The organism is Halorubrum laminariae (assembly GCF_024494655.1).
GTDB classification, from domain to species: Archaea; Halobacteriota; Halobacteria; order Halobacteriales; family Haloferacaceae; genus Halorubrum; species Halorubrum laminariae.
Genome location: NZ_JANHDL010000009.1, coordinates 1 through 55,480 on the forward strand (window position 1 = coordinate 1; position 55,480 = coordinate 55,480).

At 65.8% G+C, this 55,480-nt stretch carries 60 protein-coding genes, 2 tRNA genes and 1 pseudogene (1 of these 63 cut by a window edge); 38 read left to right on the forward strand and 25 right to left on the reverse strand.

Annotation, left to right across the window (positions count from 1 at the left end; translation table 11 throughout):
• Nucleotides 1–114 (forward strand): Fe-Mn family superoxide dismutase (locus tag NO887_RS13505; protein WP_256417582.1); only part of this gene is annotated, 114 nt, incomplete at its 5' end.
• A 163-nt stretch (nt 115–277) separates the two neighbouring features.
• Here NO887_RS13505 and NO887_RS13510 read toward each other — a convergent pair.
• The 7 genes from NO887_RS13510 to NO887_RS13540 form a co-directional block, all read right to left on the reverse strand.
• Nucleotides 278–844, reverse strand: coding sequence for a peptidylprolyl isomerase (locus tag NO887_RS13510; RefSeq protein ID WP_256418793.1), 567 nt, complete (start codon nt 842–844; stop codon nt 278–280).
• A 243-nt stretch (nt 845–1,087) separates the two neighbouring features.
• A tRNA-Thr gene (locus NO887_RS13515) sits at nt 1,088–1,160 on the reverse strand.
• Between the two features lie 572 nt (nt 1,161–1,732).
• Nucleotides 1,733–2,722, reverse strand: coding sequence for a class I SAM-dependent methyltransferase (locus NO887_RS13520; protein ID WP_256418794.1), 990 nt, complete (start codon nt 2,720–2,722; stop codon nt 1,733–1,735).
• 182 nt (nt 2,723–2,904) lie between these two features.
• Nucleotides 2,905–3,297, reverse strand: a complete 393-nt coding sequence (locus NO887_RS13525; RefSeq protein WP_256418795.1) for a type II toxin-antitoxin system VapC family toxin — start codon at nt 3,295–3,297, stop codon at nt 2,905–2,907.
• Entirely contained in the window at nt 3,294–3,446 is a 153-nt protein-coding gene (locus tag NO887_RS13530) for a hypothetical protein (protein ID WP_256418796.1), read from the reverse strand. Before NO887_RS13530 ends, NO887_RS13525 begins: the two co-directional genes overlap by 4 nt.
• A 95-nt stretch (nt 3,447–3,541) precedes the next feature.
• Complete coding sequence (locus NO887_RS13535; protein WP_256418797.1) at nt 3,542–3,835, reverse strand: chorismate mutase; 294 nt, start codon at nt 3,833–3,835, stop codon at nt 3,542–3,544.
• 4 nt (nt 3,836–3,839) lie between these two features.
• Nucleotides 3,840–4,739: a shikimate kinase gene (locus NO887_RS13540; RefSeq protein WP_256418798.1), complete on the reverse strand. Its 900-nt coding sequence runs from the start codon at nt 4,737–4,739 to the stop codon at nt 3,840–3,842.
• A gap of 125 nt (nt 4,740–4,864) precedes the next feature.
• Between NO887_RS13540 and NO887_RS13545 the strand changes: the two genes are divergently transcribed.
• The 3 genes from NO887_RS13545 (at nt 4,865) to NO887_RS13555 (ending at nt 5,994) form a co-directional block, all read left to right on the forward strand.
• On the forward strand, nt 4,865–5,323 hold the full coding sequence (locus NO887_RS13545; protein WP_256418799.1) for a DUF5796 family protein: 459 nt from the start codon (nt 4,865–4,867) through the stop codon (nt 5,321–5,323).
• A gap of 77 nt (nt 5,324–5,400) precedes the next feature.
• Nucleotides 5,401–5,787: a ferredoxin gene (locus NO887_RS13550; RefSeq protein ID WP_256418800.1), complete on the forward strand. Its 387-nt coding sequence runs from the start codon at nt 5,401–5,403 to the stop codon at nt 5,785–5,787.
• Between the two features lie 122 nt (nt 5,788–5,909).
• Nucleotides 5,910–5,994, forward strand: a tRNA-Leu gene (locus NO887_RS13555).
• Nucleotides 5,995–6,270: 276 nt separating this feature from the next.
• On the opposite strand, the gene NO887_RS13560 is transcribed toward NO887_RS13555, so the two are convergent.
• A complete protein-coding gene (locus NO887_RS13560; protein ID WP_256418801.1) occupies nt 6,271–6,441 on the reverse strand; it encodes a hypothetical protein in 171 nt (56 codons plus the stop codon).
• 208 nt (nt 6,442–6,649) lie between these two features.
• On the opposite strand from NO887_RS13560, the gene larC reads away from it, so the two are divergent.
• Both larC and aspS read left to right on the forward strand, forming a co-directional pair.
• The gene (gene larC / locus NO887_RS13565) at nt 6,650–7,996 is read left to right on the forward strand and encodes a nickel pincer cofactor biosynthesis protein LarC (RefSeq protein ID WP_256418802.1); all 1,347 of its coding nucleotides are present in this window, start codon (nt 6,650–6,652) and stop codon (nt 7,994–7,996) included.
• Between the two features lie 90 nt (nt 7,997–8,086).
• Nucleotides 8,087–9,391 carry an aspartate--tRNA(Asn) ligase gene (aspS, locus tag NO887_RS13570; protein ID WP_256418803.1) on the forward strand — a complete coding sequence of 435 codons (1,305 nt, stop codon included), beginning with the start codon at nt 8,087–8,089 and terminating at the stop codon, nt 9,389–9,391.
• 43 nt (nt 9,392–9,434) lie between these two features.
• On the opposite strand, the gene NO887_RS13575 is transcribed toward aspS, so the two are convergent.
• Nucleotides 9,435–9,713, reverse strand: a complete 279-nt coding sequence (locus NO887_RS13575) for a UPF0058 family protein (protein ID WP_256418804.1) — start codon at nt 9,711–9,713, stop codon at nt 9,435–9,437.
• Nucleotides 9,714–9,827: 114 nt separating this feature from the next.
• Nucleotides 9,828–10,043, reverse strand: a complete 216-nt coding sequence (locus tag NO887_RS13580; RefSeq protein WP_256418805.1) for a DUF7120 family protein — start codon at nt 10,041–10,043, stop codon at nt 9,828–9,830.
• A gap of 218 nt (nt 10,044–10,261) precedes the next feature.
• Between NO887_RS13580 and NO887_RS13585 the strand changes: the two genes are divergently transcribed.
• Both NO887_RS13585 and NO887_RS13590 read left to right on the forward strand, forming a co-directional pair.
• Entirely contained in the window at nt 10,262–10,876 is a 615-nt protein-coding gene (locus tag NO887_RS13585; RefSeq protein ID WP_256418806.1) for a molybdopterin-dependent oxidoreductase, read from the forward strand.
• Between the two features lie 425 nt (nt 10,877–11,301).
• Nucleotides 11,302–12,702: an isochorismate synthase gene (locus tag NO887_RS13590; protein WP_256418807.1), complete on the forward strand. Its 1,401-nt coding sequence runs from the start codon at nt 11,302–11,304 to the stop codon at nt 12,700–12,702.
• A 10-nt stretch (nt 12,703–12,712) separates the two neighbouring features.
• Here the strand turns inward: NO887_RS13590 and NO887_RS13595 are convergent, their stop codons facing one another.
• Entirely contained in the window at nt 12,713–13,453 is a 741-nt protein-coding gene (locus tag NO887_RS13595) for a proteasome assembly chaperone family protein (protein ID WP_256418808.1), read from the reverse strand.
• A gap of 123 nt (nt 13,454–13,576) precedes the next feature.
• On the opposite strand from NO887_RS13595, the gene NO887_RS13600 reads away from it, so the two are divergent.
• Together NO887_RS13600 and NO887_RS13605 are read left to right on the forward strand one after the other, a co-directional pair.
• Complete coding sequence (locus NO887_RS13600) at nt 13,577–14,575, forward strand: RsmB/NOP family class I SAM-dependent RNA methyltransferase (protein WP_256418809.1); 999 nt, start codon at nt 13,577–13,579, stop codon at nt 14,573–14,575.
• Complete coding sequence (locus NO887_RS13605; protein ID WP_256418810.1) at nt 14,572–15,126, forward strand: DUF7122 family protein; 555 nt, start codon at nt 14,572–14,574, stop codon at nt 15,124–15,126. Before NO887_RS13600 ends, NO887_RS13605 begins: the two co-directional genes overlap by 4 nt.
• A 63-nt stretch (nt 15,127–15,189) precedes the next feature.
• On the opposite strand, the gene NO887_RS13610 is transcribed toward NO887_RS13605, so the two are convergent.
• The 3 genes from NO887_RS13610 to NO887_RS13620 form a co-directional block, all read right to left on the reverse strand.
• Nucleotides 15,190–15,714 carry a DUF371 domain-containing protein gene (locus tag NO887_RS13610; RefSeq protein WP_256418811.1) on the reverse strand — a complete coding sequence of 175 codons (525 nt, stop codon included), beginning with the start codon at nt 15,712–15,714 and terminating at the stop codon, nt 15,190–15,192.
• 59 nt (nt 15,715–15,773) lie between these two features.
• Nucleotides 15,774–16,604 (reverse strand): amidohydrolase family protein, encoded by an 831-nt coding sequence (locus tag NO887_RS13615; RefSeq protein ID WP_256418812.1) that lies wholly within the window; start codon nt 16,602–16,604, stop codon nt 15,774–15,776.
• A 124-nt stretch (nt 16,605–16,728) separates the two neighbouring features.
• Nucleotides 16,729–17,916 (reverse strand): redox-regulated ATPase YchF, encoded by a 1,188-nt coding sequence (locus tag NO887_RS13620; protein WP_256418813.1) that lies wholly within the window; start codon nt 17,914–17,916, stop codon nt 16,729–16,731.
• Nucleotides 17,917–18,050: 134 nt separating this feature from the next.
• Between NO887_RS13620 and NO887_RS13625 the strand changes: the two genes are divergently transcribed.
• The 6 genes from NO887_RS13625 (at nt 18,051) to NO887_RS13650 (ending at nt 24,052) form a co-directional block, all read left to right on the forward strand.
• Nucleotides 18,051–19,601 (forward strand): D-aminoacyl-tRNA deacylase, encoded by a 1,551-nt coding sequence (locus NO887_RS13625; RefSeq protein WP_256418898.1) that lies wholly within the window; start codon nt 18,051–18,053, stop codon nt 19,599–19,601.
• Nucleotides 19,602–19,676: 75 nt separating this feature from the next.
• Nucleotides 19,677–20,825 carry a cell division protein FtsZ gene (gene ftsZ / locus NO887_RS13630; RefSeq protein WP_256418814.1) on the forward strand — a complete coding sequence of 383 codons (1,149 nt, stop codon included), beginning with the start codon at nt 19,677–19,679 and terminating at the stop codon, nt 20,823–20,825.
• A 110-nt stretch (nt 20,826–20,935) separates the two neighbouring features.
• Nucleotides 20,936–21,112: a protein translocase SEC61 complex subunit gamma gene (locus NO887_RS13635; protein WP_006628863.1), complete on the forward strand. Its 177-nt coding sequence runs from the start codon at nt 20,936–20,938 to the stop codon at nt 21,110–21,112.
• Nucleotides 21,112–21,564, forward strand: coding sequence for a transcription elongation factor Spt5 (locus NO887_RS13640; protein ID WP_256418815.1), 453 nt, complete (start codon nt 21,112–21,114; stop codon nt 21,562–21,564). Before NO887_RS13635 ends, NO887_RS13640 begins: the two co-directional genes overlap by 1 nt.
• A 107-nt stretch (nt 21,565–21,671) precedes the next feature.
• Entirely contained in the window at nt 21,672–22,634 is a 963-nt protein-coding gene (gene artA, locus NO887_RS13645; RefSeq protein WP_256418816.1) for an archaeosortase A, read from the forward strand.
• A gap of 137 nt (nt 22,635–22,771) precedes the next feature.
• A complete protein-coding gene (locus tag NO887_RS13650) occupies nt 22,772–24,052 on the forward strand; it encodes an MgtC/SapB family protein (protein WP_256418817.1) in 1,281 nt (426 codons plus the stop codon).
• A gap of 49 nt (nt 24,053–24,101) precedes the next feature.
• Here NO887_RS13650 and NO887_RS13655 read toward each other — a convergent pair whose 3' ends face one another.
• The 4 genes from NO887_RS13655 to dph5 all read right to left on the reverse strand — a co-directional run bounded on the left by NO887_RS13655 (nt 24,102) and on the right by dph5 (nt 26,093).
• A complete protein-coding gene (locus tag NO887_RS13655; RefSeq protein WP_256418818.1) occupies nt 24,102–24,365 on the reverse strand; it encodes a hypothetical protein in 264 nt (87 codons plus the stop codon).
• 26 nt (nt 24,366–24,391) lie between these two features.
• Nucleotides 24,392–24,766, reverse strand: a complete 375-nt coding sequence (locus NO887_RS13660) for a CBS domain-containing protein (protein WP_256418819.1) — start codon at nt 24,764–24,766, stop codon at nt 24,392–24,394.
• Nucleotides 24,767–24,828: 62 nt separating this feature from the next.
• Nucleotides 24,829–25,212 carry a CBS domain-containing protein gene (locus NO887_RS13665; RefSeq protein WP_256418820.1) on the reverse strand — a complete coding sequence of 128 codons (384 nt, stop codon included), beginning with the start codon at nt 25,210–25,212 and terminating at the stop codon, nt 24,829–24,831.
• An 83-nt stretch (nt 25,213–25,295) separates the two neighbouring features.
• Nucleotides 25,296–26,093 carry a diphthine synthase gene (gene dph5 / locus NO887_RS13670; RefSeq protein ID WP_256418899.1) on the reverse strand — a complete coding sequence of 266 codons (798 nt, stop codon included), beginning with the start codon at nt 26,091–26,093 and terminating at the stop codon, nt 25,296–25,298.
• Nucleotides 26,094–26,255: 162 nt separating this feature from the next.
• Here dph5 and NO887_RS13675 point away from each other — a divergent pair, with 162 nt between their 5' ends.
• From NO887_RS13675 to lrpA1, 3 genes are all read left to right on the forward strand, one after another.
• Complete coding sequence (locus NO887_RS13675; RefSeq protein ID WP_256418821.1) at nt 26,256–28,151, forward strand: 2-oxoacid:acceptor oxidoreductase subunit alpha; 1,896 nt, start codon at nt 26,256–26,258, stop codon at nt 28,149–28,151.
• Between the two features lie 2 nt (nt 28,152–28,153).
• A complete protein-coding gene (locus NO887_RS13680) occupies nt 28,154–29,092 on the forward strand; it encodes a thiamine pyrophosphate-dependent enzyme (protein WP_256418822.1) in 939 nt (312 codons plus the stop codon).
• A gap of 106 nt (nt 29,093–29,198) precedes the next feature.
• Nucleotides 29,199–29,627, forward strand: a complete 429-nt coding sequence (gene lrpA1 / locus NO887_RS13685) for an HTH-type transcriptional regulator LrpA1 (protein WP_256418823.1) — start codon at nt 29,199–29,201, stop codon at nt 29,625–29,627.
• A gap of 11 nt (nt 29,628–29,638) precedes the next feature.
• Here lrpA1 and NO887_RS13690 read toward each other — a convergent pair.
• The 4 genes and pseudogenes from NO887_RS13690 to ileS all read right to left on the reverse strand — a co-directional run.
• A pseudogene (locus tag NO887_RS13690) lies at nt 29,639–29,848 on the reverse strand (RNA-guided endonuclease TnpB family protein); the annotation flags it as partial.
• 34 nt (nt 29,849–29,882) lie between these two features.
• A complete protein-coding gene (locus tag NO887_RS13695) occupies nt 29,883–30,377 on the reverse strand; it encodes a hypothetical protein (protein WP_256418824.1) in 495 nt (164 codons plus the stop codon).
• A gap of 61 nt (nt 30,378–30,438) precedes the next feature.
• Entirely contained in the window at nt 30,439–30,909 is a 471-nt protein-coding gene (locus tag NO887_RS13700; RefSeq protein WP_256418825.1) for a GNAT family N-acetyltransferase, read from the reverse strand.
• 150 nt (nt 30,910–31,059) lie between these two features.
• On the reverse strand, nt 31,060–34,212 hold the full coding sequence (gene ileS / locus NO887_RS13705; RefSeq protein ID WP_256418826.1) for an isoleucine--tRNA ligase: 3,153 nt from the start codon (nt 34,210–34,212) through the stop codon (nt 31,060–31,062).
• 199 nt (nt 34,213–34,411) lie between these two features.
• Here ileS and NO887_RS13710 point away from each other — a divergent pair, with 199 nt between their 5' ends.
• The 18 genes from NO887_RS13710 (at nt 34,412) to NO887_RS13795 (ending at nt 52,045) form a co-directional block, all read left to right on the forward strand.
• Nucleotides 34,412–34,861, forward strand: coding sequence for an Lrp/AsnC family transcriptional regulator (locus tag NO887_RS13710; protein ID WP_256418827.1), 450 nt, complete (start codon nt 34,412–34,414; stop codon nt 34,859–34,861).
• A gap of 69 nt (nt 34,862–34,930) precedes the next feature.
• The gene (locus tag NO887_RS13715) at nt 34,931–36,082 is read left to right on the forward strand and encodes a DUF63 family protein (RefSeq protein WP_256418828.1); all 1,152 of its coding nucleotides are present in this window, start codon (nt 34,931–34,933) and stop codon (nt 36,080–36,082) included.
• A 90-nt stretch (nt 36,083–36,172) separates the two neighbouring features.
• Nucleotides 36,173–36,691 carry a hypothetical protein gene (locus tag NO887_RS13720; protein WP_256418829.1) on the forward strand — a complete coding sequence of 173 codons (519 nt, stop codon included), beginning with the start codon at nt 36,173–36,175 and terminating at the stop codon, nt 36,689–36,691.
• A gap of 156 nt (nt 36,692–36,847) precedes the next feature.
• Nucleotides 36,848–38,017 carry a bifunctional phosphopantothenoylcysteine decarboxylase/phosphopantothenate--cysteine ligase CoaBC gene (gene coaBC / locus NO887_RS13725; protein ID WP_256418900.1) on the forward strand — a complete coding sequence of 390 codons (1,170 nt, stop codon included), beginning with the start codon at nt 36,848–36,850 and terminating at the stop codon, nt 38,015–38,017.
• 266 nt (nt 38,018–38,283) lie between these two features.
• Nucleotides 38,284–39,537, forward strand: a complete 1,254-nt coding sequence (locus NO887_RS13730) for a monovalent cation/H+ antiporter subunit E (RefSeq protein ID WP_379812248.1) — start codon at nt 38,284–38,286, stop codon at nt 39,535–39,537.
• A complete protein-coding gene (locus NO887_RS13735) occupies nt 39,534–39,839 on the forward strand; it encodes a cation:proton antiporter (protein ID WP_256418831.1) in 306 nt (101 codons plus the stop codon). Before NO887_RS13730 ends, NO887_RS13735 begins: the two co-directional genes overlap by 4 nt.
• Nucleotides 39,836–40,165: a monovalent cation/H(+) antiporter subunit G gene (gene mnhG / locus NO887_RS13740; protein ID WP_379812246.1), complete on the forward strand. Its 330-nt coding sequence runs from the start codon at nt 39,836–39,838 to the stop codon at nt 40,163–40,165. Before NO887_RS13735 ends, mnhG begins: the two co-directional genes overlap by 4 nt.
• The gene (locus NO887_RS13745; protein ID WP_256418832.1) at nt 40,162–40,740 is read left to right on the forward strand and encodes a DUF4040 domain-containing protein; all 579 of its coding nucleotides are present in this window, start codon (nt 40,162–40,164) and stop codon (nt 40,738–40,740) included. The genes mnhG and NO887_RS13745 overlap by 4 nt, the downstream gene beginning before the upstream one ends.
• Nucleotides 40,737–41,438, forward strand: a complete 702-nt coding sequence (locus NO887_RS13750; protein WP_256418833.1) for an MnhB domain-containing protein — start codon at nt 40,737–40,739, stop codon at nt 41,436–41,438. The genes NO887_RS13745 and NO887_RS13750 overlap by 4 nt, the downstream gene beginning before the upstream one ends.
• Nucleotides 41,435–41,938: a cation:proton antiporter subunit C gene (locus NO887_RS13755; protein WP_256418834.1), complete on the forward strand. Its 504-nt coding sequence runs from the start codon at nt 41,435–41,437 to the stop codon at nt 41,936–41,938. The genes NO887_RS13750 and NO887_RS13755 overlap by 4 nt, the downstream gene beginning before the upstream one ends.
• Entirely contained in the window at nt 41,931–43,568 is a 1,638-nt protein-coding gene (locus NO887_RS13760; protein ID WP_256418835.1) for a proton-conducting transporter transmembrane domain-containing protein, read from the forward strand. The genes NO887_RS13755 and NO887_RS13760 overlap by 8 nt, the downstream gene beginning before the upstream one ends.
• Nucleotides 43,565–45,844 carry a proton-conducting transporter transmembrane domain-containing protein gene (locus NO887_RS13765; RefSeq protein ID WP_256418836.1) on the forward strand — a complete coding sequence of 760 codons (2,280 nt, stop codon included), beginning with the start codon at nt 43,565–43,567 and terminating at the stop codon, nt 45,842–45,844. Before NO887_RS13760 ends, NO887_RS13765 begins: the two co-directional genes overlap by 4 nt.
• Nucleotides 45,841–47,616, forward strand: a complete 1,776-nt coding sequence (locus tag NO887_RS13770) for a Na(+)/H(+) antiporter subunit D (protein WP_256418837.1) — start codon at nt 45,841–45,843, stop codon at nt 47,614–47,616. The genes NO887_RS13765 and NO887_RS13770 overlap by 4 nt, the downstream gene beginning before the upstream one ends.
• 117 nt (nt 47,617–47,733) lie before the next feature.
• A complete protein-coding gene (locus NO887_RS13775) occupies nt 47,734–48,795 on the forward strand; it encodes an HFX_2341 family transcriptional regulator (RefSeq protein ID WP_256418838.1) in 1,062 nt (353 codons plus the stop codon).
• A gap of 101 nt (nt 48,796–48,896) precedes the next feature.
• Nucleotides 48,897–50,333 (forward strand): 7,8-didemethyl-8-hydroxy-5-deazariboflavin synthase subunit CofH, encoded by a 1,437-nt coding sequence (cofH, locus tag NO887_RS13780; protein ID WP_256418839.1) that lies wholly within the window; start codon nt 48,897–48,899, stop codon nt 50,331–50,333.
• 65 nt (nt 50,334–50,398) lie between these two features.
• Nucleotides 50,399–50,875, forward strand: a complete 477-nt coding sequence (locus NO887_RS13785) for a hypothetical protein (RefSeq protein ID WP_256418840.1) — start codon at nt 50,399–50,401, stop codon at nt 50,873–50,875.
• A 126-nt stretch (nt 50,876–51,001) separates the two neighbouring features.
• Entirely contained in the window at nt 51,002–51,571 is a 570-nt protein-coding gene (gene hpt, locus NO887_RS13790; protein ID WP_256418841.1) for a hypoxanthine/guanine phosphoribosyltransferase, read from the forward strand.
• A 351-nt stretch (nt 51,572–51,922) separates the two neighbouring features.
• Complete coding sequence (locus NO887_RS13795) at nt 51,923–52,045, forward strand: hypothetical protein (protein WP_256418842.1); 123 nt, start codon at nt 51,923–51,925, stop codon at nt 52,043–52,045.
• A 44-nt stretch (nt 52,046–52,089) separates the two neighbouring features.
• Here NO887_RS13795 and NO887_RS13800 read toward each other — a convergent pair whose 3' ends face one another.
• Entirely contained in the window at nt 52,090–53,130 is a 1,041-nt protein-coding gene (locus NO887_RS13800) for an AI-2E family transporter (RefSeq protein WP_256418843.1), read from the reverse strand.
• A 63-nt stretch (nt 53,131–53,193) separates the two neighbouring features.
• Nucleotides 53,194–53,790, reverse strand: a complete 597-nt coding sequence (locus NO887_RS13805; RefSeq protein WP_256418844.1) for a DUF6149 family protein — start codon at nt 53,788–53,790, stop codon at nt 53,194–53,196.
• Between the two features lie 195 nt (nt 53,791–53,985).
• Between NO887_RS13805 and NO887_RS13810 the strand changes: the two genes are divergently transcribed.
• Complete coding sequence (locus NO887_RS13810; RefSeq protein WP_256418845.1) at nt 53,986–55,224, forward strand: NAD(P)/FAD-dependent oxidoreductase; 1,239 nt, start codon at nt 53,986–53,988, stop codon at nt 55,222–55,224.
• 80 nt (nt 55,225–55,304) lie between these two features.
• On the opposite strand, the gene NO887_RS13815 is transcribed toward NO887_RS13810, so the two are convergent.
• Nucleotides 55,305–55,480: the 3' portion of a hypothetical protein gene (locus NO887_RS13815; protein WP_256418846.1), read on the reverse strand. Its footprint extends 34 nt past the window's final position; 176 of the gene's 210 nt are visible here — the last part of the coding sequence; the start codon falls outside the window, past its right edge; the stop codon is at nt 55,305–55,307.

A 55,480-nucleotide genomic window follows, 5' to 3' on the forward strand; every position in this document is an offset into this window, starting at 1 on the left:
TACTACCACGACTACGGCCCCGCACGCGGCGAGTTCGTCGACAACTTCTTCCAAGTCGTCGACTGGACCGAGCCCGCCGCACGCTACGAACAGGCCGTCGAACTCTTCGAGTAACTGGGCCCCGCGCGCTTCAACTGCGCGAGGTGCGCGTCGAGTTCCGTATTTTTTGCACTGTCTGAGAAGCGATGCCTCTCGGTGAACGTGTGTCAGTACCGGACTGAGCAGCGGCGAGGTCGTCGCCGGAGGAGAACTGCTGACAGCCGCCGAACGGAGAGCGTTACTCGTCGACGGTGACCTGTTCGATTTCGACGGTGTCGCGCGGTTCGTCTCGGCGGTCGGTGGGAAGGGAGCCAATCTTCTCGACGACATCCATCCCGTCGATCACCTGCCCGAAGACGGCGTGTTTTCCGTCGAGGTGCGGCGTGGCGTCGAGCGTGACGAAGAACTGCGAACCGTTGGTGTTCGGACCGGAGTTCGCCATCGAGAGGATTCCCGGACCGTCGTGGGTCAACTCGTCGTGGAATTCGTCGTCGAACTGATACCCCGGGCCGCCGCGACCGCTCTCCTGCGGGTCGCCGCCTTGGATCATGAAGTCGTCAATGATGCGGTGGAAGACGTTACCCTCGTACAGTGAGTCGCCTCGTGTCTCGCCCGACTCGGGGTCCTCCCAAGTGTTGGTGTCGCGAGCGGGCTCGGCGTCCGCGGCGGGATCGTGACGCGCCAACCCGAGGAAGTTTCCGACCGTCTTCGGCGCGCGGTCGGCAAACAGTTCGATGACAACATCGCCGTGGTTCGTGTGAAGCGTTACCTGCGGATTGTCCGGATTGGAAACGTCTCGTGCCATATCTCCGCGAAGGAACGCACGCCGGAAAACCCTACCCATGTCGACGAACTCGGTAGAGCGTGTGGATCGCGATCACCCCGCACGCTCTGCTTTTCGATTTAGAGCCTCTCTCCGGATTTCCGGTTCACGAAATACGGTAGAAGAGCCGGAGGAGAGGATTGTGAACCACGGTCCTTCCGCTTCGCTCCACTCCCTGATTCAAACCCTCCCGCGGCTCTCTGACTCACTTCGTTCCGTCAGAAGAGCCGGAGGAGGGATTTGAACCCTCGACCTATTCCTTACGAAGGAATCGCTCTGCCAGCTGAGCTACCCCGGCACGCATGTGACCATTCCCGAACGGAAAAATAAGGGTTCCGAAACGGTGGCGGCAGCGCGTGTCCGGTCAACGTGGAGCAGAACCACTGTTCCGGCCGATCAGCAGACACTCGATATCCATACGTTTCGAAATACCTGTTGTATCACTACATACGAGTAGGTATATAGAAAATAGTTCGTATGATATAAGGAAAAAGCATAAATATGTGGTCGGGTTTCTATCGAAGTATGATAACACCGAACGCGTGCCGCGATGGCGGGGATCGACTCCCTCGTCGGTGCTTGCCCGGTCAGAGCCCGTACCGGGCGTCGACGACCCGCGTCGATCGCACCCCCCACGGCGATCCGACGCGCCACTCTCCCCAGCGAGTGATCCGCCACGGCGACCACGTGGCCAACGCTACCGGCGTGTCAAGCGCATAATCGCCTCTGACCTCGACCGGCCACGAGGCCGTGGACTCTTGTCATGTGACGGGCCCGATGCCGCACCGACCCGCGATACTCTCGGGCGGGCGGCGACCATGCCTTTGCCACACCGCCTATCCGCACTGCCGCCCTACACTCGAATGCTTCTCACATCCGCGTGAGTCTGACATCCAGACAGACGTTGTACTCGTGTGGCGCGTACGAACGGACGAGACGCTCCGTTTCCACGTCGACCGCGTACTCGTCGCCGGCGGCAGCGCGGATCGCCTCCGTCCCCGGACCGAACGGGTCGTCCTCGTGTTGGATGTCGTAGTAGTGAAGGGCGCACTCGTCACCGGCCAGCGCGACCGCCGTATCGAGGAATTCGTCGGCGGAGTGCGGGAGATTCATCACGAGTCGGTCGGCCGTGTCGGCGTACTCCGTCGTCGTCTCGCGTACGTCACCGGCAATCGCGGTCACTCGATCGGCGACGCCGTTGCGTTCGGCGTTTGCGCGGAGGTACTCGATCGCCGTCGAGTTCAGGTCGCAGGCGACGACGTCTGCACCGCGGCTCGCCATCGGAACCGCGTACGGACCGACTCCGGCGAACATGTCGACGACCGTTTCGCCCGCGTCGACCTGCGTCACCACGCGGTGGCGCTCCGTGGCCAGCCGCGGCGAGAAGTAGACCTCGGCGACATCGAGTGCGAACGCGTGGCCGTACTCGCGGTGGACCGTCTCGGTACCGTTCCCGGCGAGCACGTCCCACTGCCGAACGCGGAGCTCTCCCTCGATGGGCGATGCGCGATTGAGCACGGTCTCACAGAGGAGATCGGAGGCCATCACGGCCTCGGCGATCGCGGCGGCCCTATCGGGGTCGTCCTCGTCGACGATGACGATATCTCCCAGTCGCTCCAGCGAGGGCTCGAAGCCGAGAATCTCGGCGGGCGTCTTCGGGCGGTCGCGCTCGGCGGCATCGCGCATCTCGATCTGCTCTGCGAGGTCGCTCGGAACTCGCTCCGGGTCCGAGACCGGAATATAGATCGTGTTGCCGTCGACGGCGATTTCGTGGTCGCTGTCGAGCGCGTCGGCGTCGGCGAGCCGCTCGCGGACGTGCTCGCCGCGCTCGCGCGCGACCGCGACGCATGGAACGCTCATTGCTCCAACGAGACTCGATGCGGCATAAACACTAACGCTTCCTACCCGAGGACTCCACCGACGCTTCGTTACTCACCGATAATCATCGATTCTCCCGCTGTTCGACCCTTGTCCAAGTAGTCGACTGGCGTAACAGAGACAGCACGGATTGCCGCTATTCGCCGCCTTCTCCAAAATCGACGCTAGTCCACCAACTCTGCCGGTGGGACGGCACCGTTATCCAGCAGTTCGCCGTCGAACGTGACCAGCGTCGCGTCGATATCTTCGGCAAGGGCGAGAAGAACGCAATCGAGCGTGTACAGTAACGTGTCTTGCTGAAGACTGTACGCCGCAATCTGGTCGCTGATTTCCGGTGCGTAGATGTCGACGTTCCCGTAGACATCGGTCAGTACCTCCTCAACGCGCTCCTGTTCCACGCGTTTCTTTTTCATCAACACCGATCGAATCTCCATGAGGTTGAGAATCGACGTACAGAATTCGTGACTCTCGTTCAGGAGTTCGGTCGCTACGTCGCCTCGACCCGGTTCGTCTGTGAGGCTGGCGACGAAAACGTTCGTGTCGACGAACACCTTCATCGACGTTCTCGTGTTTCGCGTACCGCCGCGACGGAGTCGACATCGACATCAGCCAGTCGTCCCGACAGCAGGTCGCCGAGCTTATCCCCTGATTCGTCGTCTCCATCGGTCTGTCTCGACCAATCCGGCGGCGTCGCGTAACTCCCCATACTGATGAGTACAGGAGATGATTATAAATCAGTTTGGCCGGTCGTGCGCTGTCCCTGATTCGGCGGCACTCGTGAGCGTTCGAGGGTGTTGCGTCCTACCGACTCTCCCGTTGCTCCACTTTGTTCAACTCGATCAACAGCCGGAAGATCGCTTTCACGAGGTTGGCGTCGACATCGAACCGCTCTGCGTTGTCGCCAGCGCGCTCCATCACGCGCTCCTCCTGTCCCTCGTCCGTCGTCGGGAGGTCTCGGTCGGCTTTCACCGCCGCCACGGTGTCGGCGACGTACGTCCGGCGGGCGATCAGTTCGACGATTTCGCGGTCGATATCTTCTATCTCGTGGCGCAGTTCGTCCAGACTCATCTCTTCGGGGGTGGGTGTGTCGCTCATGGGTTCACTCTCGGAGAACGGTCGCGCCGTCGTTTCTGGTCGTCGTTCGTCGCAGTGCACCGGGTCGGTCGCTCCACACATCAGCGACCGCGTCGAGGTCGGCATCGGGGGAAGTCGGGTCTGCGACGGCGACGACGCTCGGTCCGGTACCGGACAACGAGACCCCGGACGCGTGTGGCATCGCCTCGACCGCGGGGTCGGCGTCGAACCCGAGCGCGGCCGAGAAGGCGAGACCGTTGACCGTCATCGCCTCGGTGTACCGTCCGTCGAGCGCGAGGTCGGCGACGAGGTCGGCCATCGGAGCGACCGCTTCACAGCGATCCACGTCGGCGTCGGCAGTGTAGGCGCGCTCGGGCGGCGTCCACACGAGCACGTCCCAGTCGACGGAGGCGTGCGACCGGAGATCGTCGCTCTCGTTGTCAGTGACGGCGACGCCGCCGAGCATCGAAGCGGCGGCGTCGTCGAACGCGCCCGTGACCGTGACGCCGGCCTCGCGGGCGGCGCGAACGCCGAGTCGACAGCCCTCGAGACGGGTGACATCGACCGAGGGGTCGTCCGGATCGTCGCCGACCCCGAGTCCGAGCGCGTCACAGGTCGCGAGCACGGTCGCATTGGCGGCCGCGCTGGAGCTTTTCAGTCCCGCCGCGAGCGGCACGTCGCTGTCGGTGCGGACGGTGCCGCCCTCGTCGTCGCCCCAGCGGTCGACGGCGAGGGCGACGCAGCGCTCGATCAGGTCGGTGTCAGCGTCGGCGTCCTCGGCTATCGTCCCGTCGACGGCGTCGCTGTCGGGGTCGAGTTCGACCATCGCGCGCGTCTCGACGTCGATGCCGAACGCCGCGCCGGTGCCGGTCGCGAGCGCGTTCAACACGGTGCCGGCCCCAATCGCCGCCGCCCGTCCCTGCATGCACTCACGGCTCGCGAGCGCGAATAAAGAGGTAGCGATCACGGCGAGTCTCTCACAGGCTCTGTGCGTGTGCGTACCCGGCACGTCCCGCGCCGCTTTTCAGTCGTGCGCTCGGACCGGTTCGTATGTCAGCGCCTTCGCGAAGCGACGTTCCGCCGACGTCGATCGGGATCGACCTCCGGGAGGAGGGCGTCGTCGTCGAGTATCTCGACGGGCGGACGACCCTCTACCGCGGCGTTCCGGACGCCGTCGAGGGGTCCGTGACGGCCGGCCCGGGAAAAGAGACGCACGTCCTCGTCACTGACCCGACCGAGACCGAGGGCGTGATGACGTACGTCAACGATTACAACACGGACGATGAAATTCTGGAGGAATCGGGCGTCGGCCGCGTTATCGTCGAGGAAGGCGACCGCGACGAGGTGTTTCCCGGCGTTATCGTCGGCCGAACGGGGCAGCGTAACGAGGTGATCGCCGACCCCGAGATCGCCGGTGGCCGCGTGTTCGTCTTCGTCGAGGACGGCTGGACGGAGGGGAGCTACGAGATCGTCGAGGGGCCGGACGACGGGCTCGACGCGCACCGGTGAGCGGTGAGAGCAGTGAGAGCAGTGAGAGCGGTGAGAACGATCGACAGACGAAAGTCGCATCGGCGTCGACAACGTGTATGAGCGACGCCGACGAGACGGCGGTGGACACCGACGAGGCCGAACCGGAGACCGATCGCGACGAGGTCGTCAAAGCGAGCGACATCGGCGGCGACGGACCACCGATCGAGGAGAAGCCGTACAAGATCGTCTTCGAGGCCAACAAGTGCTTCGGCGCGGGCAAGTGCGCGGAGGTCGCGGACAACTGGGTGATGGACATCCAAAGCGGCATGGGGAAGCCGCGGTCCTACTACATCGGCGAGGACGAACTCGACGAGAACATCCGCGCTGCGGAGGTGTGTCCCGCGAAAAAAGACCAAGGCGTGATCCACGTCGTCGACCGGCGCACAGACGAGGAGATCGCGCCAGACCCGCACGGCGACGGGACGCTCTCGGTCGATTGGTAAGTCACTGACCGGTCGAATGGAGGTCGGTCGAATGGAGGCCGGTCGACTGGGCGACGGGCAGCCGGCGTCTTCGCCCGATCTTTCGAAAGGGGTTTGACCCCGCCGAGTGAACCCGAGACCGCGCGGGGGTGGCTGAGCTTGGCCAAAAGCGGCGGACTTAAGATCCGCTCCTGTAGAGGTTCGAGGGTTCGAATCCCTTCCCCCGCATTCCCGCTGCGAGCACTTCGCGAGCAGCGGGACTCGGCCCAGAGGGGATTCGAATCAGGGAGCGGGAGGTGAGCGAGTATCGCGAGCGAACGGGAGCGACCGTGGTTCGAATCCCTTCCCCCGCATCGCTGTCGCGAGCACCTCGCGAGCGACAGCGCTCGGATCGGAATGGATTCGAAACAGGGAACGAAGCGAGCGCAACGAGCGGAGTGAGTGAGGTTCGAATCCCTTCCCCCGCATCGCTGTCGCGAGCACCTCGCGAGTGGAGAGATTCCCTCAGTTAGATTCGAGTGACTTCGCCCACCTGACGAAGTTGTCGAAGGCGATCATCACGAGGGTGAAGAACACGACGAACACCCCGCCGTGTAGGAAGTCGAATTGTCCGGAGAACGCAAGCGATACGAAGAGGTATGCAGACAGTGCGGCGATGACTCCCGAAAAGTACATTCTCACGTGAGTGTTCATACGTCAGATACAACTTCGAGTGTCATGAATCCATCCGAGACATACTGACCATACCGTTCACGCGCGATCTGTATCGACCGGTCGATTCATTCGACGTTATACATTGGAAACGAATCTAACGGGACCGGCGGTCCGATTCGTGAGACGGCGAATCCGGAGGTATTTGTCCGGCGATCGCGTCCGGTCGCGTATGCGAACGCTCGTCTTCGACGGCCGAACCGGTGCCGCCGGCGACATGATCTGTGCCGCGCTGATCGCTGCCGGCGCTGATCCGGCCGTGCTGGATCCCGTTCCCGAGCGACTGCCGGTCCGGTACGAGGTGGGCAAGACGACGCGAAACGGGATACGGGCAACGACCGTCGACGTGCTCCTCGACGGTGAGGGAGGGGACCTCGACGCGTCGAACGACGACCACAAGCACGACGACCACGAGCACGACGGCCACGACTACGACGACCACGACCACACGCACGATCATGCCGAAGGCGCGGGCGTCACCCGGAACTACGCCGAGGTCGTTGCGCTCGTCGAATCGATGGAACTGCCCGAATCGGTCGAAGCGGTCGCGCTCGACGCCTTCGAACTGCTTGGCCGCGCCGAAGCGTCGGTCCACGGCACGGACTTGGACGAGACGCACTTCCACGAGGTGGGAGCGGACGACGCCATCGCGGACGTCGTCGGCGCGGCCCTCCTCCTCGACGACATCGACCCCGACCGCGTCGTGACCACGCCGGTCGCTACCGGGGACGGGGAGGTGACGATGGCCCACGGCGTCTATCCGCTTCCCGCGCCGGCGACGACGGAGATCGCGACTCGCGCGGACTTCGCGATCCGCGGCGGCCCCGTCGACACCGAACTCGACACCGAACTGCTGACGCCCACGGGCGCGGCGATTCTCGGCGCGATCGCCGAGGGCGTAGATGCGGTTCCGGACCTCGACATCGACGCCGCGGGGTACGGTGCCGGCGACGCGACGTTCCCGGAGCATCCGAACGTGCTGCGCGTCCTCGCCGGCGACGGGCGAGGTCCTGCCGCCGAGGTGGAGCGAGACCGGGACGCCGAGGGACTGGTCCGCGACGAGATCGCGGTGCTCGAAACGAACCTCGACGACGCTACTCCGGAGGTGCTCGGCGGGCTGCAGGAGACGCTCTCGCGGGTCGGTGCGAGAGACGTGACGGTCGTCCCGACGACGATGAAGAAGTCGCGCCCCGGTCACCTCGTGAAGGTGATCTGTCGTCCGAATGACGCCGAGGCGGTCGCGGAGGCGCTTGCTCGCGAAACGGGCACGCTCGGTGTCCGACAGTCGGGCGCGAGCCACCGATGGATCGCCGAGCGCGCGTTCGAGTCAGCGGTTATCTCCGTCGACGGGACGGACCACGAGGTATCGGTGAAGGTCGCGTCGACCGCCGACGGCGAGGTGTACGACGTAAGCGCCGAGTACGACGACGCGGCCGCCGTCGCTGAGAAGACGGGACTCCCGGTTCGAGAGGTGCTTCGACGCGCGGAGACGCAGGTCCACGCGGAAGTCGACGGCTGACCCGGGCGGACCGCTCCGGTAGGAGGCTGACTCAGGCGAGACGACAGGCCTATGACGGCCGCCCGACCAGTGAGACCTAACGCAGTTTCCATGATCGAGCGTATTCACACGTCTGAGGTCGAACCGGACGCGGACGAGGTCGCCATCGCCGGCCACGTCCACGAGATCCGCGATTTGGGTGGCCTCGTCTTCCTCATCGTCCGCGACCGCGAGGGACTCATCCAGATCGTCTTCAAAGAAGAGCGCGAGCCGGCCCTGTTCGAGGCGGTCCAAGATGTCGGAGCCGAAGATGTCGTTCGCGTCGTCGGGGAGCCGCTGGAAAGCGATCAGGCACCCGGCGGCGTCGAAATCGCTCCCACCGAGTACGAGGTCATCGACGAGGCAGGGTCTCCGCTTCCGCTGGAGATCTCGAAAGACATTGAGGTCGACCTCTCCACGCGGCTCGACAACCGCGCGCTCGACCTCCGGAAACCGGAGACGCTCGCTGTGTTCACGCTGCGTTCGAAGCTGATCACGGCGATGGAGGAGTGGTTCGACAACGAGGGGTTCGTCGATATCAAGACGCCGCTCATCTCGAAGGGCGGAGCCGAGGGCGGCGCGGAGCTGTTCCCCATCCTCTATTACAACAAGGACGCGTTCCTCTCGCAGAGCCCGCAGCTCTACAAGCAGATGCTGATGGCCTCCGGCTACGAGGCCGTCTATGAGACCGGCACCGCGTTCCGCGCCGAGGACTTCGCGACCTCCCGGCACGTCTCGGAGATCGCGATGTTCGATGTCGAACTCGCGTACATCGACAACCACGACGACGTGATGGACGTACAAGAGGAGTCGCTCCGGTACGCGCTCCGCGCGGTCGCAGACGAGGCCGAGCGCGAACTGGACCTGCTCGACGTCGACCTCGACGCACCGGAAGAAGACTTTCCGCGGATCACCTTCGATGAGGCGCTCGACATCTTAGAGACCGAGTTCGGCCACTTCCCGGATGATCCGACCGATCTCGACACGAAAGGCGAGAAGCTGCTCGGCGAACACTTCGAAGAGCAGGGCCATCCCGCCTTCTTCGTCGTCGGCTACCCCGACGAGAAGTTCTACTACATGCAGGATGTCGAGGGCGACGACATCGCCTCCCGGAAGTTCGACCTCATTTACAAGGGACAGGAACTGTCTTCGGGCGGTCAGCGCGAACACAACGTCGATCGGATGGTCGAGGTCATGGAAGCGGAGGGCGTCGAGACAGCCAACTTCGAGTTCTACATCGAGGCTCTGAGTTACGGGACGCCGCCGCACGGCGGCTATGGACTCGGCATCGATCGGCTCGTCCAGCAGGTCGCCGGTCTCTCGAACATCAAGGAAGCGATCATGTTCCCGCGAGACCCGAACCGGCTGGAACCGTAGCTAGGAGGTGACGGAGAGTCCGTAGAACGTCGAAGCGCGCGTCTCAGATCTTGTTTTCGGCATCGTCGGCGAGCTCTTTCATCCGCTTACCGACGCGGCCCGCAGGCGAGAACTCGTCTTCGCTCATCGCGTTCGCGAGGGCGTTACCGAGTACGAACACGGCGTGTTTGTGCTCGCTCTTCGACTTGTGGACGTGCGACGGGTCGACGTCGAGTTCGTCGTACGGATCGAAAAGCGAACTGTCGACTGTTTCGTGGTCACGGAAGTGCTCCATGATCGTCACCATTTCTTCGTGAAGTTCGAGTAGCTCGTCTTTGTGCATACCCGAAAATACGGGTCCTTGCCCCTTTAAGCGTTGTTGAGGGGGTCACGCACGGTTTTGTCGGTCCGCAGCGCGTCCGCTCGGAGGCACATCGTGAAACGGGCTCGCCGTCGGTCAGAACACGTACTCGTCTTCGTGACCCATCATCCCCCCGTCCTCGAAGCCGCTCGACTCCTCGTCGTCGCGGGGGCCGCTCGTCTTGTACGCCTTGATTCCCGTTGAAAGCAATTCCTCGACCGCCTCCTCTCGATTGAGGAACTCTCCCTCTTCCACCATCTGGGCGATCTGCATCTCCAGATGCTCCGGCACGGTTATCTCCACTCGTGGCATTTGCTATTCGGGAGTAACGGCAACGTGTATATAAATGTGGCGTCGAGGGTGTGGAGATGAGAAACCAAATTTTGAAATTTTTGAACACTATTTGAGTAGTACTAATTTCAGTTTCTATTCACGGGATTAATGTACGAGTTCGTATGTGTTATGTACATGATAATAGCGGATCCGATCGCGAGCGACACCGATAGGTGTCCGCACCGCCGATCACGCGTATGACCGACTCCGCGGCCGGCGGCGTGACGGATCTCACAGGTCTCTATCGGGAGTACGGCGACAGTCGGCTTCCGCCCGGACAACGGAAAACCGATCGCTTCCCGGTGCTCTCGAAAGGAGAGACGCCAGCGTGGGACGCGAATTCGTTCGCCTTCGAGGTGTGGGGTGCCGTCGACGAACCGCTGTCGTTCTCACTCGCGGAGTTTCGCGACCTCCCGGCTGTCACGCAGCGACAGGACTTCCACTGTGTCACCGGATGGAGCAAGTTCGACTGTACGTTCACCGGCGTCGAATTCGCAGAGATCGCTGAACGTGCCAGACTCGACGACGGCGTCGAACACGTCCTGTTCCACGCGCTCGATGGTTACACGACGAACCTCTCGCTCGACGAGTGCACCGAGCCCGGCATGCTGTTCGCGTACGGCTACGACGGCGGCGACCTCCCCGCAGACCACGGCGGGCCGATCCGGGCCGTCACGCCCCACAAGTACGCGTACAAGGGCGCGAAGTGGGTCTCGGGCGTCGAGTTCTGCACCGAGAAGGAACTCGGCTACTGGGAGAAGCGCGGGTACAGCGACACCGCGAACCCGTGGAACGAAGAGCGATACAGCTAGCGAGTAACCGACCCCACCCTACTTCGCTCACCCTACCGGGTTCGCTCGTGGAGGGTGGGGGTTTGATGTGGGACTCGCCGTCAGTTGTCGCCGGGAAGGAAGGTCATTCCTCGCCCGTACCGAACGACCTTCGGGGTCAACATCCCCACCATTCGGGGGCCGGGCTACTGCGGCCCGTGATACCGGCGACGTGTGCGACGGTATCACTGGCTTCCAATACGGTGGCCCCCGAAAAAAGTATATCGAACGGCGAGTCAGTCAGCATCAACCACGTTGCCTGTTCCCCACCATGTCGGCTTCCTCTCCGGCCTCAAGGAGCGAGGCCGGAGGCTCCGCCTTGAAAGATGCTGTCGCGTGTCGGTTGACGAGACCGACGACTCCACCGATAGTCAGGATAAAGGTTCCGCGGCTCCGACTTCTCCGCAATGGAACGGGCGCGTTCGACGTCGTCGCCGTCGCTCGTCAGTCGCACGGTCGAAATCGACGCGCCGGCCTTCGCGGCGGTGTTCGACGCGCTCCCCGCACCGCGGACGACATGGAACGCTCCCGACGACGCGCTGGTTCTCGGCAGCGGAGCGGCGGCGACGCTGACGGGACGCGGTGCCGACCGCTTCGCCGACGTCCGCACCGCCGCCACCGACCTGTTCGACTCCGGCGACGTACACGCCGGCACCGAGGCCGCCCGTCCTCGCGTGTTCGGCGGCTTCGCGTTCCACGTGGGGAGCTGCGACGGCGACCCTTGGAAACCGTTTCCCGAGGCGCGATTCGTCCTCCCGCGCGTGCAGGTGACGTTCGCCGACAACGGCATCTGGCTGACGGTGAACGCGATCGGCGCGAATGCCTCCGTGGACGACGTTGAAGACCGGCTCGAAGCAGAGGCCGAGCGGATATCGGGGATCGACGCGACGGCGGAACGGCCGGCGCGTCCGGGTATAATTGCGAGTCACCGGACCACGAGCCGCGAGGCGTGGCGGACAGGAGTGGAGGCCGCGGTCGACCGCATCCGCGGCGGCGACTTACAGAAGGTCGTCCTCGCACAGGCACTTGAAGCGGAGCTGTCCGCCCCGTTCCCGCGTGCGGCGACGCTGGAGCGGCTCGCAGAAAAGTATCCGGACTGCCACCGATACTACTTCGAGCCCGACGGCGACGACCGCGGGAGCGCCTTCTTTGGCGCGACTCCAGAGCGGCTGGTCGCGCTTCGCGGCCGGACGGTCGAGACGGACGCGCTCGCCGGCACCACCGGTCGCGGCGAGACCCCAGAGGAAGACGAGTGGCTCTCGCGCGAACTGCTCGACGACGCCAAGAACGTCCACGAGCACCAGCTGGTGGCGGAGACGGTCTGCGACCAGCTCAAACCGTTCGCTGCGTCGATTTCGGCCGGCGACAGGCGAGTGCGACGACTCGCCACGGTGCAACACCTCCACACGCCGATCACCGCGGAACTCGACGACGACCGCCACGTCCTCGAACTGGTCGAGGCCCTCCACCCGACGCCCGCGGTCGGCGGGCTTCCGCCGGACCGCGCGCTCGACACCATCCGAGAGGCGGAGCCGTTCGACCGCGGCTGGTACGCCGCCCCGGTCGGCTGGATCGACGCCGCCGGCAACGGCGCGTTCGCGGTCGCGATACGCTCTGCGGTCGCGCGCCCCCGCCGCGCGACGCTTTTCGCTGGCGTCGGTCTCGTCGCCGACTCCGACCCGGACCGCGAGTGGGACGAGGTGCAGCTCAAGTACCGGCCGATTCTTGATGAGTTGGAGGACGTGAGCGACGGACGCGGAGAGAATCTGGGGACTGCAGAGGCGGCAGAGGTGACAGACGACACCTAGTCCGCTCCGGTCACTGGAACATCTTCAGCGGCTCCGCCTGCGAGCTCTCCTCGGTCGCCTGCCGCATCTGCTCTGCGAGTTGCTGTTTCGCGTCGCGGATCTCGGTCGCTTGGTCGACGAGGCCGTCAGTCGGCGTCTCGGTCCCGGCGATCGGGTCGATGCCGTCGCGAATGAGGATCCGGGCGGCCTCCGGGTCGGGGAACTTCGGGTCCGACTCGACGATGAGGCCGACGGCGTCGCGGCCGCGTTCCAGCGCCGCCGCGATCATCGCGCCGGTCGGCCCGGAGACGAGCCCCGACTCCGACGGGTCGTCGACCGCCGCCCGCGACAGCGCGTCGCCACCGTCACCGGTCGCGATCCCGTACAGCGCCGGCGGCTCCTCGCCCTTCTCGCGGCCGAGACCCGAGAGGAACACGGGGAACGTTTCGGTCTCGTCGAACCAGCTGTCGAGACAGTTCGCGACCTCGGTGGCGGCGTTTGGGTGGACCGGAACGTCGCTGCGGAGCGCGACGAGGTCGCGCTCGGGGTCGGCGTACAGCCGCACTGGGGCCGTCACCGCCGAATCGTCCTCGTGATACACCGCCACTCGTGGGAGGCCGTCGCAGTGGACGTTCGCGTAATGGACCATCTCGTGTTCGTCGATCATGTGATCGGTCGCTATCTTTCCGACGAGGCCGACGCCCGGGAACCCCTCGACGAGGGTGGGTTCGGACAGCGAGACATCGTCGTCGAGAACGGATATTCGCGCCATGCGCAACGGTACGATCGCGGCCGACCTAAAGATGGGGCCGACTCACCGATGCAGCCGATTCAGTCACAGGTGCGGGTCGATCCGTCCCGAAACCGTCTAACCGCCTGCCGCGAAACGACGGCCATGAACCCGCTCGACCGCTACGAGCCGCTCGTCGACGACGTCGACGCGTTCAGGGCGGCGTGCGACCGCCCGCTGCCGTCGGTCGTGCGCACGAACGGTATCGCCACCTCTCCGGAGCGCGTCCGCGAGGCGTTCGACGAGGAGGGAGTGGCGTATGAACCGGTCGACTGGCATGACGGGCTCTTCCGGCTCCCCGACGGGAACCCCGGCGGGAACTGGCCGTACGTCCACGGCTGGACCCACGGACAGGAGGAGGTCTCCGTGCTCCCGGGGATCGCGCTCGACCCGCAGCCCGGCGAGCGCGTCTGGGACGCCTGCGCCGCGCCGGGAAGCAAGACGACTCAGATAGCCGACGCGATGGACGATGAGGGGACTGTGGTCGCTAACGACAACAACCTCGGACGGCTCTCGGCGCTGCGACACAACGCCGAGCGACTCGGCGTGACGAACGCGATCGTCACGAATCAGGACGCGCGAAATTTCTCGTTGAAGCCGCTCGCGTTCGACGCGTTCGACCGGGCGCTCGTCGACGCCCCCTGCTCGTGTGAAGGCACCTGCCGGAAGAACCCCGACGTGCTCGACGAGTGGACGCTGGACCACGTCCACGGCGTCGCCGGGGTCCAGAAGGGGATCCTCGCGCGCGCCGTGCAGGCGACTCGTCCGGGGGGAACCGTCGTCTACTCGACGTGCACGTTCGCGCCCGAGGAGAACGAGGCGGTGCTCGACCACGTGCTCGCGAACGAGGACTGTGCGATCGTTGACTTCGACCTCCCGCTGGAGACCGCTCCGGGCGTCACCGAGTGGGAGGGGGAGACCTACGACGAGACGGTGACTCGGGCGAAGCGGATCTACCCGCACCACAACGACACGGGGGGGTTCTTTTGTGCGAAGCTGCGGGTGGGCGGCGATGGTGGCAGCGGCGACGACGACAGCGGCGGCGACGGTGGCGATAGCGGCGACAGCAACCGCACCGCCGGCGACGAGGAGGTGGCCGCGTGAGCGATCGCGACGCCGCTGGCGACGGAGAGTCAGGTCCCACCAACGTCGGCCAGCGATTCGATCGCCTCCCGAAGACCCCAGCAGACCGGGTGGTCGAGGGGCGCGCGAGCCGTGCTGAGGTCCTCGACTGGTTCGACAAGCGGTTCGGGATCGGCCCGAGCGTCTTGGAGGGCTACAGCTTCTGGGAGAAAGGCGCGGGGAAGATCTGGGTGTTCAACGGCGAGGCGACCGACCCGAGCGAGGTGGAGGCGATCGGGATGACGCTCCTCCGGACGCGACAGGAGCACTGGAAACCCACCGGTCGGGCGGCATCGCGGTTCGGCGCACACGCGACGCGAAACGTGATCGAGTTGGACCCCGCGCAGGCCGCCCGGTTCGCGGCCGGCGAGGATCAGGACCTCCGCGAGTGGGAGGGCGACTGGGGATACCTGATCGCGACCCACGAGATCGCCGGCGAACAGGTTCCGATCGGCGTCGGGCTCTACCTCTACGACGAGCTCCGCTCCGTTGTGCCGAAGGGGAGCCGAGCGGACCTCCCGGTCGTCGAGTGACAGCCGGGCGCGATGGGGAAGTCGGGGGCGGTCACTGGATCGTGATCGGCCTCGATCGGACAGTCACTCGCTCGGCTCCACCGTCAATCGTAAGATCGCGGGCGCGCCCGCAGCGAGCGCGGCGACGAGGTCCCGGTCGAGGTCGGCGGCCGCGCCGTCGCCGTCAACGAGAATCGTCCGCTCGTCGTCGGTGTACGCGCTCGTCCGACCGACCATGGACCGGTCGTCGAGGAGTGTCAGGTCGGGGTCGCCCCGGCCGACTATCGCGACCTCGTGAGTCGGATCGTCGAGCCCGACCGTCTCGTCGTCCGGCGCTCCCACCGCAATCCGCGCCGTGATCGTCGCGTCCGCGTCCTGACACGTCTCCCGGAACTCGGCGGAGAAGTCTCGCGGAGCGCGGTTGGCGTCGATGCCGACGATGCAGTCGCCCGCGGGCGTGAGCCAGTCGTCGGTGGTGAACTCGACGGTGCTCGCGTGCGCTGCGGTGACGTGTTCGTGACCGGTCGCCCGGACGACCTCGACGAGCGGGTCGTCATCATCGGCGGGGTCGTCGGCACCGACCGCGTCGTCGGTGTCTGCGTCGCTCATGGGCGTGGGTGGGCGACGCGGCGACAAGTGGCTACCGTCTCGGCTCCGGCTCGCGCGGCTCAGACGTCCGCACCCTCAGCGAGCGCGGGCACCAGTCGGACCGGGTTCTTCGCGAACACCCGGCGCATCAGGTCCTCGGAGACGTCGAGCGTGAGCACTTCCATCACGCCGACGTTCGGGTGCGCGTCAGGCGCGCCGGAGCCGAACAGCACGCGGTCGGGGTGCTCTAATATCCCGCGTTCGAGCACCTCGCGGTAGCGCACGGCCGTCGTGTCGACGTACAGCCGGTCGTGGTCACTGAGAAGGTCGAGAGTCTCGTTCATCAGGTCGGCGTCGAGCGGATGGCCGCCGAAGCTCCCAAGCACCACGGGGAAGTCGTAGCCGAGCAGCTCGGCCTCGACCGCCGTCGGCGGGAACCGCTTGCCCGCGTGGACGATGAGCGGGAGGTCCGCGTCCGCCAGCCGCGTCAGCACGTCTTCGTTCGGGAGCCCGTCGACGTGCGGTGCGAGCGTGAATCCGTGAAAGCGGTCGTCGTAGGAGTACTGCTCCACGTCATCCGGGCGAGTGTGGTGGTCCTCGCGCTCTGCGCGGAGATTCCGAACCACGGACAGCGGACCGGTCCCGGCGTCCCGCGGACCGTTGAGGCGGGCGAACGCGACGAAAGGCCGGTCGATGGAGAGGCGGGCGACGGCGTTGTTCGCGCGGAGATAGCTCCTCCCGGACGCGCGCTGGCCGGGGCTCGCGACGGCGCGGACGATCCCGGCCTGAAGCATCTCCCGTTCCAGCCGCTCCGGCGAGATGTCCCGACCGTGGGTCGCGACCGACGACTCGTCGGGATCGAGTGTCGCCCGAGTGTCGACGATCCGGAAGTCGTGTTCAAGCCCCAGCATGACGGGTGTCTACCGATCCCTCTCGGGCGATTCGGATGTGTCTATCGATCGCACGGAGATATCGCACTGTTTCGATCTCGACCACAGAGCCGCCGCAGTCGCGTCGACGGACCGGTCGATCCGGTCACGGTCCTGCGGTGGAAACGATCTTGATCACGTCGCCTTCCGACATTTCGTGGCCCTCGCCGATCCGGCGCGAGGAGCGCGCGTCGACCGCGTGGAGGTACCCCTCGCCGATGTCGGTGTGGACCGCGTACGCCAGATCTGGCGGCGTCGAGCCCGCGGGCAAGAGGAACGCGTCGGGGAGCACGTTCCCGGTACCGTCGGTCCACTTCGCTGCGTCCTGTACCGGGAACACCGTGATCTGATCGAGGCGGTCGTAGACGGCCGCGTTCAGCGCCGTCTGCACGCCCGTTCCGCCGTGAGCGGCCATCGCGTCGGCGAGCGCGTCGAGGCCCGCCCGCTGACTCTCGGAGACATCGCCGACGATCTCGAACGTCTCGTCGCCCGGGTCGTAGTCGACGACGCCGGCCTCGGCAGCGCGACGAAGGGCACGTTCGCCGTCCGCGGTCGCGGGGATCACGGGCTTGTCCGTCCCCTCGCGGATGCGATCGACCGCACCCTCGGGGGCGGCGTCGACCTTGTTGGCGACGACGACGATCGGCTTGGTCCGCCGGCGAACCGCCCGCGCCAACGCTTCGCGGTCGTCGCCGGTCCACGCCTTCGGATCGTCAGGATACTCCAGCCCGCGGAGCACCGTTGCCACGTCGCCCTCGCTCGCGCCGAATCCCGTGAGCATGTCAGTGAGCGCCGCCTCTATCTCGAAGTCCGGCGACCGCGACTTGCGCTCGACGCTCTCCCAGTTGCGGTCGACGATTCCCGTGAGCCACAGGTCCATCTCCCCCTCGATGAAGCTCACGTCGTCGAGCGGGTCGCGGCTTCCGGGCTCGACCGGCTCCCCCTCGGCGTTCGTCGCCCCAGAGGCATCGACGACGTTCACCACCACGTCGGCGTTCGTCAGCTCGTCGAGGAACTGGTTTCCGAGGCCTTTCCCCTCGTGTGCGCCCGGAACGAGTCCCGCTACGTCGAGGAGTTCGACCGGAACGTAGCGCTTCCCGTCGCGGCAGCGCTCGTTGCCGCACCGCTCGTCGCGGTCGAGACAGGGGCACTCGGTCCGGACGTGCGTCACGCCGCGGTTGGCGTCGATCGTCGTGAACGGGTAGTTCGCGATGTCGGCGTCCGCCATCGTCGCGGCGGTGAAAAGCGTCGACTTGCCGGCGTTCGGCTTCCCCGCCAGCGCGACCGTGATCATACGCGAGGCTCGCGGGCCTGCGAAAAGCGCCTTTCGGTCGTTGTCCGTCCGCCGAGGCGATTTGTCAGCCGCGGAATCCCGTTGTGCGACTGCGAACCGACGGCTATTCGAGTGACGCCCCCGGAGCGACGGGCGTGATAGCGATCGTCGTGAGTCGGGCCGACAGCGCCTCGGTACACATCGGAGAGCAGTTGCTCGCGGTCGGTGACTGGGCGTCTCACGAGGACGAGACGCGCCCCGATTCGGCCGGCGGCGGCCGGTACTACCGGACCGACGGGTTCGAACTCCGCGAGTTCGATGACCTCCACGTCGATCTGGACGACCCGACCGACGCGTTCGGTGCGGACGGCGAGAAGCCAGATTTTCTGGTGTTCGTCTCCAGACACTCGGGCGACAGCGGCGAGCTGCTGACCGCCCACGTCACCGGCAACTTCGGGCCAGCGCCGTACGGTGGGGAGGCGGAGACGCTCTCGCGGGCCGCGCCCGGCGCGGAAAAGCGCGTCGTCGCGGCGCTCGCGTCTCACGCGCCCTCCGGGTACGACGTGGGGATTGAGTGTACGCACCACGGACCCACCGACGTGAGCGTTCCGTCGCTGTTCGTCGAACTCGGGTCGGACGAGCCGCAGTGGACGGACTCGAACGCGGCCCGCGCCGTCGCGCGAGCGGTCCTCGACCTGCGGGGAACGGGGCCAGCCCTGCTCGCCGCAGCCTCCGACGAGGGAGGGATTGACCCTCAGCAGGGCGAGACAGATTTCCGGCAGGGCGAGACCGAACCCCGCCACGTCGTCGGCTTCGGCGGCGGCCACTACGCGCCGCGGTTCACCCGGATCGTCCGCGAGACGGCCTGGGCGGTCGGCCACGTCGGCGCTGACTGGCCCCTCGGCGAGATGGGCGCGCCCGACGCGAACCGGAACGTGATCGAACAGGCCTTCGAGCGGAGCCGAGCCGACCTCGCCGTGGTCGAGGGAGACCGCCCCGCCCTCAAGCAGGTGATCGCCGACCTCGGACACCGGGTCGTGAGCGAGACGTGGGTGCGGACGGTCGGCGATCGCCCCCTCGCGCTGGTGGAGCAGTTGGAGCGCGACCTCGCGACGGTCGACGCCGGGCTCCGGTTCGGCGATGTCACACCGGCCTCGGCGTCAGATTCCGACGCACTACAGATCTGCGAACTGCCGGCCGCGTTGCTGTCGCGGGCGCAGGGCGTGGACGCGGACGCGACGCGCGCGACGGTCGAGTCGAGTACCGTCGCCTTCGAGACCGAACAGGCCGGGACGCGAGCCGTCGGTCGCGCCGCGTTCGCGACAGACGCGGCGACGCCCGGCTACGCCGACCTCGTCGCCGAACTCGCGGCCGTGCTTGAACGTAGATACGACGAGGTCAAGTTCGAGTACGACAGCATCGTGGCCGCGGACGACGCGGCGGAAAGAGACTCGCCTGCCGACGCCGAACCGACGGTCGTCGTCGCCCGCGAGACGGCGTTCGATCCGGCGCTCGCCGCCGAGCGCGGCGTCCCGGAGGGACCGGCGTTCGGACGGCTCGCCGACGGCGACGCGGTCGAGGGTGACGGCGAGACGATCGAGCCGGCGGACGTGTCGCGGACGCGGGTTGATCGGTTCTCGATTCCGACCGACGGAGCCACCGACGACGGGCCCGCTGACGACGAAGCCGACGATCGTCACGCCTGATCGACGGATTCCGTCCGACTATCGTCAGACGATCGGGCAAAAATAAATACGTCCGGGTCGCAACCACACCACATAATGGATTCTATCGTAGAGGACGCCATCGACGAAGCCGAGGAGTCTCCGGACGACCCGGGGGGAGCCGACGCGGACGCCGGCGACGGTACGTCCGGGACGCCACCACAGACCGGGACGATGACCGACGACGAACTGCAGGATGTCCTCCAAGACCTTCAGACGAACATCACCGTCGTCGGCTGCGGCGGGGCCGGCGGTAACACCGTCAACCGGATGACCGAGGAGGGGATCCACGGCGCGAAGCTCGTCGCCGCCAACACCGACGTGCAACACCTCGTCAACATCGAGGCCGACACGAAGATCCTGATGGGTCAACAGAAGACGCAGGGTCGCGGCGCGGGCTCGCTCCCGCAGGTCGGTGAGGAGGCCGCAATCGAGTCGCAAGAGGAGATCCAAGATGCCATCGACGGCTCCGACATGGTGTTCGTCACGGCCGGACTCGGCGGGGGCACGGGCACCGGGTCGGCTCCGGTCGTCGCGAAGGCCGCCCGCGAGTCGGGCGCGCTCACCATCGCGATCGTCACGACCCCGTTCACCGCTGAGGGGGAGGTCCGCCGGACGAACGCCGAGGCCGGACTCGAACGCCTCCGCGACGTGAGCGACACCGTCATCGTCGTCCCCAACGACCGCCTGCTCGACGCGGTCGGGAAGCTCCCGGTCCGGCAGGCGTTCAAGGTGTCCGACGAGGTGCTGATGCGCTCGGTGAAGGGAATTACGGAGCTCATCACGATGCCCGGGCTGGTCAACCTCGACTTCGCCGACGTGCGCACCGTCATGGAGAAGGGCGGCGTCGCGATGATCGGCCTCGGCGAGTCCGACTCCGACTCGAAGGCGCAAGACTCGGTGAAGTCGGCGCTGCGCTCGCCGCTGCTCGATGTCGACATCTCCGGTGCGAACTCCGCGCTGGTGAACGTCACCGGCGGGCAGGACATGTCCATCGAGGAGGCTGAGGGCGTCGTCGAGGAGATCTACGACCGGATCGACCCCGACGCGCGGATCATCTGGGGCACATCCGTCGACGACGATCTGGAGGGCGAGATGCGGACGATGATCGTGGTGACGGGCGTCGAGTCGCCGCAGATATACGGACGGAACGGCGAAGCGCCGGAGGGCGCGGCCGACGTCGAAGACATCGACTACGTGGAGTGAACACATCGATTACGCGGAGTGAGTCGCCGCGCGGTCGGACCGACGACGAGTCCGACCGATCGGTCCGCATCAAAAGGTAAAAACCGTCTCGTCTCGAAGCCGCTCGTAACATGGACGTTCCGTACGACCTCAACAGCTACATTCGGGTGCTGAAGCTGGCGAGCACGCCGAGCACCGACGAGTTCCTACAGGTGTCGAAGATCGCCGGCGCGGGTATCCTCCTCATCGGGTTCATCGGCTTCCTGATGTTCGCGATCATGAGCCTCCTGCCGGGGGTCGGCGCGTAATGCCGATCTTCTCGGTCAAGACCACTGCGAGCCAGGAGCGGACCGTCGCCGACATGCTCGCCGAAAAGGAGATGCCGGAGATCCAGGCGGTCATCGCCCCCGACCAGCTCACGAGCTACGTGATGGTCGAAGCGACGGACGGGAGCGTATTTGCCCGAATACTCGACGAGATTCCGCATGCCAACGGCGTGATCCAAGGATCAGACGGGCCAGCTAAGAGCCCCTTCTCGGAGGTCGAACACTTCCTCTCGCCGACTCCCGACGTGGAGGGGATCGCCGAGGGCGACATCGTCGAACTGATCGCCGGGCCGTTCAAAGGCGAGAAGGCCCGCGTCCAGCGGATCGACGAGGGCAAAGACCAGGTGACGGTCGAGCTGTACGAGGCGACCGTCCCGATCCCGGTCACCGTCCGCGGCGACCAGATCCGGGTGCTCGACTCAGACGAACGCTGACCGACTCGGACGGCTCAGAAGGGAGGTTCTGCTGAACTGTACGGAGATACCCGACGGACCGTCGGCAACGACAAGGGCTTTATTCGGTGACGACCGACCGATCGGATATGTTCGGTTCCGGCGTACCGTCAATCTTGAGCCTGGTCCCGGACACGTTCACGTTCGCGTGGATCGTCGCAGTCTTGTTCGCCGTCGCGTGGCTGCTCGACAGCCGCGGACTCGCGGCCGGTCGCGCGCTCGCGGCCGGAACGTGGGCGCTGTTCGGACTGTTCTGGCTGTCGACGGTGCCGTACTTCGCGTTCGAGCATCAGAGCTACGTCGAGTCGATCCTCGCGCTCGTCGGATTCCCCGCCAGCGTGTACGCCGGATACCTGTTGTACAGCGGCCGTGCGTCGCTTTTTACCCTGACACGGGCGATCGCGATCATGCTTTTCATCTACCTCCCGTTCGAGACGATCCCGGCGTTCACGGTCGGCGGCGTGGCGGTTCCGGAGCCGCGACGGGTGCTCATCGAGATCGTCGCGGCGCAGACCGGAGCGCTCATCGATCTCCTCGGATATGCGCCCGAGGCGGTGACGAGCAGCGAGGGGTACGACGCGGCGTACGCTTGGACCCTCGAAGACGGTCACACTGTCGTCATCCACATCGTGCTGGCGTGTACGGGGCTGGGGAGCATGGCGATCTTCGGCGGACTGGTCGCTGCGGTGCAGGCCCCGTTGGCGCGGAAGGTCCGCGCGCTGGCGGTGTCGATTCCGCTCATCTACGTCCTCAACATCCTCCGAACCACGTTCATCTCCGTCGTCGCCGGTAACCAGTACATGCACTGGTACCCCGACCTCGTGTTGACCATGTTCGGCGCGACCGATCCGTACCGCGTCTCATTCCTGATCTCCGACCGGATCATGAGCCAACTGCTCGCCGTCGTCGCGCTCGTTGGGATCACCTTCCTCGTCGTGCGGCAGATGCCCGAACTCGTCGTTGTCCTCGAAGACGTGCTCTATCTCCTCACGGGCGAGGAACACGATCTCACTGAGTCGCTCGATCTGCCCAGAGAGCCGACGAACCGGTGACCGGAGCAGTGACGCCGCTCTACGATCTATTGTCAGGTAGCAAACTATAGGGGTCGCTGTCGCGTGGTTCGACGTATGTGTAGTACTTCCTCGACGGGCGACGATCGCTTGCTCGCGGAGCAACGGTGGTGGTGGACGTGATAGACGCCGTCGACCCGCTCGTGTATCTCCAGACGAACGTCGCGAAATTGGTGTTGGCGACGGCGCTCGGAATGTTCCTCGGACTGGAGCGGGAGTGGTCGCAGAAATCCGCCGGAATCCGGACGTTCGCGTTGATCAGCCTCGCGGCCGCGGTGTTCTCGCTTGTCGACAGCGACGGCCTGCTGATCGTCGGCGGGGTTCTCATCGTCGCAATCGCAGTGATTCTAGCGGTTCGAAGCTTCGTCGAACCCGACATTGAGGGACTCTCGCTCACGACCTCAGTCTCGATGCTCGTCACGTACGGGGTTGGCGCGCTCGTCGCCGGCGAGTTCTTTATCGAGGCGGTGACGGTGGCGGTGCTCTCCTCGCTGTTGCTCGTGTTGAAACGGGAGCTTCACCAGTTCGCGTGGGGACTCTCTAGAGAGGAGATGCGCAGCGCCGTCGAGTTCACCATTCTCGCGTTCGTCGTCTTCCCGCTGCTTCCGACCGAAACCATCGACCCGTGGGGCGCGATCCAGCCGCGGCTCGTCTGGTCGCTCGTCGTCGCGGTCAGCGCGATCGGCTTCGTGAACTACGTGCTCGTGAAGCGGTACCAGAGCCGTGGCTACGCGGTCACCGGCTTCTTCGGCGGGCTCGTGAACTCAACTGCAGTCGTCGCCGAGATGGCCAAGCGAGCCCGGGGGGACGAGAACCTCAGAGATGTCGCCGTCGGATCGATTCTACTCGCGAATGCGGCGATGGCGCTCCGGAACGCCGCGGTCGTCGCCGTCTTCGTGCCCGACGCAGCCCTCGTCGTCGTCGCGCCGCTCGGTGCGATCACGGTTGTGGGGGTGACCGCTGCGGTGTGGCGAAGCGACTGGCAGACGCCGATAGAGACGGAACTCACCTCGCCGTTCAGCCTGCGAAACGCGCTGACGTTCGGCGTGCTGTTCCTCGTGGTGTTGCTCGTCTCTGCGGGCGCAGAGCGCGCCTTCGGTGCGGGCGGGTTCGTCGCCACGTCGTTTCTCTCGGGACTCGTGTCGTCGGGAACGTCGACGGCGACCGCGGTGTCACTCCTTGGGACCGGACAGATCGGCGTCGACACCGCGGTCGCGGGCGTGGTCGCCGGGACGGTCGCGAGCGTCCTCGTGAAGACCGTCTTCGCCGCGAGCGTTGCGCGAGAACTCGTTCGGCCGGTGTTACGGAAGTACAAGGAGAAAGCCTCGCGCTTCAGCGCGGGGATGAATCCGATACCGCCAGCACAAGCTCTGATCGGCGTGGGTAACGGATATTTTTAAGTAATCACACACCGCATGAACAAGTATCCGAGGCGGTCTATCCGCCCGATTAATTGGACAGTATCGGGATTCCCTCACCCCATCGCAGAAACACCCTTTCTGCGGGACTGGTGTGGATGTCGTCAAAAGTAACTCCGAATCCCATACCGGGATAGGAGTACCGGCTGATTGGCACAGCCAGTAGCTGTCCATTCGGACAGCTACAAACCACAATATCCCACCCCAGCGGCGCGGTGCCGTGGGAATCCTCGCGCTTCAGCGCGGGGAGGATGTCAATCTGGAACCTCGTGTTGATCGCCGCCGCCGTCGTCATCGGCGTTCCGTTCCTCCTTTGACCGACTACGAGAGGTGTTCGGCCACGTCCGTCGAGGAGACCATTCCGAGGTAGTCGTCGTCGACGACCGGGAGGTGTTTGACACCGTACATCGTCATCATCGCCGCGACTTCCTCCATCATGAGGTCTGGAGTCACCGTCTCGACATTCTCGGTCATCACGTCGCGGACGCTCGTCGACTCGATCTCGCGCTCCTCGGCGACCGCGCCGACGATGTCGCTCTGGGTGACGATACAGCCGCCGCCGGTCGTGACGACGAGCGCGCTGATTCCGTCGGCGTCCATCCGTCGCGCCGCGTCGCGCAGGGGTTCGTCCGCACCGATCGTCTCCAGTGGCGTCGACATGATATCGCTGACGCGGGTCCGATCGTTCAGGTCCATACCATGTCGTGTGCTATCACGTTAGATTACTCTTCCGGAATACGCAATCGGGCAAGTCATCGCTACCGGGCCTTCGAGAGGAACACCGTGAGATCGGTCGTCGAGACCATGCCGATCAGTCGGCCGTCTTCGGAGGTCACCGGCAAGTGGGTGTACCCGTGTGCTGTCGGCTCCGCCAATTCCTCGACGGTGTCGTCGGGTCCGATAGTGACAACCTCGTGTGTCATGAACGCGTCGACGGTCGTCTCGTCTTCCGGGTCGTTCTCGTGGACCAGCGAGACGAAGTCAGTAGCTGTAATCAATCCCGTCAGTCGACCGCTGTCGACGACCAGAACGGAACTCACGCCGGTATCGAGCATCAGCGTCGCGGCGTCGGCCGCCGTGGCGTCCGGTCCGATCGTGACGAGATCCGTCGACATAATCTTCTCTACTGCTGGCGTATCCATGTTAAATGCTACCGTGCTACAACGATATCAAAGGCAGGGGCGATGCACGACGGTGCGTGCGGTTTCGTCGGTTCCGTGATGACTCACTCGTCGAGCAGTTCGTCCGGTGCGCCCGCCAGTCCGGCGAGCGCGTCGGATTCGACGTGATGCAGGTCGCCAGGGATCACGAGCAGGTGGAGTGGGTCACCGAAATCGCGGCCGGCGAGCGCGCTCAGCCGGTCGGCGGCGACGACGGCGGTCGGCGACCCGGCACGCGCGACGACGACAGCCAGCTCGTCCTCCCAGCCCTCGGCAAGCAACTCGGCGGCGGTGTCGGCGGTCATGTACTCCTCGTGGTCGGGATCCAAGCCCGTCGGGCCGGTGCCGACCTTGATGTCGAGGTAGACCACGGTGTGAAGCCCGCGCTCGCGGTTCGTCTCGATCGTCTCGATCACGCTCTCCGGCACGTCGCCGCCGCCGTGCGCGTACGGGAACGGGAGCGTCGTCGCCTTACCGAACCGGTAGTTCTGGAGCCCGGTGAGACTCGACGCGGCCGACTGCGCGGTCACGCCGTGGATCACGCGCGTGTCAATTCCGCGCTCTTCGGCGCGGAGCCGGAGGTCCGTGTGGGTCGTCGAGATCATCGTGTCGCCGGCGGTGCAGAACGCGACGTCGCCGTCCGCGGCCGCGTCGAGGATCGTAGACGGGTCTCGTTCGACGCTCTCGCGCGGGCGTACCTCGATGTCGATGTCGTGGGACGCCTCCAGATCGACCACGTCCGTGCCGACGAGCTTGCTGGTGTAGAACTCGGCGAAGACGCGGTCAGCCGCTCGGAGCGCCTCGCGTCCCTCGACGGTGACCGACCGCTCGTCGTAGAGACCGAGCCCGATGAACGTGAGCATGCTCTCGGTCGGAGTGGCGGCGGCTAAAAGGTACGGAACCGCGGCGGCGACGGCGGGCGGTCCCGTATTCTTCACGATCGTCCCTTGTGATTCCATAGCAAGCACTAAGAGGTAACCAACACAAGGCCAAGCTACGAGGCCTACACGGGCTCACACACCACTATGACTGACGACGAACTCATCTGGCGGATCTCGGGGGGGTCCGGTGACGGGATCGCTTCGACGAGCCAGAACTTCGCGAAGGCCCTGATGCGATCGGGGCTGAACGTCTTCACGCATCGCCACTACCCGTCGCGGATCCGCGGGGGCCACACGTACACCGAAGTCCGCGCGTCTTCGGACCCGGTACGGTCCCGCGGAGACGGATACAACTTCCTGCTGGCGCTCGGCGACTCGTTCGCCCGCAACCCACAGGAGGAGGCCGTCTACGGGAACGAAGAGATCAAACCGCTCTCGGAGAACCTCGATGAACTCCGCGAGGGCGGCGTCATCGTATACGACGAGGGGCTGCTCGACGCCTCCGAGATTCCGAACTTCGAGGAGCGCGCCGAGGAGAACAACTGGCACGTATACCCCCTCGACCTTCGCGGGCTCGCCCGCGACATGGGTCGTGAGGTCATGCGCAACACCGCCGGCGTCGGCGCGACGTGCGCGCTGATCGGCATGGACCTCGACCACGTCGAGGACCTCATGCGCGACGCGATGCCGGAGAAGATCCTCGACCCGAACGTCGAGATCCTCGAGACGGCCTACGACCAGGTCCAAGAGGAGTACGACATCGACGCGCCAGACGTGAGCGTGCCGACGGGCGAACACGACGAGACGCAGCTGCTCATGTCCGGGTCAGACGCCATCTCCTACGGTGCCATCGACGAGGGCTGTCGGTTCATCGCCGGCTACCCGATGACACCGTGGACCGAGGTGTTCACCATCATGACGAAACACCTGCCGAAACTCGGCGGGATCTCGGAGCAGGTCGAAGACGAGATCGCGGCGGCCGCGCTCGCGGTCGGCGCGTCTCACGCGGGCGTCAAGGCCATGTCCGGCTCTTCCGGTGGCGGCTTCGCGCTGATGTCCGAGCCGCTCGGGCTCGCGGAGATGACGGAGACGCCCGTCGTCCTCGTCGAGGCCATGCGCGCCGGTCCGTCGACCGGAATGCCGACGAAGCCGGAGCAGTCCGATCTGGAACACGTCCTGTACACCTCACAGGGCGACTCCCAGCGCGTCGTCTTAGCGCCGGGGACCGTCGAGGAGGCGTACACGCAATCGCGGCTCGCCTTCCGGCTGGCCTACGAGTACCAGATCCCGTCGATCCTGCTGTACGACCAGAAGCTCGGCGGCGAACTCGTCAACGTCCCCAAGAGCCACTTCGACCGCGAGCCAAACCCGACGCTCGGCAAGACGCTGGCGGAGGACGCGCTTGCGGAGCAGCCGCACTCGGCCGACGGGAAGTTCCACCGGTTCCAACACGATGTCGACGATGGCGTCTCACCGCGGTCGCTCCCCGGCCAGAAGGGCGGTCGCTTCCTCGCGACCGGTAACGAGCACGACCCGACCGGTCACATCGCCGAGTCGCCGGAGAACCGCGTCGCGCAGATCGACCGGCGGACCGAGAAGTTGGAGGCGATCCGCGCCGACCTCGACGCCGAGGACACCGGCTCGTACGCCGGGCCCGAGGATGCCCAGTACGGCATCCTCACCTTCGGCAGCCAGCAGGGCACCGTCGAGGAGGCCGTCGGTCGCCTCAACGACGCGGGAATTTCCGTGAAATCGTACAGCGTCTCCGACATGCTCCCGTTCCCGACCGAGCAGGTCGAGGCGTTCGTCGAGAGCGTCGACGAGGTGCTCGTCGTCGAGATGACCGCTTCGGGGCAGTTCCGCGGGCTCGTTCAGAAGAACCTCGGCCGCTACGGCGAGAAGCTGTCGAGCCTGCTGAAGTACAACGGGAACCCGTTCGAGCCAGCAGAGATCGTCGACGGGTTCGAGGCCGCTATCATTGAGGGCGACGGCGACGCGTCCAGCCATCAGACCACCTTCGTCCCAGCCGCAGGTGACTAACAATGAGCACGTTTTCAGCAATCGGAGAGGAGCGAGAGATCGACCGCGACGAGTACACTCCCGGCGTCGAGCCGCAGCCGACGTGGTGTCCGGGTTGCGGTGACTTCAGCGTCCTGAAGGCACTGAAACAGGCGCTTCCCGAAGTCGGGCGGACGCCCGAAGAGACGCTGCTGTGTACCGGAATCGGCTGTTCCGGTAAGCTGAACAGCTACCTCGACACGTACGGCTTCCACACGATCCACGGGCGATCGCTTCCCGTGGCCCGCGCCGCGAAGCTCGCCAACCCGGACCTCGAAGTCATCGCCGCCGGCGGCGACGGCGACGGCTACGGGATCGGCGGGAACCACTTCATCCACACGGCTCGGGAAAACCACGACATGACGTACATCGTCTTCAACAACGAGATATTCGGGCTCACAAAGGGACAGACCTCCCCGACCAGCCCCAAGGGCCACAAGTCGAAGACGCAACCGTCTGGCAGCGCCAAGGAGCCGATCAAGCCGCTCTCGATGTCGCTCAACGCCGGCGCTTCCTACGTCGCCCGCACCGCCGCGGTCAACCCCAACCAGGCGAAGGAGATCATCATCGAGGCGATCAACCACGACGGCTTCGCGCACGTCGACTTCCTCACCCAGTGTCCGACTTGGAACAAGGACGCGCGCCAGTACGTCCCGTACATCGATGTCAACGAGTCCGACGACTACGACTTCGACAAGACGGACCGCGTCGAGGCACAGGAGATGATGCGGACGACCGAGGAGTCGCTCTACGAGGGCGAAGTCCTCACCGGTCGGTTCTACGTCGACGAGGACCGTCCGTCATACGGAGAAGAGAAGCGCGCTATCGGCGAGATGCCTGAGGAGCCGCTGGCAGAGCGCTACTGGGACGACGACTACGAATGGGAGCGCTCGCACGACCAGTTCCTCGACAAGCACGCCTGACGCCGCCGTAGATCGGGATTGTCTACAGTTCCGTTCCGGTTCGGTGTCCGTTCGACTCGTTTTCTCATTCGCAAGGTATTTTTTCTATGGAGGCAAACGTACCGGTATGAGTACGGTATCGACCGAAGAACGGATCCTATCGGTGTTAGAGGAGGACGCGCAGGCGTCTTGCGCGGAGATTGCCGAACGGGCTGATGTCTCGAAGCCCACGGTGCGAAAGTACATCGATCGCCTAGAGGAGAAGGGCGTAATAGTGGGGTACTCGGCGGAGATTGACCCGAAGAAGCTCTCGTCGCAGTCGATCGCCATGGTCGGGATGGATGTCGACTCCGGCAAGTACGTCGGAGCGACTCGCGAACTGAAAGCGCTCGACGAGGTACAGGCCCTGTACACCTCTTCTGGCGATCACATGTTGATGGCCGAGGTCCGCGCGGGCGACGGCGACGAGCTTGGCGACGTGATATCCGAGAAGCTACTGGCGATCGACGGCGTCACCGCCGCTCACCCCTCGTTCCTGCAGGAACGCCTGAAGTGAACTACCCCACCCTACCGCTCGCCTGACGACTCGCGCTTGAGGGTGTCGTCAGAACTCTCCGAGTTCTGACTGCTAACCAGAAGTCTTTGACTTCTGGTGATGGGGCTTCCTGTTTCCACGACGCACTTTGCAGATACGGACGTATCCATAGGGAGCGCAGTCTCCACAGGCGTTGATTCGGAGCGTCCCGCTCCTAACCGCGTCTTGATACCGCGAGTAAGTTCGGGTTGGTCTCTCGGTCCCGCGGAAGCGCTTCTACCGATACGCGAGTGCGACGAGGACCGATGCGACCGCCGCGACACTCAGCGTCGCGCCCGCGACGGCGGCGTCGCTCGCTCCGGCTAGGACGCCCACGAGGGGGAGACAGAGCAGTGTGCCAACCCATATCGTGGCACCCCCGAGTCGACGCGCTCGCTCGCGACTCACGTCCGGCGTCGTCAGGAGTTCGCGCCGGTCCCGGAAGCGGACGAGCCATCCGAGGACGAGCGAGCCGACAGCTGCGACGCCGAGCGCGCCAGCGGCGACGAACCGATCGGAGAGGTCTAGGGTAATAGCCGCGGCGAGCGCGAGCAGGAACCCACCGGTCCCCGCGAGCACGGCGGCGTTCGCTCGCGCGCCCGCGTCGTCGCGGTCGTCGATCCCGTAGAGCCGTCGGAGCCGGCTCCCAGAGGGAAGGCTCGCGAGGGCGACGATCACAAGCGCGACGCCGAGAGCAACGAGGAGAGCGGAACCGAAATCGACGGGGACCATCGTCGGCCAGTCGTGAGTGTGCCAGCCACTTAATTTTCCGCGATAGCGGACGCCAAACGCGTCACCGAAGCGCGCCGATGTCAGTGACAACGATCGTTTCGTCGCCCGCGGGACCGCGTCGCGTCTCTCGCGGTTCAAACCCGTGCGCGGTGAAGAACTCGTGTGCGTCCGGGCTGTCGGTGGGGACGCTCGCCCGGAGGGTGTCGACACCGCGGTCGGTCACCGACGACGCGACGCGCGAGAGCAAGTCGGCGGCGAGGCCCTCGCCCGCGTGGTTCGGATGAACCCATAGAGCGAGCAGCTCCGCCTCCGACCCCCGGTCGTCGGGGTGCGCGATGGCGACGCCGACGGGACCGTCGTCGTCTTCCATCAGGAAGGACCACTCCGCCTCCGCGGCGGCCTCGCGGACGCCGGCGGCGGACACATCCAGAAGGGGGGATCCGATATCGTCGAAAACGGTCGTCTCACGAGACCGCGAGACAGCCGTCCGCAGGGCCTCCGCGTCGTCGGGCCGGGCCGCCCGGACTTGCATACGTGACCATGGGGAAAGCGGCCACCTATAGGTTTCGGGATGTCAATTTTTCCGCGTGCCGACACTCGAAGAGCGACCGCTCGTCTCGTTGTCGGTCTCACAGACGCGCCGATCGATTCGGCCGTCGATACGGCAGTGTCGATCGGTCGCCTACGCGACCGGTTCGATCCCGATAGTGACAATGATGTCCTCGACATCCCACTCCTCGACAAGCCCGCCGTCGGCGTCCGCCGCCTCGCTCGGGTCGTCGAGCCACGCGTCGGCCCGGACCTCGCCGGCGATAAGGTCGGCGTGCTCGTCGACGAAGCCGGTGACGCGGTCGTCGTCAACATCGACGCCGACGCGGATCCGCGCTTCCACGTCGAGGTCGAGATCCTTCCGCATTTCCTGAACCCGTCGGATCACGTCGCGGGCGTACCCTTCAGATTCGATCTCGGGAGTCAGGGAGGTGTCGACGTAGACGACCCCGCCATCGAACTCGACGCCGGTGACGTTTTCCGGGGGCTCGGCGACGTACTCGACCATCGCGTCGTCGAGGTCGACGGGCTCGCCGTCGACCGTCATCTCGCCGGACTCGACGGCCTCGCGAGTCGCGCCGTCGAGCGCACTCATCACCTTCTGTGCGTCGCCGCCGAAGGCCGGACCGATCTCGGCCATCTGCGGCTCGGCGGTCTCGACGAGCTCGTCGAAGGCGTCGGTGACGCGAACCTCGCGGGCGTTGACCCGATCGGCGATGAGGTCGGCGAGGCGGTCGACCGCGCCGGCGACCGCGTCGTCATCGGTCTCGACGACGACGCGCGGCACGGGCCATCGGAGCTTGCGGCCGGCCTGCTGGCGGGCGTTGGCCGCGGCCTCCTCGACGTTCCGGAGAACCGTAACGTCGCGTTCGAGGGCCGGGTCGCGCAGGTCGTCGGTCGGCTCGGGGTAGTCGAGTTGGTGGACGGTGGTCGCCCCGCCGTCGAGCGTCTGGTACATCCGCTCGGAGAGGTAGGGCGCGATCGGTGCGAGCAGTCGGATCACCTCGTCGAGGACGGTCGCGAGCGTCGCGTACGCGCCGCGCTTCGAGTCGGAGTCGGCCTCCTCCCACATCCGGTCGCGGACGGCCTTGACGTAGAATCGGGACACGTCCTGCGTGACGAACTCGATCACGGCGTTTACCGCGTCAGCGACGCGGTAGTCGGCCCACGCCTCTTCTACCTCTGTCTCGACCGACTGGAGCCGCGAGAGAACCCACTCGTCGACGAGTTCGAGGTCGCCGTCGGCGAGGTCGGCCGCGGCGGGATCGTAGCCGTCCAGATCCATGTATTCGAGCGGGAAGCGGAACACGTTCCAGAGGATGTTGAGCTTGCCATGGATCTCTCCCAGTCCGTCCCACTCGAACGCGAGGTCGACGCCCTGCTGGTCGTGGCTGAGGAGGTAGGTTCGGAGCGGGTCGCGCCCGGCGCGGTCGATCGCCTCCTCGGGAGTGACGATGTTTCCGACGGACTTGGACATCTTCCGACCGTCCTCGTCGTTCGCGAACCCGTGCATGACGACCTCGTCGTAGGGAATCTCGCCGACTGCGGCGGTTCCCATGCCGAGCTGCGACCAGAACCATCCGCGCGTCTGGTCGTGCGCTTCGATGATCAGGTCGGCGGGCCACAGCTCGTCGTGTGCGGTCTCGTCGCTTGGGTAGCCCAGCGTTCCCCACGTGGCGACGGAGGAGTCGAGCCACACGTCGAACACGTCTTCGACGCGGCGGTACGTCGTGCCGTCCTCGACGATCGCCAGGTCGTCAACCGAGGGGCGGTGGAGGTCGATCGATTCGGGGTCGACGTCCTCTTCGACGCGCTCCGCTAGCTCCTCTCGGGTGCCGATCACGATCATGTCCTCGTCGAGCGTGTCGGGATCGGCGTCTGCCGGCACCCAGATCGGGATCGGGATGCCCCAGTAGCGCTGGCGAGAGACGTTCCAGTCGGGCGCGTCCTCGATGAAGTCGCGGAAGCGGTTGTCCCGCGCCCACTGCGGATGCCACTCCGACTCCTCCATGTTATCCAAAAGATCCTCCTTGACGTCCGTGATCGAGATGAACCACTGGTCGGTGACGAGTTGGATGATCCCAGTGTCACACCGCCAGCAGTGCCCGTAGCTGTGCTCGACGGTGCCGTGTGCGAGCATGTGGCCGTCGGCGACCAAGTCGTCGATGATCTCGTCGTTGGCGTCGCGGACGAACCGGCCGGCGTACTCGCCGGCGACTTCGGTGAACACGCCGTTGGGACCGACCGGACAGTAGATGTCGAGCCCCAGTTCGCTACCGCGGTGGAAGTCCTCCTCACCGTGGCCGGGTGCGGAGTGGACGAGTCCGGTGCGGTCGGCCTCGACGTAGTCGGCAGCGTACACCTCGCCTGCACCCTCGAAGTCGGGGTACTCGGCGACATGGTTGGCGAGCGGGTGGTCGTACGTCCAGCCGAGCATCTCCGCGCCCGTCAGTTCGCTCTCGATCTCGTAGTCCTCGTATCGCCCTTCTTGGAGCACGTCTTCGACGCACGCTTCTGCGATGTACAGCAGTTCCTCCTCTCCGTCCTTCTCCGCGCGGACCGCGTTGTAGGTGAGATCCTCGTCGACCGCGACGAAGGTGTTCGCCGGAATGGTCCACGGGGTCGTCGTCCAGATGACGAGGCTCCCCTCCCGATCTGACAGCGGGAACTTCACGTAGATAGACGGGTCCTCCACGTCCTCGTACTCGACCTCGTTGTTGGCGAGGCCAGTCTCACAGCGCGGGCACTGCGAGATGGAGCGTTTCCCCTGCTCGACGAGCCCATTGTCTGCGACCTCCGAGAACGCCCACCAGGCGGCCTCCATGTACTCCGGCGAGATGGTCTCGTAGGGGTCCTCCCAGTCCATCCACACGCCGATAGATTTGAAATCCTCATCCATTGCCGCTCGGTTGTCGAGCGCAAACTCCTTGCACGTCTCGATGAACGACTCCATCCCGTACTCCTCGATGTCTCGCTTGTTCTCGAAGCCGAGTTCCTCCTCGACTTTCACCTCGATCGGGAGCCCGTGCATGTCGTACCCCGGCCGGTCTGTGACCCGATGACCGGTCATCCGCTTGTGACGGATGACGGCGTCTTTCAGCGTCTTGTTCCACGCCGTCCCGAGGTGCATCTGCCCGGAGGTATACGGCGGCCCGTCGACGAAGAAGAAGGGCGGGTCGTCGGCGTGCGCCTCTTTCGCCGCCTCGTAGGCGTCCGCGTCGTCCCAGTACTCGTCGACCGCCGACTCGATGTCGGCGGGCGTGTACTGGTCGTCGATATCGTCCATACGGATCGGTCTTGGCGCGGATATTTGAATACGGCGGAGTCGCGTATCGGCGTGACACGGAGTGGCGCAGATCGCTCTCCGATGCGTACTGGACCAACATACATGCGGAATCACGACCGTGCACGGCGCGTATGGCGGTGCCGTCCGCCGTCGAAGTGGGGTCCGGAAGGGCCAAGTCCTGTCGAGTCATACCACGCGCATGGAACTCGACGAGACGGACCGAGCCATCCTCCGTATCCTTCAAGCGGATGCACGAACGCCGTTCTCCGAGGTCGCGCGGCGTATCGACATGTCCAGTGCGACGGTCCACGATCGGGTGGGGCGCATGGAAGACGCGGGCGTCATCGAGGGATACCACGCGGCGGTCGATCCGGCAGCGGTCGGATACGGTGTGAGCGCGTTCGTCGGACTCCGGGTCGAACAGGGGCGCGAGGAGGACGCGCTCGCCGGGCTCAGCGATGTCGACGAGGTGCGCGAGATTCACCTGACGACCGGCGAATGGGACGTGCTCCTCCGCGTCGTCGCAGCCGACACCGACAGTCTCCGGGAGCTGATGTTCGATCGGATAGCGGAGATGGAGGGGTTCTCGCGGTCACAGACGATGATCATTCTCGGAACGGACTACGAAGAGGACGGTCCGCCGGTGTGAACACGACCGGCATTCGACTTGCGGTACCGGACCGGAACGCTCAACTCGGCGACGCTCGCATCGGGGAGCATGACTACGGACGGAGCGCGCGTCGAACTGTCGCCGGAACGGGCGTGGGCGACCGCGGTCGGGCTCGTCACCGCGGCTCTCGCAATCGGTTCCGTCGTGTTCCCGCGGATCGTCTACGACCGGTTCCTCTGGCGGTACTTCTGGGGACCGGTCGCGGCCGACGGACAGGGGGCACAGTGCGCCGTGCGAGACGCTGGCGGGACAGAACTCCTCGACAGCACCGCCGCGTGTACGGAGGCCGTCACCGCCGGCGCGGTCGTCGCATTCCCGGGATACACCACGGTGTCGACCGTGAGCTACGTCGTGATCCTGTTGGGTATGTTGATCGGCGTCGTGTTTCTGCTCCAGCGGCTCGACATCGGCAACGAACTCCGCTTTTTCTACGCGCTGTTCCCGTTCATGCTGCTCGGCGGGACGTTACGGACGGTCGAGGACGCGGGCGTCGCGGCGATGGACGCCGGCGTCGAGCCGCTCATTCCGTACCCGGCGAGCGCGCTGCTCATCAGCCCGTTCATCTACTTCACCGTCTTCGGCGTGACGCTCGCGTGTGTCGTCACCGCCTATGGACTCGCCGGACGCGGGGTTGTCGACGACTACGCGCGACCGCTGTTCGCGATGGGCACTGGCGCGCTCGCGCTTTCGCTCGGCTATCTCGCGTACCTCGCGGCCGCCACCGAGTACGTCGACTTCTATCCCGTCGTCCTCGTGTCGACGCTCGGCATCGCGACGCTGGCGACGCTCGCGACGTGGACGCTCGCGACCCGATACGAGCCGTCGGTCAGACGTGGGACCGGCTTCGCGGGGATACTGATCATCTGGGGACACGCCGTCGACGGGGTGGCGAACGTCATCGGGCTCAACTGGATGCCGGCACTCACGGGAACGCCGAACCTCGTTCCGAAACACGTCGTTAACTCCCTCATCGTCGACTGGACAGGTCGGTTGCTTCCCCAGTCCATTGTCGCCGTCACCGGCGACGCGTGGCCGTTCCTGTTGGTGAAGCTCGCAGCGGCGACGTTCGTTGTCTGGGTGTTCAACGGCGAGATGTACGAGGAGTCGCCGCGGTACACGCTGATGCTTCTCATCACCGTGCTGGCGGTCGGCCTCGGCCCCGGAAGCCGAGATATGCTGCGCGCGACGTTCGGGATCTGAGGGCGCAGTCGGTCGGTTTCCAGCGATCGGCAGTCGTAGGCCACGTCGACGGGACGGAAGCCACAAGTGCGCCGCCCCGCGAGCAGATCTATGGTCGATACTCCGCGACGACGCGTGTTGGCTGCCGCAGCGACCGGAACGACGCTCTCGCTCGCCGGCTGTAGCTCGCTCGGCTCCGACGGCACCGATGGATCCGCCCAGACGGACGACGCCGAATCCGCCGATGACGCGAGCGCGACCGCCGCCGTCGACATCCAGTCGGACCTCCAAGCGGCACAGAACGACATCCGACAGCGACTCCAAGAGGGGAACCTGACGCAGTCGGAGGCGCAAGCCGAGATTCGCGAGACCCAGCTCGACCTCCTCACCGAGGCCGTGTCGACGGTCGAGTCGTACGCGAGCGACACCGAGGGGCTGACCGTCAGTCAGACGAATGCACGAGCAGGTGCGGTCCTCGTTTCGGGCGCGCCAGCGGCCGTGTTGAGCGTGCTCGACGCCGACTCGGTGAGCGCGCTGCTCTCGGCCGAGGAGTTCCCCGAACCGGAGCAGTCGGCGACGAACGGAACCGAAAACGATTCGGAGACCGACTCGACGAACGACTCCGCCTGACGCCCGCGCGGGCCACGCGATCGCGTCGGCTGTCATTCCTCCACTCGTTTACGACACCCATCAGCACGTCATTCGGTACCACACAGCGACCGCAACGCGATCTTATAAGCCGCCGCGGGTGAAACCTGTCTGGTAATGTCCGAGGGGTCACCGTCGATGCTCGCGGGCGTCAACGTCGCGCTCGGCGTTTCCGGGAGCATCGCGGCCGTGAAGGTGGTCGAACTCGCACACGAACTCCGCCGACAGGGCGCGAGCGTCCGCGCGATCATGTCGCCGTCGGCGACGAACATCGTCCACCCGTGGGCCGTCGACTTCGCGACGGACGAACCCGTCGTCACCGAGATCACCGGAGACGTGGAACACGTCGAACTCTGCGGCCGAGACGGCTGGGCCGACGTGCTCCTTCTCGCGCCGGCGACCGCGAACACCGCGGGGAAAGTCGCAGCCGCGATCGACGACACGCCGGTCACGACCTGCGCGACGACCGCGCTCGGTGCGGACGTGCCGGTCGTGATGGCCCCGGCGATGCACGAGCCGATGTACGACCACCCGGGCGTGCTCGACGCGCTCGACCGGCTGGAGTCGTGGGGCGTGACCCTCGTCGACCCGCGGATCGAGGAAGGGAAAGCGAAGATCGCAGCGGAGGCGGCGATCGTCACCGAGGTGGCTCGCGCGACGACGACGCAGACGCTCGCCGGGACGCACGTCGTCGTCACGGCCGGTGCGACCAAAGAGCGCATCGACCCGATCCGCATCCTGACGAACCGGGCTTCGGGCAAGACCGGCCGCGCTGTCGCCCGCGCGCTGTACGTCCGCGGCGCTCGCGTCACGCTGGTTCAGGACGGTCCGGACGTGCCGTACGCTGACGTGGTCGCCGTCGAGACCGCAGACGAGATGATGCGGGCGTGTCGACAGACCGCGGCGACGGCAGACGCGCTGGTCTCCGCGGCTGCCATCTCCGATTTCACCGCCGACGCAGTGGACAAAAAGATCCGGTCGGGGTCACCGCTGTCTGTCGATCTTGAGCCGACGCCGAAACTGATCGACTCGGTTCGGGAGGCGTACCCGGACCTCCCCATCGTCGGGTTCAAAGCCGAAACATCCGGCGACGATGCGGCCATGGTCACAGAAGCGGAGAGGATCCGCGACCGCGTCGGTCTCGCGTTCGTCGTCGCCAACGACGCGAGCGTGATGGGCGACGACGAGACCCGCGTCCTTCTCGTCGCCGAGAGCGGAACGGACTCCGAGGAAGTCACCGGGTCGAAAGACGCCGTCGCGGGACGGATCGCCGACCGGTTGGCGGCCGTGCTCGATCGGGGCGAGTGACAGTCGGCGATCGCCGAAGCCCACGACCGCCGATAGTCGTCGAAGAGATCCGAGAGAGTGGTCCGAGAGCGGTCCGAGAGCAATCCGAGAGCGGTCCGAGAGCAATCCGAGAGCGGGCGCGACCACATTTTCTACCGGTCACGTTCCCCCGCCGTACGGATATCCGCTGGGATACAAACTGTTTTGAGGCGGTAGGAAAAGTAATCGAGTAGAGATACCGATGCACACAGAGACCGTCATCCCCCGATCCGTCGGAGGTGTGGTGGGTGGCTGACACCGGTGACGAGCCGGACGCCGCAGACCCGGACGCCGCGGCTGAGTCCGCCGCCGAGACCGGTTCCGATCCGCCGAGCGGAGGCGATCGGCCGGGCGCAGTCGTCGTACCCGTCGAACGAACCCCGACGCTCCGTGCGACGGTCGCGCATGCCGTCGAAACGGCTGCGAGCGGTGAGTTCTCTGCGGTCCACTTCGTGGAAATCGCCTCGTGGCGCGACGGCGATCCGGAGAGCGAAGAGCGGACCGCCGAGGCCGAGCGCATCCTCGAACGCGTGTTGGCGTGGGCCGAGGCCGACCTCGCGGACTCCGACGCCGACGAGACGGACGTCACGATCGCCGTCGACCTCATCGGGTCCGACGACTACCTCTTCGGACCGGACGACTACGTTCGCGTGCTGGTCGCGTACGCCGAGGACAACGGGGCCGACACGGTCCTGTTGGACCCCGAGTACACGCCGGTCGGCAACACGACGCTCCTTCAGCCGCTCGAGTTTGAGCTGTCGAACACGGACTTAGCTGTCGAGACTGCGCCCGTGACTCGACCCACGCGGCGCGAACGGCTCAGGAGCGAGGCGACTGGCGTGCGGTTCGCCGCGATGTTCGGCCTCTCGCTTGCGTTCTACTTCGTGCTCGGCGACCCGCTGTACTGGTTCGACTGGGTGACCGGCGTCGCGAGCGCGGCGATCGTCTCGATCACGCTGTCGCGGATCAGCTTCGACGCGGACCCCGCGCTGCCGCGGACGCCGCTGCGGATCGTTCGCGGGGCCATCTACGTCCCCGTCCTGCTTTATGAGATCGTGATGGCGAACCTCGTCGTCGCGCGGGTGATACTGGACCCGCGGCTCCCGATAGAGCCGACGATGAACCGCATGCGCGTGATCGTCGGTAGCGGGCTCCCGCTGATGACGCTCGCGAATTCGATCACGCTGACGCCGGGGACCCTGACGGTCCGCGCCCGCGACAGCGATCTGTACGTCCACTCACTCATCCCGTGGGCCCGCGACGGGCTCTTCGGCGGATCGCTGGAGCGGTGGACGCGGTTCGTCTACTACGGGCGATCGTCGGCTCGCCTTCCGACGCCCCGAGAGCGCGAGGATTGTGCGATCTTGCAGGGCCCGGACGCGACCGAGGAACTCCCCATCGCCGCGACGGACGGCGGGGAGGATCCGGGCGACGATCCGACCGCGACGGCGACGGACGGGAGTACTCCGACCGGAGACACCGACGAGGTGACCGATCGATGACGCTCGTCGACGCGACCGTCGTCGCCGGCTACACCGTCGGCGACGTGCTCTTGTACGCGGCGGCCGGCTTCGCCGTACTCGCGATCGGGATGCTCTACCGCGCCGTGAAGGGCCCGACGATGCAGGACCGCGTGCTGGCGGTGAACGTCCTCGGAACGAATACCGTCGTGATCCTCGGACTGTTGGCCGCGGCGCTCGACGAGCCGACGTTCCTCGATGTCGCGTTAGTGTACGCGCTGTTGAACTTCCTGATGGCGATCGCCATCTCGAAATTTACGGTCGAGCGGGGTGGGGTGCTGTGATCGCCGCGATCGAGACCGTCCGCGTGGGACTGATCGTCGTCTTCGTCCTGCTCGGGTTGTTCTTTTCGTTCGTCTCGATGACGGGCGTACTTCGCTTGCCCGACGTGTACTCGCGGGCGCACACCGCCTCGCAGGCGGACACGCTCGGCGCGGGGTTCGGGCTCGCGGCCGTCGCGCTCACCGTCGGTTGGGAGGGTGCGGGGTTCAAGAGCGTGATCCTGTTGTTCTTCATCTTCGTGACGAACCCGACGGCGGCCCACGGGATCGCCCGGGCCGCCTTCGAGGAGGGAATCGTGCCGTGGACCGAGGGGGACGAGCGCCGATGACGGGCGCAATCGGCCTCGCTTCTCCGGTCGCGGCGCAGGTCACCGCCATCGAAGCGAGTCTGCTCGCGTTCGTCGTGCTCACGGCGCTCGCGACCGCGTTCGCGCGGGACGTGCTCGCGGCCGCCATCATCTTCGGGGCGTACAGTCTCGGGATGGCGGCGCTGTACACGTTCTACCGCGCGCCGGACGTGGCGATGACGGAGGCAGCCATCTCCGCCGGCGTGACGACCGTGCTGCTGTTGTTGACGCTTGCGAAGACGACCCGGATCGACCACGAGGCCGCCTTCGAGTCGGTGAACTACCCCGCCGCCGGCGCGGCGGCGTTCCTGCTCGCCGGACTGTTGCTCACGATGGGTGAGATTCCGGCGATCGGCTCGCCGGACGCGCCCGTGTGGTCGAACCCGGACGTGAGCCAGTGGTACCTCGCAGAGACGTACGCGCAGGTCCACGTCGAGAACACGGTGATGGGCGTGTTGGCGGCGTTCCGTGGGTTCGATACCTTCGGCGAGGCGATCGTCGTCTTCGCCGGCGGGATCGCCGCCCTGATCGTCCTCCGACGGGAGGTGTTCGCATGAGCGACTCCACGAGAGATGGAGACGCGGGAAGCGATCCGAACACCCCGAACGCGGGAGACGGAGACGCCCGCTCCGCAGACGTCGTTCCGCCCCACCGAGCGGTCAAGCGATCCGGACGGCTCGATTCAAACGAGCGACAGGGAACGCCGTACACGGAGAGTCAGGTGATCATGCCGACCGTGAAGATCGTGGCTCCGTTCGCGTTCACCTACGGGCTGTTCGTCACCTTCCACGGCGGCGGCTCGCCGGGAGGCGGCTTCCAGGGCGGCGCGATCATGGCCGCTGTCGTGTTCATGATCGCGTTCGCATTCGGTATCGAGTCGACCCGCACGTGGCTCGCGAACACCGTCGTCGTCGCGCTGGCGGTCGGCGGCGCGCTCGCGTTCGCCGGCATCGGCCTCGTTCCGGTCGCGCTCGGCGGCGCGTTCCTCCAGTACGACCTCCTGCCGATCCCGATCAAGTACGGGTTAGAGGCCGTCGAGATCATCGGGATCGCCCCGCTCGTCGCCGGCGTGTTGATGGGGCTGTTCTTCCTGCTCGCCAACGGCTTCGCGCTCGGCGGCGACGGGTTCGAACCGGACGATCCGGCGGACGCAACCGACGACGGACGCGAGGACTCACGAACTGGCGACGACGGCTCCGGTTCGTCTTCAGCGATCGCGGACGGAGGCTGCGAGCCGAACGGAGGTGACGCATGACGGTAGCCGGCGGACTCGCCGCGGCCGCGTCTGTGACCGCGACCGCGACCGAGCCGGTCGAAATCCTGACGACGAGACACGCCTACGTCGCATTCGCCCTGCTCCTGTGTATCGGGCTCTACATGATGATCGCGAACCCCAACCTCGTCAAGAAGATCGTCGGACTGAACCTGTTCCAGACTGCCATCTTCCTGCTGTTCATTACGTCGGGGTATGTAGAGGGCGGCGCGATCCCCATCGTTCCGTCGGGCGGTGCGGAGACGGGCACGTACGTCAGTCCGCTGCCGCACGTGATCGTGTTGACCGCCATCGTCGTCGGCGTGAGCCTCACCGCGGTGGGGCTCGCGCTCTGTATCCGGATTTACGACGAGTACGGAACGCTCCGTACCGACGTCCTCCGCGAACTGCTCCGCGACGAGGGGTCGATCCCCGATGGGCCGGACCTCGGAAACGGGTCCGAGAACGCGCCGAACGGCCACGGAGGTGACGCGGATGACTGACGTACTCCTCCCCGTCGCCATCGCGGTGCCGCTCGTGGCGGCGACCTTGCCGATCGCGTTGGGTCTCCGGTACGACGACACTGGCTGGCCCATCGCGGCAGTCGCGACGACGGCGCTCGCGGGAATTTCCGCCGCAATCGTCGCTACCGTCGCTTCGGGCGGCCGCCTGTCGCACGCGCTCGGAAGCTACCCGCCGCCGATCGGAATCGAACTGGTCGCTGACCCGCTGTCAGCCGCGGTGCTCGCGCTGGTCGCTGTCGTCTCGCTCGCGACGCTCGCGTTCGTCCGAGTCGCCGGTCCGCGCGGGAACGCGTTCTACAGCGGGTACCTGCTCCTCGTCGGCGGGCTGGCGGGAATGACGCTGACGGGCGACCTGTTCAATCTGTTCGTCTTCTTGGAAATAGTCGGGATCTCGACGTACGCGCTTATCGCGGCCGACCGGTCGGGTGCGAGCGCGTACGCCTCGTTGAAGTACCTCGTCGTGGGAACCGTCGGTGCCTCGCTGTACCTCCTCGGCGTGGGCTATGCGTTCCTCGCAACGGGGACGCTGAACATGCTCGACATGCAGACGCAGCTCGCACAGGTCGGCTACGGGAACACGCTCGTCCGAGCGAGCTACGCGCTGATCGTGTCTGGACTCGGGCTGAAGATCGCCGTGTTCCCGATCCACGCGTGGCAGCCGGACGCGTACCAGCGCGCGCCGGACGCGGTCACGACGATCGTCGCGGCGCTCGTGTCGACGGCGAGCGCGTACGCGCTGATCCGCGTGAGCTACACCGTCTTCACCGTCGAGTTTCTCGCGGCGAGCGACGCGATCACGACCGCGATGCTCGTCGTCTCCGGCGCGTCGATCCTAGCCGGGTCGGTGCTCGCGGCGATGCAGTCCGACCTCAAGCGGATGTTCGCGTACTCCTCCGTGGCGCAGTTCGGCATGATCGTGGCCGCGATCGCACTCGCCAACGAGACCGCGCTGCTCGGTGCGGCCGTTCACCTCGTCGGCCACGGTCTGCTCAAGTTCGGGCTGTTCCTCGGCGTCGGCCTGCTCGCGTTCGGCTACGGAGCCCGTCGGTTGGAGGACCTCGCGAGCGTCGCCCGCGACGCGCCCGTCACGTCCGGGGCGATCGCCGTTCTCGGGCTCGCGCTCGTCGGGATCCCGCCGTCCGTGGGTTTCCTCGGAAAGTGGTACATCGGCGTCGGAGCGGTCGAATCGAGCCTCGCCGGCGACGGCGCGTCTGGGATCGGCATCGCGGTCGTGATCTTCATCAGCACGCTGTTCACGCTGTCGTACGTCGCTCGGCTGCTGGAGCGGTTCTACTTCGCCGGCGTCGGACTTCCGGGAGACCACGGGGAACCCGTCGTCGCCGATGGCGGGCAAAGCGCAGGTGACGCCGGTGACGGCGACGCGCATGGCGACGACACTCAAAGCGACGGCAACGCGAGCGGAACCGGAGATCCGCGACCAGTCTCGCCTGTCGATGGCGCACCGACGGTGCCGGGCGTGCCCGATCGGGTGCCGCCCGCGTCGCTCGTGGCGCTCGTCGCTGCGACGCTCGTGGCGGTCGCGCTCGGCTTCGCCGGGTTCGGTCTCGCGGAGTGGTTCGACCCGTTCCTCACGGAGGTGTTCGCATGATAGAAGCTACACCCAGCATACGACCCCTACTGGCGGTTCTCGTCTCGTTCGTCGCGGCCTTCTTCATCGTCGCGTCGTACCGTTCGCCGAACGTCCGCGAGGGGTGGACGATCGCGGCGGCGCTCGCGAAGTTCGGCATCGTCGCCTCGATGCTGCCGGCCGTCCTCGACGGCGCGGTCTTCGAGTGGTCGCTCGGGGCCTTTTTACCCGGCGGGATCGAGTTCGTCCTGCGCGCCGACGCGCTCGGAATGTTGTTCGCGTTCCTCGCCAGCGGGCTGTGGATCGTCACCTCGTTTTACAGCATCGGCTACATGCGCGGCAACGACGAGACGAACCAGACGCGGTACTTCGCCGCGTTCGCGGTGTCGCTGTCGGCGACGATGGGAATCGCGTTCGCGGGCAACCTCGTGACGATCTTCGTGTTCTACGAGCTGTTGTCGATCGCGACGTACCCGCTCGTCGCGCACGACGAGACGGACGAGGCGCGCTCTGCGGGCCGGAAGTACCTCGCGTACACGATGTTCGGCGGCGGCGTGCTCGTGCTCGCCGGGACCGCCTTGGTGTACCTGATCGCCGGCAACGTCTCCTTCACCGCCGGCGGCATCGAGGAATTGGCGAACGCCGATCCCGGCTTAGCGATGCTCGCCTTCTTCCTCTTGGCTATCGGCTTCGGCGTGAAGGCGGGTATCATGCCGCTCCACCAGTGGCTCCCCGAGGCGATGGTCGCGCCGACGCCCGTTTCCGGACTGCTCCACGCGGTCGCGGTCGTCAAGTCCGGCGCGTTCGGCGTCTCTCGGGTCGTCCTCGACGTGTTCGGCCCCGAGTTGGTGTTCGACCTCTCCTTACCGCTCGGCTTCTCCGCCGGGCTCGTGCTCTCGACGATCGGCGCGATCACGCTGACCGCGGCGAGTTTCATCGCCCTGCGCAAGGACCACCTGAAACAGCGGCTCGCCTACTCGACGGTGAGTCAGCTGAGCTACATTATCCTCGGGCTCGGGCTGTTCGGCTGGTACGGGCTCGTCGGCGCGCTGTTGCACATCCCGGCGCACGCGTTCATGAAGCTCACCCTGTTCTTCTGTGCGGGGAACCTCCACGTCGAGACCCACACCGACTACATCTCGGAGATGGCGGGGATCGGCAAGCGGATGCCGCTGACGATGGGCGCGTTCACCGTGGCCTCGCTCGGGATGGCCGGGATTCCGCTTCTCGCCGGATTCGTCAGCAAGTACTACATGCTGATCGGCGGGATCCGGATGGGCATGGAGCTGACGCCGATTGCCTACTATCTCGTCGGAGCGCTGTTGCTCTCCGGCGTACTCAACATCGCGTACTTCTGGCCGGTGATCTACACCGCCTTCTTCGAGGCCGAGGACGCCCACGACGCGAAGCCGCTCGTCGACTTCCGGCCGGGCGGCGAGACGCGGTCGACGCTGCCAGCGACCGACGGTCGCGGCGCAGCGGACGACGCCGCGACAAACGGTCGCGGCGCAGCGGACGACGCCGCGACAGACGGCGGTCGCCCGGACGATGATGACGACAACGACGCGACCGACAAAGACGACGCGATCGACGAAGACGACGAGACCGCGGAGGATGCCGCCGACCTCGACAACATCGTCGAGAGCGCGGAGGCCGATTCGGCTGTCGATGCCGAGGACGCGGCGTCCGCGGACGGCGATTCCGAGATCCCGGACGACTCGGAGGTACCCGACGCGGAGATGGATGACCTTCCGACGGACGAGGAGGGTGTTGTGCGGCCGGACTTCGACACCAGCGAGCGTGACTTCTCTGAGCCGGCCGAGCGCGTCGACACGGGCGACTACGCCGTCGACGAACGGCCCTCGGATGTCAACGTGCCGTTCGGTGTGGGTCGCGACGAGGACGGTCGAGTCGGCGACGCAGTCGGCACGGCCGACGGTGACGCGACGGATATCGACGACCACGCGGCCGATCGCGACGGTCACGACGACGCCGAAAGCGGTGGCGACCACGCGACTGATCACGACGGCCGCGACGACGGTGACCACGATGACCACGCCGGCGATCACGTGGATGACCACGGTCACCACGGCGGACCGCCGCCGGGCGGCTGGGAGCGGATCGACGGCGTCGCGGCCCTCCTCGGTCGCGAGTCGACGTGGTTCACTCTCGGGCCGATCCTCACGGCGATGGGCCTCGCGGTGTTGCTCGGCGTGATACCCTACGAGATGGGCTTCCTAGAGCTGATCGAGCTCATCGTCGACACGCGGCTCCCCGAAGAGGTGATGCACCCATGACGGCTGCGACGGGCGCGCTGACCGCGATTCCGCCGTACGTCGTGCTCGCGTTCGCCGCGCTCGCGGTGCTCGCGCTCCCGCGCCACGCGGGCCACGTCGCGGCCGCGCTGGCGACGGCGTTCACGTTCGTGCAGGCCGTCCTGCTCGGAGACGCCGGGACCGGCGCGCACCTCGCGACGCAGCTGTTCGGCTTCGATGTCGTCTTCTTCAACGTCGATCAGTTCTCGCTGCTGATGGGCGTCGTCGTGGGATTCCTCGCGACGGCGGCAGTGCTGTACGCCTACGGCACGGAGGCTCCGACGTGGGTGACCGCGTTCGCGCTGATCTACGTCTCCTCGACCGTGGGGACGATCTACGCTGGCGACTGGCTCACGCTGATCTTCTTCTGGGAGCTGATGGCCGTCACCTCGACGCTTCTGGTGTGGCAGTACGGCGGCGCGGCCGTGCGTGCGGGGTACCGCTACGCGCTGTTCCACGGGATCGGCGGCACGTTCCTGCTCGGTGCGGTCGTCGTGCACTTCGCGAACGCCGAGACGTTCCTGTTCTCGGCGACGACCGGGATCCACCCGGCCGCGACGCTGCTCGCGGCGATCGGCATCGGAATCAACTGCGGGTTCGTCTTCTTGCACACGTGGCTGCCGGACACGTACCCGCGTCCGCACGTCGCGGCGTCGGTGTTCCTCTCGGTGTTCACGACCAAGACCGCCGCGTACGTGATGTACCGCGCGTTCCCCGAGGGCGGGATGTGGCTCGCGTACCTCGGCGGGATCATGGCCGTCTACGGTGCATTCTTCGCGCTGCTTCAGTACGACCCGCGACGCCTGTTGTCGTACCACATTCAGGCGCAGCTCGGCTACATGCTCGCCGGGTTCGGACTCGCGACGTACGTCGGCGAGTTCGCCGTCACCGGCGGGTTCGCGCACCTGTTCAACAACGTTCTCTACAAGAGCCTGCTGTTCATGGCCGTCGGCGTCGTGATCTACCGGACCGGCGTCGAAGACATCAGGGACATGGGCGGGCTCTGGCGCGAGATGCCCGTCACGTTCCTCGTGTACCTCGTCGGCGCGGCCTCGATTACCGCCGTTCCCGGATTCAACGGCTTCATCTCGAAGGGGATGGTGATCGACTCCGCACACGAGGTGCACAACTACGAGCTGCTGTTCGGCGAGGGGCTCCTCTGGTGGCTGCTCATCGTCGGCGGCGTCGGGACGTTCATGTCGTTCATCAAACTCGGCTACTACATGTTCTTCCACGGCTCCGCGACGCTGTCGCCGAAGGACGCCACGCCGTTCCAGACCGCGGGAATGGTTCTGGCCGGCGGCGCGTGCATCTTCTTCGGGACGCCGTTCACCTACGACTTCCTCGTCGAGCTGATGCCGTTCACGGCCGAGGTCGCGCCCGAGTTACACCCGTATAGCACGAGCCACCTGACCGAAAGCGCCGCGCTCCTCGTGGCCGGCTTCGTCGGATTCTTCGCGCTGAAGCGGCCGCTCGGTTGGCTCGCCCACCACATGCCGGACGTCGATGCAGTGACGTACCCGGCGGCGTTCTACCTCGGGCGCGCGTCGATCTGGGGCGTCACGGAGCTGTGGGCCGCCGTCGACCGCGCGGTGATGGAGCTCGTCGCCGTGATCGAGTGGACGGCGATGCACCCGCGAGAGGCGCTGGCACGGGCGGGCGTCGACACCGAGATCCGGACCGGGATCGGTCGGAGCGTCCTCTTTTTGACCGTCGTGGCCGGCGTCGCGCTGTTCGTGTTCGTGTTGAGCTAAGGGGGAGGCGGTGTCCACCGCCCGCGGACGGCGGTTTGGCGGCGTCCACTGTTTCCGTCTGGGGTCGACCGGTACGGAAACAGGCCTTTATTTAAATGGGGCCCCTCCCTCCCGCGTATGCAGACTCACGTCGTGCCGGTCGGCTTCGACTACGACCGCATGATTGCCCCGCTCATCCGGGACCAATTCGACGTCGACCGGGTGATACTCTTGGAGGGGACGGTCGGCAGCGAGGCCAACGTCGAGTACTCGCGGAACATCGCGCGGAAGCTCGAACAGGACTTCACGAACCTGCTCGGCGCGGAGACCGTCCGCGAGCGACTGACCGACGTGTACGACTACGACGCCGCCTTCGAACGCGCCTTCGATCTGATCAACGCGGAACTTGACGGCGGCACGACCGGTGACGGCGTGAGCGGCGACGACGGCGACGCGACCGCAGACGAGGCGACCGGTGACGACGCGAGCGGCGGCCGCGAGGTCTGGGTGAACCTCTGTTCGATGCCGCGGCCGGTCTCGTTCGCGTTCGCGACCGCTGCTCACTCGATCATGGTCGAGCGGCAGGACGACCGCGATCGGATCCACACCTACTACACCGCCCCGGAGAAGTACCTCGAAACGGAACTCGCCGAGGAGCTGCGGGCGAACCGCGACCTCCTCGAAGAACTGGTCGAGGGCGACGAAGACGGAGACGGATCGGTCGGGGCGAGCGTGCTCGACAACGACGCCGCCGACGGCACCGGCCCCGACGGAACCGGCGGCGTCGACGACGAGCGAATCGCGGATCGGCTCGCGACGACGACGGATCTGCTCTCGGAGTTCGACGAACGGGGGACGACCATCGGCGCGAAGCGCATCGGCGACAGCCACGTCATCGAGTTGCCCGTCGCCTCCTTCCAGAACGTCAAACCCTTCGAGGAACTCGTCTTGTTCACCCTCGGCGAGCACGGCGAGTTCGCCTCCGTCTCCGAACTGGCCGAGACCCTCGCGGACGATCTCAACGAGGAGTACACAGATTCGTTCCGCTCGAAGGTGATCTACAACGTCGACCGCCTCGGCCCGGGCGGGAAAGGGTACATCGAGCGCGAGGAGCGCGGGAAGTCCTATCGGACGACGCTCTCGCGGATCGGAGAGCTGTGGGTCCGCGCTCACGCGGGCGACGACCGCGATTTGGCGTGAGGCGACCGGGGGAGCCACCCGCCCTGAGCGACCGCCCCCTCGTCGGCCTGTGAGTGCCGTGACCGCCCGCTTTTTATCCGTGGGGCGGGGACGGTTACGGGATGACTTCGGCGGGCGACCCCGACGCGAACGCCGGCGGCGACGATCACGGAGCAGCCGCCCTCGACGGCGAGGCCGACTTCGCCGACCCCACGACCAACCAGTCGTTCGAGAACGCGCTCGCGAAGGCCCGAGACAGGACGCGGCTCACCGTCGACGACGCGGTCGAACTGCTCGCGACGGGGACGGAGCGGGACGGGATCGACCCGGCTCGAAAGGAGGCCGTCTTGGAGGCCGCGGATCGGCGGCGGCGCGAGACGGTCGGCGACGAGGTGACGTTCGTCGCCAACGTCAACAACAACGTCACCACGGCCTGTAACACCGGGTGTCTGTTCTGTAACTTCAAGGACAGCGCACACGCGTTTGAGACCGACAGCGACGCGGACCACCCGGGATTCACCAAGACTCCGGCGGAGTCGCAAGCGATCGTCGAGGACGCGCTCGACATGGGCGTCTACGAGGTGTGTTCCGTCTCCGGGCTGCACCCTGCGCTGGCGCTGAACGCGGAGCACCACGAGATCCTCGCCGCCCACGACAACCCCGCGAGCGAGGTGAACTACAAGCCGCCGAGCCGCTACGCCACCGATCCCGGTACCTACGTCGAACAGATCGAGGCGATGTCGGTCGGCGGGATCCACGTCCACTCGATGACGCCGGAGGAGGCGTACCACGCGAGGCGCGGCACGAACTGGACGTACGAGGCGGTTTACGACCGACTCGCCGCCGCGGGCCTAGATTCTGCGCCGGGCACCGCCGCGGAGATTCTTGTCGACGAGGTCCGAGACGTGATCTGCCCGGGGAAGATCGGTACCGACGACTGGGTGGCGGCGATGGAGGGAGCGGTCGCGGCCGGGCTCGACGTCACTTCGACGATGATGTACGGCCACGTGGAGACGGTCGAACACCGCGCCGAGCACCTTCGCGTGATCCGCGACCTACAGGACCGAACGGGCGGGATCACGGAGTTCGTTCCGCTCTCGTTTATCCACGAGAACACGCCGCTGTATCGTCACGGCGTCGTCGACGGCGGCGCGTCGCGGGCCGAGGACGAACTGCTCGTCGCGGTCGCGCGTCTCTTCTTAGACAACGTCGACCACGTGCAGGCGTCGTGGGTGAAGTCGGGCGACGCCCACGGGCTCAAGTTGCTCAACTGCGGTGCCGACGATTTTATGGGGACGATCCTCTCAGAAGAGATCACGAAGCGGGCCGGCGGCGAGTACGGAGAGTATCGCTCATTCGACGACTACGTCGAGATGATCACGGCGATTGGTCGAACGCCGGTCGAGCGCTCGACCGACTACCGGACGCGCCGCAGGATCGATCCGGAAGACGATCCGCACGGCCCCGAACTCGGACCGCGGGCCGACGGCACACCGCTGCTCGCCGGATCGTCGACCGGGGGCGAATCGGGTGTCGAGTCGGCCGGGGCTGACAACTGAGATCGCCGCTTCCGATTCGTCGATTCTGCCACAAAGTATTCGCCGGTGACAGCGTACTCCTAGCCATGCGTCGCAGAGCCCTCCTTGCAGCCGCGAGCGCGGCGGCGGTTGTCCCGATCGCCGGCTGTCCGACACCTCCGTGGAGCGAGGATCTCGAGCGGATCGACGGAGCGAAGGTGACGTTCCGGCGGACGTACGACGGCGAGATCGGGGGGTATGACCACGGCCCCCGTGATATCGCCGAACGGAGTTCGGCTCTCGACGCCGATCCGCCCCGGCTGAGTGTGGCCGGCGTGATCCTCGGCGGTGCTCGGGAGTGTTACGGAGCTGCGTTGCGCGAGGCGAGCCTCGCCGAGGGTACCCTCGAACTCCGGATAGCGACCGTCAACACGTCGAGTTCGGACACCGGAGGCTGCCCCGACGTGGGGCAGACGCATCGGTACTCGGTCGAGATCGCGTTCCGCGAGGCGACAGTTCCCGCCCGAGTGGTCGTTCGTCACGGCGACGAAACGGTTCTCGATGAGCCGACTGCGACCGACTGAACGCGTGACGGTGGTCTCTCCAGCGTTTCGATCCGAGCGACGGCACAGCCGTTTCGGAGCCTGCTATCGCTCCCCACGAGAGAGACCAATCGCCACGCTTTATTAACCGCCCCGAGTACCCGCGACATGGACCAGTTGCGGCAGTCGCTCCTCGACGCGCCGATCATCGAGAAAGGCGAGTACCAGTACTTCGTCCACCCGATAAGCGATGGCGTTCCGATGCTCGAACCGGAGTTACTCCGGGAGATCGTCATCCGACTGATCCGGAAGGCGGACTTGGAGAACGTCGATAAGATTGTCACGCCCGCCGCGATGGGAATCCACATCTCCACCGCGCTCTCGCTCATGACTGACATCCCACTCGTCGTCATCCGGAAGCGGCAGTACGGGCTCGAGGGTGAGGTCCCGCTGTTCCAAGAGACGGGCTACTCCGCATCGGAGATGTACATCAACGATGTCGAGGAGGGTGATCGAGTGCTCGTGCTCGATGACGTGCTCTCGACGGGCGGCACGATAAAGGCAATCTTAGACGCGCTCACGAACGAAGTCGGCGCGGACGTAGTCGATGTCGTCGCCGTGATCAAGAAGGCCGGCGAGAACGAACTCGACGACACCGCGTACAACGTGAAGACGCTGATAAACGTCACCGTCGAGGACGGCGAGGTCGTGATCGTCGACGCCCAAGGCGACGAGTAGGCGTACTAGGTCTCGAAGCCCTCTCCGCTCGACGCGGCGTCGTCGACCGCGCCGGCAACGTAGTATCCACACCGTACGAGCGACAGCGACGAACATTTCCATCGAACAGCCGTGTGGTCGGCGCGCCGGTGAGCGCCGCACCGCGGCGCGAACCGCCCGCGAGGGAGGTCGGCGGGGGCCGCGATGCGGTGCGGCTCCGCGGCCCCCGCCGACCGAGGTTGGGGAGGTGTGAGGTGCGGGGCTATCTCTCGAAAGTCGATGATAATTATTGTACTATATAATATACTATCAACTACAATACGTTACTATTCCGAGGTATTTATCCGTATATAGCCACAATCTGTTATCACAATGGCTGAAAACAGCACGAGTCTCGAAATCCGATCAGCGCGACTGAAAGACACTCCCCGCTCCGAGGACCTCAAAGCGACGACCAGCCCGGTCGCGCGCCTGCTGGCGTGGCTGCGCGCCTGAGTTAGGTTCCTTTCATTTTGCGCGGTGCAGGTCCGAGATGTCAGCTAGATGGCGTCGTAGTCCTCGCGGAACGTTTCGAGCGTCGCGGCGAGCACGCCGATGACGATCGGGCCGACGAACAGGCCGGTGAAGCCGATAGAGTAGATCCCGCCGAACACGCCGAGCAGGATGACCGCCGGGTTGAGGTGCGCCTGCTGGTCGATGACGAGCGGCCGCGCGTAGTTGTCGACCATGGCGATGACGAGCACGCCGTAGACGGCGAGGAACACGCCCGCAGTCACCTGATCGATGGCGACGAGATACGCCGCGGCCGGCCCCCAGACGAAGAACGCGCCGACGAGCGGGACGAGCGCGAGCACGGCCATGACGAACGTCCAGAAGACGACGTCCGGTATCCCGGCAGCCCAGAGACCGATCCCGGCGACGACCGCCTGCAACAGCGCCACGACGATGTGGCCGATCACGACCCCGCGAGTCATCGCGTCGACGCGGTCCACGAGGTCGGACGTGACGTGCTGGGGCAGCGGGCTCGTCGAGCGGAGCCAGCGCACGAACGCCGGTCCGTCGATGAGCGTGTAGTAGACGAGAAACAGCGCCAGCGAGAGTCCGACGGACGCGCGGAGCCCGGTCGTGACGATCCCGCTCACCCCGCCGAACAGCGAGTCGACGAGGAGCTGGCCGGCCATCGCGAGCAGTTCGCCGACATCGATTTCCTGCCCGGTGAGCGCTCCGATCTCGGCTTCGATCGCACCCACGTCGATGTCGGTGTTTCCCCGCGCGATGTCGGTTAAGTCGCGGGCGAACACCCACGAGATGTACGCGACCGGGAGGATGACGGAGACGATCGCGGTGAGAATGAGTCCCAACGCCGAGAGCATGTTACCGAGTCGTCGCGCGAGCGACGCGCGAAACCGTCGGGATAGGATCGATCGCAGCCACCGAGAGAGTCGAACGTGGAACGGAAAGAGCACGTACGCGAGGATGGCCGACGCGATGACGTACTCGACAAACGGAAGGATAACAAAGATAGTCAAGAGCGCGACCGAACCGATAAGCAACAGGAGAAACGACTGACCGCGGTTCATATCCGTGCCCTCTCGCTGCCGCGATATAAACGTAACCGGCGGCAGGCGACCGACCGGGGAGACTCAGGCGCTCGCTTCGTCCTCGTCGAGCCCCGGCGCGGCGCTCGGGTCGACCTCGTCCGGTTCCTCGGTCTGGCCGCCGACGACGGTCTCGCCCTCGTCGGTTTCGACGTACACGTCGTCGGCGAACCCGGCGAGCGCGTTCTCGTACTCCGCCGTTTCGAGCCGGTCAGGCGTCTCCGGTGCCTCGGGGACGCCGGCGGCCGGCCGGAACGCGCCGAGCGGATCGTCGATCGTGATCCCGTGATCGGTGAAAAACGTCTCGTAGCGCCGGTAGTGTGCTTCTAACTCGTCACCGGGTATCTCCATCATCTCCGTCCACCCGTGGTTGAAGAAGTCGAAGTTAGCCTGCACGTGCGTGATCTCACGGGCCTCAGCCTCGGTGAAACCCCGCTGTAAGGCGGCGACGTACGCATCCATCGTCGCGTCGAAGAAGCCGTCGAGGTGGTCTCGTCGCTCCTCGCGACGGTCCTCGTCGGCCTTGTTGAGGAAGATACTCGTGTGAAGATCGACGAGTTTGTCGTTCGCCACGTCGCCCACGACCGGCGTCGTCAACGCCTTCTTCGCGGCCCAATGACGGATGTTCTGCCGGATTTTCATAGTCGTAGTTGGGCGGCGAGATCCTTGAATCTGTGGCGTCTGCGCTCGATTCTCCGCAGCGCCTGCGAGCACGGACTCTTGCTCTGTGGCGTCGAACCGACCGATCGTTTCGTCAACCGCGGTGTGAGCGAGGGTGTGTCACGGCTACCGGCGCGGATGACAACCCACATTAACCATGAATCCGAACGGCCGCGTATGAGTGATTCGTACGTGATCATCGGTGACGGTATCGCGGGCGCGTCCGCGGCCGAGACGCTCCGCGAGGAAGCGCCCGACGCCGATATCACGGTTCTCACCGACGAGGGAGAGTCCCTCTACAACCGGATCCTGATAAAGGAGTACGCGAAGGGGAAACTCCCCGAAGCGCCGATTTCGATCCACCAAGAGTCGTGGTACGACGACCACGACGTTGACCTCCGACTCAACACGGTCGTCGTCGACATCGACGTAGAGAACGATGCCGTTCACACCCACGAGGGCGAAACGTTCGAGTACGATTCGCTGCTCCTCGCTGTCGGCGGGACGCCGCAACAGCTCCCCGTCGAGAACGCTGACGCCGACGGGATCCACCACTTCTGGACGTTCCAAGATGCCCGAAACATCAAAGAGAGCGTCGAGGACGCAGAGCAGGCCGTCATCGTCGGTGCTGGACTGCTCGGAATCGACTTCGCCGCCATCTGCGGCGCACAGGACGTGGAAGCAAAATATCTCATGCGCGGAGACGCGTGGTGGCGGTACGCCCTCTCGAAGGAAGGTGCGGAGATAATGCACGACGCGATGCGAGAGCGCGGGGTCGAGCCCGTCTTCGACTCCGGCGTCGACCACTTCGAGGTCGACGACGACGGCCACGTCGAGGCCGCTATCGATCCGAACGGCGAGCGCTACGAGTGCGATTTCGCGGGCGTCGCGATCGGACTCAACTTCAACACCGAACTCGTCGAACCTACACCGATCGAGACGGAGAACGGCATCGCCGTCGACGAGTACATGCGGACTAACGTCGACAACGTGTTCGCGGCCGGCGACATCACCACGTTCAACGACCTCATCCTCGGCGAACAGGGAAAAAACGGCTCGTGGGGGTCGGCCAAAGAACAGGGATCCGTCGCTGCCCGAAACATGATCGAGTACAACTCCGAGGCGTTCGAGTGGGTCTCCTCGTACTCGATCACCCACTTCGACTTCCCGTTCCTCTCGTTCGGCCACCCGACGCTCGGCGACGAGTCAGTCGAGGCGACGACCGACGAGGGGGAGTGGCGGCGCGTGGCGCTCAAAGACGGGAAGGTCGTCGGCGGCGTGCTCATCGGCGACCTCTCGCCGCAGTCGGCGTTCAAACAACTGATGCGTGAGGGTCGAAACGTGAGCGGACAGACGGACCTTCTCATGGAGCCCGGATTCGCCGTGGACGACCTCGCGGCGACGACCGAACAGTAGATCCTAGGGGAGGCCCGGTGCAGGCCGCGCCGTTCGGCTACTCCCAGACTGACGCCAGCGGTCGGTTATACTTTTCACACTCACATGACGTACGCCCGATAGCATCTGTCTCGCAGTGCTCCGAGCGATCGACCGAACACCCCCGACGAGCGCTTCTTCTCGTCGTTCCTCTCGGAGTGTACGGATCCCGTCTTCTCGATCGGCGACACGGGTGCCGTGGTGTACGCGAACGCGGCCGCGAGGCGGCGCTTGGATA

Coding starts and splice junctions, on each gene's coding strand:
- ftsZ (WP_256418814.1), top strand. CDS start 19,677: ATGGATTCTATCGTAGAGGACGCCATCGACGAAGCCGAGGAGTCTCCG.
- NO887_RS13610 (WP_256418811.1), bottom strand. CDS start 15,714: ATGAGCGACGCAGACACCGACGACGCGGTCGGTGCCGACGACCCCGCC.
- NO887_RS13760 (WP_256418835.1), top strand. CDS start 41,931: ATGACTGACGTACTCCTCCCCGTCGCCATCGCGGTGCCGCTCGTGGCG.
- NO887_RS13510 (WP_256418793.1), bottom strand. CDS start 844: ATGGCACGAGACGTTTCCAATCCGGACAATCCGCAGGTAACGCTTCAC.
- NO887_RS13620 (WP_256418813.1), bottom strand. CDS start 17,916: ATGATCACGGTCGCGCTGGCGGGGAAGCCGAACGCCGGCAAGTCGACG.
- NO887_RS13810 (WP_256418845.1), top strand. CDS start 53,986: ATGAGTGATTCGTACGTGATCATCGGTGACGGTATCGCGGGCGCGTCC.
- coaBC (WP_256418900.1), top strand. CDS start 36,848: ATGCTCGCGGGCGTCAACGTCGCGCTCGGCGTTTCCGGGAGCATCGCG.
- NO887_RS13765 (WP_256418836.1), top strand. CDS start 43,565: ATGATAGAAGCTACACCCAGCATACGACCCCTACTGGCGGTTCTCGTC.
- NO887_RS13785 (WP_256418840.1), top strand. CDS start 50,399: ATGCGTCGCAGAGCCCTCCTTGCAGCCGCGAGCGCGGCGGCGGTTGTC.
- NO887_RS13585 (WP_256418806.1), top strand. CDS start 10,262: ATGACCGACTCCGCGGCCGGCGGCGTGACGGATCTCACAGGTCTCTAT.
- NO887_RS13755 (WP_256418834.1), top strand. CDS start 41,435: ATGACGGTAGCCGGCGGACTCGCCGCGGCCGCGTCTGTGACCGCGACC.
- NO887_RS13580 (WP_256418805.1), bottom strand. CDS start 10,043: ATGCCACGAGTGGAGATAACCGTGCCGGAGCATCTGGAGATGCAGATC.
- ileS (WP_256418826.1), bottom strand. CDS start 34,212: ATGGACGATATCGACGACCAGTACACGCCCGCCGACATCGAGTCGGCG.
- NO887_RS13640 (WP_256418815.1), top strand. CDS start 21,112: ATGCCGATCTTCTCGGTCAAGACCACTGCGAGCCAGGAGCGGACCGTC.
- NO887_RS13575 (WP_256418804.1), bottom strand. CDS start 9,713: ATGCACAAAGACGAGCTACTCGAACTTCACGAAGAAATGGTGACGATC.
- NO887_RS13635 (WP_006628863.1), top strand. CDS start 20,936: ATGGACGTTCCGTACGACCTCAACAGCTACATTCGGGTGCTGAAGCTG.
- lrpA1 (WP_256418823.1), top strand. CDS start 29,199: ATGAGTACGGTATCGACCGAAGAACGGATCCTATCGGTGTTAGAGGAG.
- NO887_RS13520 (WP_256418794.1), bottom strand. CDS start 2,722: ATGAGCGTTCCATGCGTCGCGGTCGCGCGCGAGCGCGGCGAGCACGTC.
- NO887_RS13710 (WP_256418827.1), top strand. CDS start 34,412: ATGGAACTCGACGAGACGGACCGAGCCATCCTCCGTATCCTTCAAGCG.
- NO887_RS13600 (WP_256418809.1), top strand. CDS start 13,577: ATGAACCCGCTCGACCGCTACGAGCCGCTCGTCGACGACGTCGACGCG.
- NO887_RS13615 (WP_256418812.1), bottom strand. CDS start 16,604: ATGCTGGGGCTTGAACACGACTTCCGGATCGTCGACACTCGGGCGACA.
- hpt (WP_256418841.1), top strand. CDS start 51,002: ATGGACCAGTTGCGGCAGTCGCTCCTCGACGCGCCGATCATCGAGAAA.
- NO887_RS13665 (WP_256418820.1), bottom strand. CDS start 25,212: ATGGATACGCCAGCAGTAGAGAAGATTATGTCGACGGATCTCGTCACG.
- NO887_RS13560 (WP_256418801.1), bottom strand. CDS start 6,441: ATGTACTTTTCGGGAGTCATCGCCGCACTGTCTGCATACCTCTTCGTA.
- NO887_RS13545 (WP_256418799.1), top strand. CDS start 4,865: ATGTCAGCGCCTTCGCGAAGCGACGTTCCGCCGACGTCGATCGGGATC.
- NO887_RS13550 (WP_256418800.1), top strand. CDS start 5,401: ATGAGCGACGCCGACGAGACGGCGGTGGACACCGACGAGGCCGAACCG.
- NO887_RS13590 (WP_256418807.1), top strand. CDS start 11,302: ATGGAACGGGCGCGTTCGACGTCGTCGCCGTCGCTCGTCAGTCGCACG.
- NO887_RS13745 (WP_256418832.1), top strand. CDS start 40,162: ATGACGGGCGCAATCGGCCTCGCTTCTCCGGTCGCGGCGCAGGTCACC.
- cofH (WP_256418839.1), top strand. CDS start 48,897: ATGACTTCGGCGGGCGACCCCGACGCGAACGCCGGCGGCGACGATCAC.
- NO887_RS13660 (WP_256418819.1), bottom strand. CDS start 24,766: ATGGACCTGAACGATCGGACCCGCGTCAGCGATATCATGTCGACGCCA.
- aspS (WP_256418803.1), top strand. CDS start 8,087: ATGATCGAGCGTATTCACACGTCTGAGGTCGAACCGGACGCGGACGAG.
- NO887_RS13530 (WP_256418796.1), bottom strand. CDS start 3,446: ATGGGGAGTTACGCGACGCCGCCGGATTGGTCGAGACAGACCGATGGA.
- artA (WP_256418816.1), top strand. CDS start 21,672: ATGTTCGGTTCCGGCGTACCGTCAATCTTGAGCCTGGTCCCGGACACG.
- NO887_RS13595 (WP_256418808.1), bottom strand. CDS start 13,453: ATGGCGCGAATATCCGTTCTCGACGACGATGTCTCGCTGTCCGAACCC.
- NO887_RS13805 (WP_256418844.1), bottom strand. CDS start 53,790: ATGAAAATCCGGCAGAACATCCGTCATTGGGCCGCGAAGAAGGCGTTG.
- NO887_RS13720 (WP_256418829.1), top strand. CDS start 36,173: ATGGTCGATACTCCGCGACGACGCGTGTTGGCTGCCGCAGCGACCGGA.
- NO887_RS13535 (WP_256418797.1), bottom strand. CDS start 3,835: ATGAGCGACACACCCACCCCCGAAGAGATGAGTCTGGACGAACTGCGC.
- NO887_RS13775 (WP_256418838.1), top strand. CDS start 47,734: ATGCAGACTCACGTCGTGCCGGTCGGCTTCGACTACGACCGCATGATT.
- NO887_RS13675 (WP_256418821.1), top strand. CDS start 26,256: ATGACTGACGACGAACTCATCTGGCGGATCTCGGGGGGGTCCGGTGAC.
- NO887_RS13735 (WP_256418831.1), top strand. CDS start 39,534: ATGACGCTCGTCGACGCGACCGTCGTCGCCGGCTACACCGTCGGCGAC.
- NO887_RS13540 (WP_256418798.1), bottom strand. CDS start 4,739: ATGCAGGGACGGGCGGCGGCGATTGGGGCCGGCACCGTGTTGAACGCG.
- dph5 (WP_256418899.1), bottom strand. CDS start 26,093: ATGCTCACGTTCATCGGGCTCGGTCTCTACGACGAGCGGTCGGTCACC.
- NO887_RS13750 (WP_256418833.1), top strand. CDS start 40,737: ATGAGCGACTCCACGAGAGATGGAGACGCGGGAAGCGATCCGAACACC.
- NO887_RS13795 (WP_256418842.1), top strand. CDS start 51,923: ATGGCTGAAAACAGCACGAGTCTCGAAATCCGATCAGCGCGACTGAAA.
- NO887_RS13700 (WP_256418825.1), bottom strand. CDS start 30,909: ATGCAAGTCCGGGCGGCCCGGCCCGACGACGCGGAGGCCCTGCGGACG.
- NO887_RS13680 (WP_256418822.1), top strand. CDS start 28,154: ATGAGCACGTTTTCAGCAATCGGAGAGGAGCGAGAGATCGACCGCGAC.
- NO887_RS13800 (WP_256418843.1), bottom strand. CDS start 53,130: ATGAACCGCGGTCAGTCGTTTCTCCTGTTGCTTATCGGTTCGGTCGCG.
- NO887_RS13770 (WP_256418837.1), top strand. CDS start 45,841: ATGACGGCTGCGACGGGCGCGCTGACCGCGATTCCGCCGTACGTCGTG.
- NO887_RS13525 (WP_256418795.1), bottom strand. CDS start 3,297: ATGAAGGTGTTCGTCGACACGAACGTTTTCGTCGCCAGCCTCACAGAC.
- larC (WP_256418802.1), top strand. CDS start 6,650: ATGCGAACGCTCGTCTTCGACGGCCGAACCGGTGCCGCCGGCGACATG.
- NO887_RS13655 (WP_256418818.1), bottom strand. CDS start 24,365: ATGACGACGGCGGCGGCGATCAACACGAGGTTCCAGATTGACATCCTC.
- NO887_RS13695 (WP_256418824.1), bottom strand. CDS start 30,377: ATGGTCCCCGTCGATTTCGGTTCCGCTCTCCTCGTTGCTCTCGGCGTC.
- NO887_RS13715 (WP_256418828.1), top strand. CDS start 34,931: ATGACTACGGACGGAGCGCGCGTCGAACTGTCGCCGGAACGGGCGTGG.